This is a genomic window from Streptomyces sp. V3I8 (assembly GCF_030817535.1).
In the GTDB taxonomy this organism is placed as follows: domain Bacteria; phylum Actinomycetota; class Actinomycetes; order Streptomycetales; family Streptomycetaceae; genus Streptomyces.
This window is the reverse complement of sequence record NZ_JAUSZL010000002.1, coordinates 5,243,871-5,301,541: the sequence shown is the minus strand read 5'-3', so window position 1 is coordinate 5,301,541 and position 57,671 is coordinate 5,243,871. Positions and strand designations below refer to the sequence as shown.

At 72.2% G+C, this 57,671-nt stretch carries 40 protein-coding genes (2 of these 40 cut by a window edge); 19 read left to right on the top strand and 21 right to left on the bottom strand.

Annotation, left to right across the window (positions count from 1 at the left end; genetic code table 11):
- Positions 1-498 carry the 5' portion of a cell division ATP-binding protein FtsE gene (ftsE, locus tag QFZ75_RS23630; protein WP_149514170.1) on the bottom strand. The gene continues 192 nt to the left of window position 1, outside the view, so the window shows 498 of its 690 coding nt (coding positions 1-498); it begins with the start codon at positions 496-498; the stop codon falls past the left edge of the window.
- Positions 499-850: 352 nt separating this feature from the next.
- Between ftsE and QFZ75_RS23625 the strand changes: the two genes are divergently transcribed.
- The gene (locus tag QFZ75_RS23625) at positions 851-1,042 is read left to right on the top strand and encodes a hypothetical protein (protein ID WP_307539902.1); all 192 of its coding nucleotides are present in this window, start codon (positions 851-853) and stop codon (positions 1,040-1,042) included.
- A 109-nt stretch (positions 1,043-1,151) separates the two neighbouring features.
- Here QFZ75_RS23625 and QFZ75_RS23620 read toward each other — a convergent pair whose 3' ends face one another.
- From QFZ75_RS23620 to QFZ75_RS23605, 4 genes are all read right to left on the bottom strand, one after another.
- A complete protein-coding gene (locus tag QFZ75_RS23620) occupies positions 1,152-1,781 on the bottom strand; it encodes an LPXTG cell wall anchor domain-containing protein (RefSeq protein ID WP_307539901.1) in 630 nt (209 codons plus the stop codon).
- A 304-nt stretch (positions 1,782-2,085) separates the two neighbouring features.
- The gene (prfB, locus tag QFZ75_RS23615) at positions 2,086-3,192 is read right to left on the bottom strand and encodes a peptide chain release factor 2 (RefSeq protein ID WP_307539899.1); all 1,107 of its coding nucleotides are present in this window, start codon (positions 3,190-3,192) and stop codon (positions 2,086-2,088) included.
- Between the two features lie 344 nt (positions 3,193-3,536).
- Complete coding sequence (locus tag QFZ75_RS23610) at positions 3,537-4,781, bottom strand: protein kinase (protein WP_307539897.1); 1,245 nt, start codon at positions 4,779-4,781, stop codon at positions 3,537-3,539.
- Between the two features lie 154 nt (positions 4,782-4,935).
- Positions 4,936-6,654, bottom strand: a complete 1,719-nt coding sequence (locus QFZ75_RS23605; RefSeq protein ID WP_307539895.1) for a serine/threonine-protein kinase — start codon at positions 6,652-6,654, stop codon at positions 4,936-4,938.
- A gap of 438 nt (positions 6,655-7,092) precedes the next feature.
- Between QFZ75_RS23605 and QFZ75_RS23600 the strand changes: the two genes are divergently transcribed.
- The 9 genes from QFZ75_RS23600 to QFZ75_RS23560 all read left to right on the top strand — a co-directional run bounded on the left by QFZ75_RS23600 (position 7,093) and on the right by QFZ75_RS23560 (position 24,172).
- A complete protein-coding gene (locus QFZ75_RS23600) occupies positions 7,093-10,908 on the top strand; it encodes an FHA domain-containing protein (protein ID WP_307539894.1) in 3,816 nt (1,271 codons plus the stop codon).
- A gap of 250 nt (positions 10,909-11,158) precedes the next feature.
- Complete coding sequence (locus QFZ75_RS23595; protein ID WP_307539892.1) at positions 11,159-12,544, top strand: ABC transporter substrate-binding protein; 1,386 nt, start codon at positions 11,159-11,161, stop codon at positions 12,542-12,544.
- Positions 12,545-12,553: 9 nt separating this feature from the next.
- Positions 12,554-13,906 (top strand): carbohydrate ABC transporter permease, encoded by a 1,353-nt coding sequence (locus tag QFZ75_RS23590; protein ID WP_373465929.1) that lies wholly within the window; start codon positions 12,554-12,556, stop codon positions 13,904-13,906.
- A 17-nt stretch (positions 13,907-13,923) separates the two neighbouring features.
- The gene (locus QFZ75_RS23585) at positions 13,924-14,817 is read left to right on the top strand and encodes a carbohydrate ABC transporter permease (RefSeq protein WP_307544724.1); all 894 of its coding nucleotides are present in this window, start codon (positions 13,924-13,926) and stop codon (positions 14,815-14,817) included.
- Between the two features lie 149 nt (positions 14,818-14,966).
- The gene (locus QFZ75_RS23580) at positions 14,967-17,231 is read left to right on the top strand and encodes a bifunctional glycosyltransferase family 2 protein/CDP-glycerol:glycerophosphate glycerophosphotransferase (protein ID WP_307539889.1); all 2,265 of its coding nucleotides are present in this window, start codon (positions 14,967-14,969) and stop codon (positions 17,229-17,231) included.
- Positions 17,232-17,291: 60 nt separating this feature from the next.
- A complete protein-coding gene (locus QFZ75_RS23575; protein WP_307539888.1) occupies positions 17,292-18,254 on the top strand; it encodes a class I SAM-dependent methyltransferase in 963 nt (320 codons plus the stop codon).
- 130 nt (positions 18,255-18,384) lie between these two features.
- Positions 18,385-20,526: a CDP-glycerol glycerophosphotransferase family protein gene (locus QFZ75_RS23570; RefSeq protein WP_307539886.1), complete on the top strand. Its 2,142-nt coding sequence runs from the start codon at positions 18,385-18,387 to the stop codon at positions 20,524-20,526.
- A 110-nt stretch (positions 20,527-20,636) separates the two neighbouring features.
- Entirely contained in the window at positions 20,637-22,859 is a 2,223-nt protein-coding gene (locus QFZ75_RS23565) for a bifunctional glycosyltransferase family 2 protein/CDP-glycerol:glycerophosphate glycerophosphotransferase (RefSeq protein WP_307539884.1), read from the top strand.
- Positions 22,856-24,172 (top strand): hypothetical protein, encoded by a 1,317-nt coding sequence (locus QFZ75_RS23560; protein WP_307539882.1) that lies wholly within the window; start codon positions 22,856-22,858, stop codon positions 24,170-24,172. The genes QFZ75_RS23565 and QFZ75_RS23560 overlap by 4 nt, the downstream gene beginning before the upstream one ends.
- On the opposite strand, the gene QFZ75_RS23555 is transcribed toward QFZ75_RS23560, so the two are convergent.
- Positions 24,121-24,534 carry an organic hydroperoxide resistance protein gene (locus tag QFZ75_RS23555; RefSeq protein WP_307539880.1) on the bottom strand — a complete coding sequence of 138 codons (414 nt, stop codon included), beginning with the start codon at positions 24,532-24,534 and terminating at the stop codon, positions 24,121-24,123. The genes QFZ75_RS23560 and QFZ75_RS23555 overlap by 52 nt on opposite strands.
- 138 nt (positions 24,535-24,672) lie before the next feature.
- On the opposite strand from QFZ75_RS23555, the gene QFZ75_RS23550 reads away from it, so the two are divergent.
- From QFZ75_RS23550 to galE, 4 genes are all read left to right on the top strand, one after another.
- Complete coding sequence (locus QFZ75_RS23550) at positions 24,673-25,164, top strand: MarR family winged helix-turn-helix transcriptional regulator (protein WP_307539878.1); 492 nt, start codon at positions 24,673-24,675, stop codon at positions 25,162-25,164.
- A gap of 140 nt (positions 25,165-25,304) precedes the next feature.
- Positions 25,305-26,624 carry a glycosyltransferase family 87 protein gene (locus QFZ75_RS23545; protein WP_307539877.1) on the top strand — a complete coding sequence of 440 codons (1,320 nt, stop codon included), beginning with the start codon at positions 25,305-25,307 and terminating at the stop codon, positions 26,622-26,624.
- A 71-nt stretch (positions 26,625-26,695) separates the two neighbouring features.
- A complete protein-coding gene (locus QFZ75_RS23540; RefSeq protein WP_307539875.1) occupies positions 26,696-28,321 on the top strand; it encodes a glycosyltransferase family 2 protein in 1,626 nt (541 codons plus the stop codon).
- A gap of 65 nt (positions 28,322-28,386) precedes the next feature.
- Positions 28,387-29,367 carry a UDP-glucose 4-epimerase GalE gene (gene galE, locus QFZ75_RS23535; protein ID WP_307539874.1) on the top strand — a complete coding sequence of 327 codons (981 nt, stop codon included), beginning with the start codon at positions 28,387-28,389 and terminating at the stop codon, positions 29,365-29,367.
- A gap of 89 nt (positions 29,368-29,456) precedes the next feature.
- Here galE and QFZ75_RS23530 read toward each other — a convergent pair whose 3' ends face one another.
- Both QFZ75_RS23530 and QFZ75_RS23525 read right to left on the bottom strand, forming a co-directional pair.
- The gene (locus QFZ75_RS23530) at positions 29,457-29,678 is read right to left on the bottom strand and encodes a hypothetical protein (RefSeq protein ID WP_307539872.1); all 222 of its coding nucleotides are present in this window, start codon (positions 29,676-29,678) and stop codon (positions 29,457-29,459) included.
- A gap of 152 nt (positions 29,679-29,830) precedes the next feature.
- The gene (locus tag QFZ75_RS23525) at positions 29,831-30,502 is read right to left on the bottom strand and encodes a TetR/AcrR family transcriptional regulator (protein WP_373465928.1); all 672 of its coding nucleotides are present in this window, start codon (positions 30,500-30,502) and stop codon (positions 29,831-29,833) included.
- A 177-nt stretch (positions 30,503-30,679) separates the two neighbouring features.
- On the opposite strand from QFZ75_RS23525, the gene QFZ75_RS23520 reads away from it, so the two are divergent.
- Entirely contained in the window at positions 30,680-31,621 is a 942-nt protein-coding gene (locus tag QFZ75_RS23520; RefSeq protein ID WP_307539867.1) for an ABC transporter permease, read from the top strand.
- The gene (locus QFZ75_RS23515; RefSeq protein WP_307539865.1) at positions 31,614-32,432 is read left to right on the top strand and encodes an ABC transporter ATP-binding protein; all 819 of its coding nucleotides are present in this window, start codon (positions 31,614-31,616) and stop codon (positions 32,430-32,432) included. Before QFZ75_RS23520 ends, QFZ75_RS23515 begins: the two co-directional genes overlap by 8 nt.
- A 74-nt stretch (positions 32,433-32,506) precedes the next feature.
- Here QFZ75_RS23515 and QFZ75_RS23510 read toward each other — a convergent pair whose 3' ends face one another.
- From QFZ75_RS23510 to QFZ75_RS23490, 5 genes are all read right to left on the bottom strand, one after another.
- Positions 32,507-33,628 carry a glycosyltransferase gene (locus QFZ75_RS23510; RefSeq protein ID WP_307539863.1) on the bottom strand — a complete coding sequence of 374 codons (1,122 nt, stop codon included), beginning with the start codon at positions 33,626-33,628 and terminating at the stop codon, positions 32,507-32,509.
- Positions 33,625-36,525, bottom strand: coding sequence for a bifunctional glycosyltransferase family 2 protein/CDP-glycerol:glycerophosphate glycerophosphotransferase (locus tag QFZ75_RS23505; protein WP_307539862.1), 2,901 nt, complete (start codon positions 36,523-36,525; stop codon positions 33,625-33,627). Before QFZ75_RS23505 ends, QFZ75_RS23510 begins: the two co-directional genes overlap by 4 nt.
- A gap of 109 nt (positions 36,526-36,634) precedes the next feature.
- Positions 36,635-41,566 carry an NAD-glutamate dehydrogenase gene (locus QFZ75_RS23500; RefSeq protein WP_307539859.1) on the bottom strand — a complete coding sequence of 1,644 codons (4,932 nt, stop codon included), beginning with the start codon at positions 41,564-41,566 and terminating at the stop codon, positions 36,635-36,637.
- Between the two features lie 464 nt (positions 41,567-42,030).
- A complete protein-coding gene (locus tag QFZ75_RS23495) occupies positions 42,031-42,696 on the bottom strand; it encodes an HAD family hydrolase (RefSeq protein ID WP_307539858.1) in 666 nt (221 codons plus the stop codon).
- Positions 42,697-42,753: 57 nt separating this feature from the next.
- Positions 42,754-43,269: a hypothetical protein gene (locus QFZ75_RS23490; protein WP_307539856.1), complete on the bottom strand. Its 516-nt coding sequence runs from the start codon at positions 43,267-43,269 to the stop codon at positions 42,754-42,756.
- Positions 43,270-43,592: 323 nt separating this feature from the next.
- On the opposite strand from QFZ75_RS23490, the gene QFZ75_RS23485 reads away from it, so the two are divergent.
- The gene (locus QFZ75_RS23485; RefSeq protein ID WP_307539855.1) at positions 43,593-44,105 is read left to right on the top strand and encodes an Rv3235 family protein; all 513 of its coding nucleotides are present in this window, start codon (positions 43,593-43,595) and stop codon (positions 44,103-44,105) included.
- Between the two features lie 407 nt (positions 44,106-44,512).
- On the opposite strand, the gene secA is transcribed toward QFZ75_RS23485, so the two are convergent.
- Positions 44,513-47,371 (bottom strand): preprotein translocase subunit SecA, encoded by a 2,859-nt coding sequence (gene secA / locus QFZ75_RS23480; protein ID WP_307539853.1) that lies wholly within the window; start codon positions 47,369-47,371, stop codon positions 44,513-44,515.
- Between the two features lie 247 nt (positions 47,372-47,618).
- On the opposite strand from secA, the gene QFZ75_RS23475 reads away from it, so the two are divergent.
- Both QFZ75_RS23475 and QFZ75_RS23470 read left to right on the top strand, forming a co-directional pair.
- A complete protein-coding gene (locus QFZ75_RS23475; RefSeq protein WP_307539851.1) occupies positions 47,619-48,197 on the top strand; it encodes a GNAT family N-acetyltransferase in 579 nt (192 codons plus the stop codon).
- Positions 48,198-48,287: 90 nt separating this feature from the next.
- Positions 48,288-49,487 (top strand): winged helix-turn-helix domain-containing protein, encoded by a 1,200-nt coding sequence (locus tag QFZ75_RS23470; protein WP_307539849.1) that lies wholly within the window; start codon positions 48,288-48,290, stop codon positions 49,485-49,487.
- 58 nt (positions 49,488-49,545) lie between these two features.
- On the opposite strand, the gene QFZ75_RS23465 is transcribed toward QFZ75_RS23470, so the two are convergent.
- The 7 genes from QFZ75_RS23465 to mtnA all read right to left on the bottom strand — a co-directional run.
- Positions 49,546-50,292 (bottom strand): response regulator transcription factor, encoded by a 747-nt coding sequence (locus QFZ75_RS23465; RefSeq protein WP_307539847.1) that lies wholly within the window; start codon positions 50,290-50,292, stop codon positions 49,546-49,548.
- A 228-nt stretch (positions 50,293-50,520) separates the two neighbouring features.
- Positions 50,521-51,213 (bottom strand): ribosome hibernation-promoting factor, HPF/YfiA family, encoded by a 693-nt coding sequence (gene hpf, locus QFZ75_RS23460; protein WP_373465927.1) that lies wholly within the window; start codon positions 51,211-51,213, stop codon positions 50,521-50,523.
- Positions 51,214-51,528: 315 nt separating this feature from the next.
- On the bottom strand, positions 51,529-52,404 hold the full coding sequence (locus QFZ75_RS23455) for a ComF family protein (RefSeq protein ID WP_307539845.1): 876 nt from the start codon (positions 52,402-52,404) through the stop codon (positions 51,529-51,531).
- A gap of 78 nt (positions 52,405-52,482) precedes the next feature.
- Complete coding sequence (locus QFZ75_RS23450; RefSeq protein ID WP_307539843.1) at positions 52,483-54,336, bottom strand: LpqB family beta-propeller domain-containing protein; 1,854 nt, start codon at positions 54,334-54,336, stop codon at positions 52,483-52,485.
- Positions 54,326-56,386 carry an MtrAB system histidine kinase MtrB gene (gene mtrB, locus QFZ75_RS23445; protein ID WP_307539841.1) on the bottom strand — a complete coding sequence of 687 codons (2,061 nt, stop codon included), beginning with the start codon at positions 56,384-56,386 and terminating at the stop codon, positions 54,326-54,328. Before mtrB ends, QFZ75_RS23450 begins: the two co-directional genes overlap by 11 nt.
- Position 56,387: 1 nt before the next feature.
- On the bottom strand, positions 56,388-57,077 hold the full coding sequence (mtrA, locus tag QFZ75_RS23440) for a two-component system response regulator MtrA (RefSeq protein ID WP_307539839.1): 690 nt from the start codon (positions 57,075-57,077) through the stop codon (positions 56,388-56,390).
- Between the two features lie 8 nt (positions 57,078-57,085).
- A protein-coding gene (mtnA, locus tag QFZ75_RS23435) for an S-methyl-5-thioribose-1-phosphate isomerase (RefSeq protein WP_307539837.1) crosses the window boundary here: on the bottom strand, positions 57,086-57,671 show its 3' portion. 560 nt of this gene lie beyond the right edge of the window; 586 of the gene's 1,146 nt are visible here — the last part of the coding sequence; the start codon falls outside the window, past its right edge; it ends in the stop codon at positions 57,086-57,088.

Here is a 57,671-nt window from a genome sequence, read left to right as displayed (position 1 = left end):
GGTGGGCTCGTCCGCGATCAGCAGCTTGGGCCGGTTCACGAACGCTCTCGCGATCGCCACTCGTTGCTGCTCACCGCCGGACAGCTCGCCGGGCATCCGGTCCTCCTTGCCGCCGAGCCCGACGAGGTCGAGCACCTGCGGCACGGACTTGCGGATCTCGCCCTTGGACTTGCCGATCACTTCCTGCGCGAAGGCGACGTTCTCGGCGACCGTCTTGTTGGGCAGGAGGCGGAAGTCCTGGAACACGGTCCCCAGTTGGCGGCGCATCTGCGGCACCTTCCAGTTGGAGATGCGCGCGAGGTCCTTGCCCAGCACGTGCACCTGCCCCTGGCTGGCCCGCTCCTCACGGAGGATCAGCCGCAGGAAGGTGGACTTCCCGGAACCGGAGGACCCCACCAGGAACACGAACTCGCCGCGCTCCACCTCCAGGGAGACATCCCGGAGAGCGGGGTGGGTCTGCTTGGCGTAGACCTTGGAGACGTTGTCGAATCGGATCACGGATGCACCACAGGCCGTCGGGGATATCGAAGCTAGACGAGCGTGACCATACGCGACCCGGGTGCACCGGCGCAGTCGCCGGGACGGGTTGCAGAAGGGTTGTGCGTATTTGTACCGGGGCACCTTCAAGGAGGGGCCTCCGGCCCCGCCCCGACAGGGGCACGGGGAGCTGCGCGACGAGCTCCCACCCACCCGCAGCCGGGCAGGCCCCCCGGGGCACCCCCACGAGGCGCCCCGGGCCCCCTCCGAGGGAACCCGCGCGCCCTCCGGAGGAACCTGGCACAGTGGAGGGGGAACGTATGCGTCCCCGAGAGCGTTGTGTACGTGGAACCGGTGCAAGGAGGGCGAGCGCATGACGTACGACCGGCTGGTGTGCGCGAACTGCGCCGGGCCCGTGAGCGAGGGCCGCTGCCGCGTCTGCCGCGCGAACCGCGAGCGGCTGCAGCAGGAGGGCCCCTTCGGGGGGCTCAACCCCATGACGCTGATCGCCCTGCTCGCCGTCCTGATAGCGGCGATGGTCCTGCTGGCCCACCAGACCGCGTAGGAGACACGCGTCACCGGGCCGCAAGGAGCACGAGAAGCACAAGGAGCATGAGAAGCACGAGGAAGGGCCCGGAGCTGCTCGCTCCGGGCCCTTCCCGCGTCCTACGGCGTCAGGCTGCGGCGCCGCGGTTGTTCATGAGGCGCGGCAGCATCCGGAAGCCGATGCCGCCGGCGATCATCGTGGCGGCGCCGATCAGCAGGTACGTGACGTTCTCGGCGGCGCCGGTCTCGGCCAGCTCGCCGCCGGTGCCCTGGGCGGAGGTGTCCGAGCCCGAGCCGGTGTCGGTCAGGCTCGCCTTGCCCTCGCCCTGCTCGACGGGCTTGGAGCCGGCGTTGTCGGGGTTGGTGTCGTTGCCACCGCTGCCGCCGCCGGTCCCGTTGCCGTTGCCGTTCCCGTTGCCATTCCCGTTGCCCGGGGTGGTCGGGTCCTCGGTGGGCTCCTCGGTGGGCTCGGTGGGCTCCTCGGTGGGGTCGGTCGGCTCCTCGGTGGGGGGCTCCTCCGTGGGAGGCTCCTCGGTGGGGGGCTCCTCCGTGGGCGGGTCGGTCGGGATCTCCGTCGGGTCGGTCGGCGGCGGGGTCGTCGGGTCGTCGGCGGCGATACCGACGCCGACGTTCAGGCCGGCCACGTCGGCGCTGACGTCGAGTGCCGAAGCGGCACCGGCGGCGGTCAGCGAGGCGCCGGCGGCGATCACCGCGCCGGCGGCTATCCGCGCGATCCGGATGCGCGTCTTCTTGGTCATCTGGTTGTTACCCCCAGTAGGTCATCGTCAGTGGTGCAGCGTCCGGGGCCGCGACCGCGGGACGGCTCAGTGGAGCTCCCGGTTCACACGCGCCCCGGAAATACGCATGCCGCGCGTCAGCCTTCCCATTTTTCAAAGCAACGTCAAGGCCGTTGCGACCGCGATGTCCAGATCACGCTCTTTTGACCGGCACAGCGTCATGTGAGTGTGATGTAAAACCCGCTCATCGCCCAACAGAAAGGGCAACTGCCGTCCGGTGGACCGCGGTTGCCCTGTCGACAAAGCGACGTGCGCGAATGTCGCCTTACTTCTCCTGCTGCTTGCGCCAGCGAATTCCGGCCTCGAGGAATCCGTCGATCTCGCCGTTGAAAACGGCCTCGGGGTTACCGACCTCGCAGTCCGTGCGGAGGTCCTTGACCATCTGGTACGGGTGCAGGACGTACGAGCGCATCTGGTTGCCCCAGGAATTGCCGCCGTCGCCCTTGAGCGCGTCCATCTTGGCCTGGTCCTCCTGGCGGCGCCGCTCCAGCAGCTTGGCCTGAAGGACGTTCATCGCGGTCGCCTTGTTCTGGATCTGCGACCGCTCGTTCTGGCAGGAGACGACGATGCCGGTCGGGATGTGGGTCAGGCGCACCGCGGAGTCGGTCGTGTTGACGCCCTGGCCGCCGGGGCCGGAGGAGCGGTACACGTCCACGCGCAGCTCGGACTCGTCGATCTCGACGTGGTCGGTCTTCTCGACGACGGGCAGCACCTCCACCCCGGCGAACGAGGTCTGGCGGCGTCCCTGGTTGTCGAAGGGCGAGATCCGGACGAGCCGGTGGGTGCCCTGCTCGACGGAGAGCTGTCCGTAGGCGTACGGCACCTGGACGGCGAAGGTGGTCGACTTGATGCCGGCCTCCTCCGCGTACGAGGTCTCGTAGACCTCCGTCTTGTACCCGTGCTGCTCGGCCCAGCGCAGGTACATGCGCTGCAGCTTCTCGGCGAAGTCCGCGGCGTCGACGCCGCCGGCCTCGGCCCGGATGTTGACGAGGGCCTCACGGGAGTCGTACTCGCCGGACAGGAGCGTACGGACCTCCATCTCGTCCAGCGCCTTCTTGACGGCCACGAGCTCGGTGTCGGCCTCGGCGCGGGTGTCCGGGTCGTCCTCCTCCTCGGCCATCTCGAAGAGCACGCTCAGGTCGTCGATGCGCCCGCGGAGCGTCTCGGCCTTGCGTACCTCCGCCTGGAGGTGGCTCAGCTTGCTGGTGATCTTCTGCGCCGCATCGGGGTCGTCCCAGAGGGACGGTGCCGCCGCCTGCTCCTCGAGCACGGCGATGTCCGCCCTCAGCTTGTCGAGGTCCAGGACGGCCTCGATCGACTCCATGGTGGAGGAGAGGGACTTGAGCTCTTCGAAAACATCGACGACTGCCACGCCCCCAGCGTAACGGCTCCGCCGGCCTGGCCGGGTAGGTGTGCGGGCCCACACCCCCGGGGCTCCGCCCCCGGCCCCCGCCCGGATGTCGTCCGCGGGCCCGGTGGGGGCCGGTCGCGCAGTTCCTCGCGCCCCTGAGGAGCTTTGTTCGCGGGCCCGGTGGGGGCTGGTCGCGCAGTTCCTCGCGCCCCTGGGGAGCTTCGTCCGCGGGCTCGGTGGGGGCCGGTCGCGCAGTTCCTCGCGCCCCTGGGGAGTGGGGGTGCGGTCCTGTTCCCAGTCCGTCCGGCGTTTGAGGACGAGCGCGTAGCGCGAAAGGGGGTTCGGGGGCGGAGCCCCCGAGGTGGTCAGGGGGTCGCCGGGGACGAGGTCTGCGTGTCGGACGGGGAGCCGTCCGCGTCGTTCCCCGACGTGGCGAACCACGCGCCGCCCCCGATCGCGGCGACGAGCACCACCCCCGCCACCCCCAGCGTGATCCGCCGCCGCCGGGCGGACGCCCGGTGCCGCGCGGACCCCGGCCGGGGCGCCCCCGCCGCCCGCGGAGCCCGCGCCGTACCGAGCGCGCCCCCCGCCAGCTCGTCCGGCCCCGGAACCCGCATCGACGTGTGCGTGTCCCGGTTCGAGTCCGGCTTGGCGCCGGGCACCAGCGGCACGGCCCCCCGCCGCACCCGCTCCCGCGGGGCCTCCGGCTCGGCGGCCGCCGGCGCGTCCTCGTCGCGGTCGCCGTCCGATTCCCCGTCCGGCTCGTCCACGTCCAGCGGCGGCATCCCGGCGAGCAGCGGCAGCTGCTCCCGCAGCCGCTCCCCCAGCTCGGACGCGCGCAGCCGCGACGCCGGCGCCTTGGCCAGGCACTGCACGAGCAGCTGCCACAGCTCCTCGGGGATCCCGGGCAGCGGGACGACGGTCTCGGTGACGTGCCGGCGCAGGACCGCCCCCGGGTGCCCGCCGCCGAAGGGGGTGAACCCGGCGAGGAGCTCGTACAGCACGGTCGCCAGCGCGTAGATGTCGACGGCGGCCCGCGGCGGGAGCCCCTCGATGATCTCGGGAGCCAGGTAGTCCGGCGTGCCGATGATCTTCGTCGCGCGGGTCCGCCGCGGCGAGTCGATGAGCTTGGCGACGCCGAAGTCGGTCAGCAGCGCGGGGTGCGCCCCGCCGGGCCCGAGCGGGCCCTGCATGTCGAGCAGCACGTTCTCGGGCTTCACGTCCCGGTGCACGACCCCCGCCGCGTGCGCCGCGGCGAGCCCGTCCGCGACGTCGGCGACGATCGCGACGGCCGCCTCGGGCGCGAGGCGGCGCTCCCGGTCGAGCCGGGTGCGCAGGTCCGTGCCGCGGACGAGGTCCATGACGAGGGCGAGGTCGTTGCCGTCGACCACGAGGTCCCGCACGGACACCACGTGCGGGTGGTCGAGGCCCAGCAGGGCCGTCCGCTCCTGCACGAACCGCCCCACCAGCTCCTGGTCGGACGCCAGGTCCTCGCGCAGCAGCTTGATGGCGACGGGCCCCTCGGGGCCGTCGCCCAGCCACACCGTGCCGGCGCTGCCCCGCCCCAGGATCTGGTTCGCGGTGTACCGGCTGCCGATCTTCCGTACCAAGACTGCTCCTACGGGCGCGTGTTGGCGACAAAACTACGCGCCCGGAGCACCAACCTTCACTTCGGCGACGGAAATCACCCGCCAGGTGTCGACAAATCCCCAGACCAGCGGAGGGCGGCGCCGGGGACGAAGAGGGAGCAACCCCCCAAAACGTCTACTTGACGGAACCGCCGAGGTCCTCGACCCAGCCGGAGACGGTGCCGAACCAGTCCGACAACTGCTCCCAGTACCCCTTGGACGTGCCGATCCAGCCCTGCAGCGGGCTGAACTCCCAGATCGCCCAGCCGGCCGCGACCAGGATGACGATCGTGAACAGGCACCCCTTGAGGCAGCCGAGCCCGGGGATCTTCATCGGGTTGGCGCTGCGCTGCCGGGGTTCCCGGGGCTCGCGCGCCGGACGCGGCGCGGGCTGCTGGGGCTGCTGCGGCGCGGGGGCGTACCGCTGGGGCTGGGGTTGGTGAGGCTGCTGGGGGGCGTATCCCTGCTGGTACCCCTGCTGTCCCTGTTGCTGCCCCTGCGGGTAGCCGTAGCCCGACTGCTGGTTCCGCGGCTGCCGCTGCTGGCGGCGCTGGGGCTGGGGCTGCCGGCTCGGCGGCTGCTGCGGCTGGTTCTGCGGCGGCCGGGCGACCTGCCGCTGCGGGCGGCGCCGCAGCGGGTCCTCGTCCGGGTCGAGGTACGACTGCACCTGCGTCGCCTCGTTGCGGTCACGGGCCGCGCGGAGCTGGTTCTGCCAGGGGTGCGGGTCCCCGGAGCCCGACCCCGGCTGGTCCGGCGGCACCGAGGGCAGCACCGCGGTCGGGTCGGCCGCGCCGTGGTGGGGCAGGACGGCGGTGGGGTCGGCGGCGCCCGCGCCGGCGTGCGGCAGGACGCTGGTCGCGCCGTTCGGGTCGTAGGCGGCGGCGCCCTGCGGGAGCACCTGGGTGGGGTCGGCGGCGCCGGGGGTGCCCGGCACGGCGGCGGGCGCCGGGTCCGGGGCGAGGAGCACGCCCACGGCCTCGGCGGCGGCGATCTGCCCGGAGTTCGCGTGCACCCCGATGCCCTCGGCGACCGTACGCAGGCCGCGGGCGAGGTTCTCGGCGCTGGGCCGCTCGTCGGGGTTCTTGCGCAGGCAGCGCTCGATCACGGTCCACAGCGGGTCGGGCACCGTGGAGGGCCTGCGCGGCTCGGCGCTCAGGTGCTGGTGGAGCACTTCGAGGGCGGACCCGCCACCGAACGGCGGGCGGCCGGTGACCAGCTCGTACAGCATGATCCCGGCGCCGTAGATGTCGACGGCGGAGGTCTGCGGGCGGCCCTCGGCGGACTCCGGCGCCACGTACGCGGGCGTGCCGACGAACTCGTGGGTGCGGGTCAGGCCCGGGGAGTCGGCCAGCCGGGCGATGCCGAAGTCCGTCAGCATCGGGTGCATCCGGCCGTCGAGCTCCTGGAGCAGGACGTTCGCCGGCTTCAGGTCGCGGTGCACGACGCCGTCGGCGTGGCTGGCGGCGAGCGCGTCGGCGACCTGGGCGGTGAGCAGCGCGGCGGCCACCGGCGAGAACGGGCCGTTCTCACGCAGGTACCGGTGCAGGTCGGGGCCGTCGATCAGGTCCATGACCAGGGCCAGCAGATCGCCCTCGACCACGAGGTCCCGTACCCGGACGATGTTCGGATGGGTCAGGCGGAGCAGCACGGAGCGCTCCCGCAGGAACCGCATCACGATGTCCGGGTCGCTCGCCAGCTCCTCCTTGAGGACCTTGATCGCCACGGTCTCGCCGGGCTGACCGGTCACGGCCGCCTCGGCGCCCGCGGCCTCGCGCTGGCTGGCCCGCCAGACGGTGCCCGTGGCGCCGCGCCCCAGCGGCTCCTCCAGGAGGTACTTGCTGCCTACCGGCCGCACGTCATGCGCTCCTTGTTGCTTGCTTGCCTGGTCCGTCCACCGCGCTGCGGGCGGTTCCGACCCACTGTAATGCCGCCGAACACGGCTCCGGGCTGTCGTCGCACCACGGTTTCCGCCTCCCCGCCCACCCATGCATCACGTGGGGCGTTCCTGCATGTGTTCAATGAAAAGACGCTCGATCCAGGTGTTTCGGTTGCCCGGTCTTGACGTGATCGATCCCGGCCGTGATCCCAACCGGGCATTGCGCAGGCACTTTTGCGGGCAGAGCCGACCAATCAAGATCACTTGACTGCGGAACGCGGGCGTGTTGTCAGTCGCAGGTGCGAGGATGCATCCCGTACTGGCCGACGTGCCCGTGCGCGGTGGGGGAGTCTGCGGTGGGGGACCGCGGGACAGCCCCGTCGCGGGCGCCCGCGACAGAAGGGACCGCTGACGGCGATGCAGATCCGGCTGACCGTCGTAGACCCGCTGGGCACCCGCCCCGACGGGCGCCCCGCGTCCTGCGACGTGCTGGTGACAGCACCCGCCGGGACCGCGCTCGCGGCCGTGGCCTCCGGCCTCGCCTCGGCGGTCGGGGGCGAGGGCCCCGGGGTGCTGTACGCGGACGCGGAGCGGCTCGACGCGCAGCGCTGCACGCTGGGTGAACCACCGCTGATGGACGGCGCCGTACTGTCCCTGGGCGCCCCCGCGCAGCCCGGACCCGACGTCGACCCCGCCGCCGCGCAGCTGCGGGTGGTCGCCGGGCCCGACGCCGGCGGCGTCCATCTGCTGCACGGCGGCCGGATCGAGATAGGCCGCTCCGCCGACGCCGACGTGCCGCTGGACGACCCGGACGTCTCGCGTCTGCACTGCGCCGTGACGGTCGCGCCGGACGGCCAGGTCTCGGTCGCGGACCTCGGTTCCACGAACGGCACGGTGCTGGACGGCAGGCGCGTGGGCGAGCGCCCGGTGCGTTTCGCGCCGGGGGCGCTGCTGCGAGTGGGTGAGTCGGCCCTGCTGCTCGCCCCGGCGGGCGAGCCCGCCGACATCCGCGAGACCGCACCGGACGGCGAGGGGCACGTACGGGTGGTCGCGGTGCCGGCGTCCTCCACGCGCGGCCGGCCGGCGACGGCGCACGGCCGCACGGGGGCGGAACGGGGACAGGGACAGACGCAGGGACAGGGACGGCAGCAGGGGCAAGGACGGCAGTCGGCCGGGTCCGGCCGGACCGGGAGCGGGGCCGGGGTGGCGTCCCGGGACGCCACCGGAACGGGTGGCGGCAGCGGTGGCGGTGCCGATTCCGGGAGCGCGAGGGTGCCGCGCGCGCGGGACGGGGGCCCGTCCGTCGAGCACCGGGAGCCCCGGGACCGTCGGGACCCCCCGGGTTCCGGCCCGCGGTCCGCGCCGCCGTCCGCCGAGACGCACCACGGGTACGGCACGGCCGGCTGGGGCGCCGCCGAGGGCGGGGCGCAGGGGCACCGGTCCGCGGGGCCGCACATGGTGCCCGGCCGGGGCGGAGCACCCCGGGCGGAGCACCCCGGCCTCGCGGAGCCCGGCGCGCAGGACCAGGACGACGTCCAGGACGACGTCCAGGGGCCCGGCGAGGGTGGCCGGAAAGGCACTCCGCCGCGGGGGACACCCGTGCCGCGCGGTGCCCGCAAGCGCGGGCTCTCCGCGTGGGCCCGCCGCCTGGCCGGCGCCCGGGGAGAGGGCCAGGACGACGAGGACGACACCTACGACCCGTACGAGGCGGCGTTCGCCGAGCCCGTCGCCCTGGGCGTGCCCGAGCCCGACCGGTGGCCCGATCCCGCCGCACTGCTGCTGACGGCGCTGGGACCGGGACCCCGGCTGTGGGAGCGCGGGCCCGGACACCAGGAGACGCTGACGGTCCGGCTGGGCACGGCGGACCGGAGCACGCCCGACGGCTCGGGGCTGCTGCCCGCCGTACCGGTGACCGTCGGGCTGCGGGAGGTCGGGGCGCTGGGTCTGGCCGGACCGCGCGAGCGCCTGTCGGGCCTCGCCCGCGCGGTGGTGGCCCAGCTCGCCGCGCTGCACTCCCCCGACTCGCTGGAGATCACCCTCCTGAGCACGGACCGCTCGCGTTCCCTGGAGGAGCGCACCGCCGAATGGTCGTGGCTCGGCTGGCTGCCGCATCTGCGCCCCACCCACGGCCAGGACTGCCGCCTCCTCCTCGCCTACGACCGCGAACAGGCGACGGCGCGTACGGAAGAACTGGTCCGGCGCCTGGAGGACCACCTGACGGAGACGGGGCGCGCGGCCGGGAGAGGCCACGGAGGACAAGAAGGGGAGCAAGGGCGACAAGGAGGTCAGGGACCCCGTCCCGGCGGGGGCTCGCCGGACGACAGCGGGGCCTTCACGTCCCGCCCGAGGAACCCGGCGGACACCGGCCCGGACGCCCCCTCCGGGACGTACGCACCCGGCCGGACCGGTCGGGACGCCGGTGCGCCGGCCCCCGGGAGCCGTCCCCTCGGCCGCGACGAGGGCGCCACCCATCTGGGGCTCCCGCGCAGCGGCACCCGGACGGGTGCCGCGCGGGACCGGGCGGACCGGCCGTCCTGGGCGCGTTCGGGCGATCCGGCGCGGGCCGGGTGGACCGGTCCGTACACCGTCCTCGTGGTGGACGGGGACCCCGGTTCGGCCGCTGTGCGCGATGCCGTGTCCCGGCTCGCGGCCGAAGGCCCGCAGGTCGGGATACACGTCGTCTGCCTCGCCGAGACACCGGCCGCGTCACCCGCGTCACCGGTGGCCGACACGTACGAGGCGGCGTGCGCGGTGTCGCCCGTGGTCCGCGCCTGCGGGGCCGTCGCGCTGCTGAGCGGTGACGTGGCCACCGCCCTGCGTCTGCTGCGGGTGGCGTCCGGCACGCAGGCCCACGGCACGTCGGGCGGCCCCGTCGGCCACGGCACGGTCGCCGCGGTGGACGCCGTCTCCATGGCGTGGGCGGAGCGCTTCGCGCGGGCGCTCGCGCCGTTGCGGGCCGACGGCGCGGCCGGGGAGCGGCACGCCCGGGTGTCCGCGCCGCTGCCGCAGACCGCCCGGCTGCTGGACGAACTGGGCCTGGCGCGGGCGACCCCGGCGTCCCTGATGGCGCGCTGGGCGGACGCCGCCGACGATCCCGAGGCGCTCGGCGGCCGGGCCACGGCCGTGCTCGGCGCCGGGCCGCGCGGACCCGTCTGCGTGGACCTCCCGCACGAGGGTCCGCACCTGCTGGTCGAGGGGCCGTCCGGCAGCGGGCGTACGGAGCTGCTGCGGGCCGTCGTCGCATCGCTCGCCGCCGCGGAGCGGCCCGACCGCCTCGGCATCGTGCTGGTCGACGGCCGGGACGGTACGGGTGGCGGAGGGCCGACGGGGCGCGGCGACGGGCTCCAGGTCTGTACGGACCTGCCCCACGTCACGACGCACCTGGGTGCCCACGACCCCGTACGGATGCGTGAGTTCGCGCAGTCCCTGTCCGCCGAGCTGAAGCGGCGGGCCGAGCTGCTGGGGCGCCTGGACTTCACCGAGTGGCACGCCCGGCCGCAGGGGGCGGGTCGCGTCGTCGCGCAGCGGCAGGGGGGCGGAGCGGGGGCCGGTTCCTCTTCCGGGTCCCCCCTCGGGTCCGCCCCGGGCTCCGCCTCCGCGTCCGGTGCGGCTTCGGGGGGCTCCGCCGGGGCGGCGGATCTCGATACGCCGTCCAGTTCGACCCTGCGGTTGCGGCCCGCCGCGGCGCGGGTCCGCGCGGAGGCGGCGGAGGCGGCGCCCGCGCTTCCCCGGCTCGTGGTGGTCGTGGACGACCTGGACGCGCTGCTCTCGCCCCCGCTGGGTTCGCCCGGCCGGCCGGCCGCCGGTTCTGTCGTACGGGCCCTGGAAGGGGTCGCGCGGGACGGTGCGCGGCTCGGGGTGCACCTGGTGGCGGCGACGGGCGGCGGGGGCCGTACGGAGGAGACCGAGCTGGCGCGGCGGGCCGGGCTGCGGGTCGTACTGGAGACGCCGGGGGGCGGGACCGAGGAGCCGTCGCCGGGGCGGGGGCGGCTCGACGGGACGGGCGGGCGGTCCGTGCCGTTCCAGGGCGGGCGGGTGACGGGGCGGATTCCGCGTACGGCCACGCTGCGGCCCACGGTGGTCCCGCTGGAGTGGGCCCGGATGGGGGATCCGCCCGCGCGGCGGCCGGTGCGGGAGCTCGGCAACGGACCGACCGATCTGGCCCTGCTCGCCAGCGCGTTGGAGCGGGCGGCGCGCTCGGTCGCCGCCGCGGAGGTCCCCTCGCTCCTGTGATCCGCCCGGGGCGCCGCCCCCGCCTTCCAGGAGCGCGGGGGACCGCGCCGTCCGCCCTGTCGCACCCCACGTCACGACGCGATTACGATCATGCCCTTGACAGCGCAGGCGCCCTTGCCGAGGCCGAGCGCACGGGCGTAGACCAAGAGCGCACAGCACAGCGCTAGGTCCTGTCATCGAACTCCCGTCCGGCGGACGGCGGGAGGCTGCCGACAGGACCTCGGACGTTCGACGGAGAACGGGGCACACCATGCGTAGCAGCATTCTTCGCGTCACCGGGTCGCACACGAGGAGCACGGCCGCGCGGGCCGCGGCGGCCGTCGTCGCGGGGGCGATGGCTCTCACGCTCACGGCATGCGGCGGTGACGACGACAAGGACGACGAGGGGAGCGGCGAGAGCGGCGCCGCGGCCAGTGTCCAGCTGCCCAAGCTCGACGGCCAGAAGCTCGAGGTGGCGGCCGTGTGGACCGGTCCCGAGCAGGAGAACTTCACCAAGGTCCTGGACGAGTTCGAGAAGCGGACGGGCGCGGAGGTGAGTTTCGTGCCGACCGGCAACAACACCTCCACCTTCCTGGGCACGAAGATCCAGGGCGGCAAGCCGCCGAACGTGGCGTTCCTCCCTCAGGTCGGCGTGCTCCACCAGTTCGCCCAGAAGGGCTGGGTGAAGCCGCTGGGCACCGAGGCGCAGGCCCAGCTCGACAAGAACTTCTCGGCGGGCTGGAAGGACCTGGGCGCGTACGAGGGCAAGCAGTACGGCGTCTACGCGAAGGCCGCCAACAAGTCGCTGGTCTGGTACAACACGGCCGCGTTCGAGGCGGCGGGCATCACGGCCGAGCCGAAGACCTGGGACGAGTTCGTGCAGACCGCGCAGACCCTGTCGGACGCGGGTTCGCCGGCGGTCTCCGTCGGCGGGCAGGACGGCTGGACCCTCACCGACTGGTTCGAGAACATCTACCTCTCACAGGCGGGCCCGGAGAAGTACGACCAGCTGGCCAAGCACGAGATCAAGTGGACGGACCCCTCCGTGAAGGAGGCCCTGACCACGCTGGCCCAACTGTGGGGCAAGGACGACCTGCTCGCGGGCGGCAGCGCGGGCGCGCTGCGCACCGAGTTCCCGAAGTCGGTGACGAACACCTTCTCCGGCGACACCCCGGCGGGGATGGTCTACGAGGGCGACTTCGTCGCGGCGAACATCAACGCCGACACGAAGGCGAAGATCGGCACGGACGCCAAGGTCTTCCCGTTCCCGGCGGTCGGCGACGAGTCGCCGGTGGTCAGCGGCGGTGACGTGGCGGTGGCCCTGAAGGACGACAAGGGCTCGCAGGCCCTGCTGACCTTCCTGGCGTCGACCGACGCGGCCGAGATCTGGGCGGCGCAGGGCGGCTTCATCTCCCCCAACAAGGAGATGGACCGGAAGAAGTACAAGGACGACGTGACCCGGGACATCGCGGCGGCGCTGCTGAAGGCCGGTGACGACTTCCGCTTCGACATGTCCGACCAGGCCCCGGCCGCCTTCGGCGGTACGCAGGGCGCGGGCGAGTGGAAGGCGCTGCAGGACTTCCTGAAGGACCCCAAGGACGTCGCGGGCGCGCAGCAGCAGCTCGAGACGTCCGCCGCCAAGGCGTACAAGGGCTGACGGCCGCCGATGTCGTCGCAGCTGGCGACGGCGGGGGGCCCGGCGAACCCGGTGCCCCCCGCCGGAAAACGCAAGAGTGTGATGGGTACCCGGCCGTGGGTGGCAGCCCTGTTCCTGCTGCCCGCGATCGTGCTGCTCGGCGCGCTCGTGGTCTACCCCATCGGGTACTCGGTCTGGCGCAGTCTGTACGACGCCGACGGTTCGGGCTTCGTCGGCCTCGGGAACTACGGCGACCTGTTCACCGACGACGCCACCTTCACCGCGGTCAAGAACACCGCGATCTGGGTCGCCGTCGCCCCCGCGCTGGTCACCGGTCTCGGCCTGCTGTTCGCCGTGCTGACCGAACGGGTGCGCTGGTCCACGGCGTTCAAGCTCGTCATCTTCATGCCGATGGCGATCTCCATGCTCGCCGCGGGCATCATCTTCCGGCTGGTGTACGAGGCGGACCCCGACCAGGGCGTGGCCAACGCCGTGGTGGTGGGCGTGCACGACACGTTCGTCGAGTCGTCGGTCTACCCCAAGGCGCGTCCCTCCACCGAGAGCGGCCTCAAGGCGTCCGGCGGAGGTTCCTTCACCTCCACGGACCCGGTGGGCGCGGGCTCGCCGGCCCTGATCCCGCTGGTCGGCATCGCTCCGAACAAGGTGCCGGGCGACCCCGGTGACGCCAAGGCCGCCGAGCCGTCGGGCGACGGGGTGTCGGGCACGGTCTGGCTGGACTTCAAGCTGGGCGGCGGCGGTGAGAAGGGCGCCGTCGACGCGGGCGAGAAGGCGCTGCCCGGCATCAGGGTCGAGGCGGTCAAGGACGGCGAGGTCGTGGCCTCCGCGACGGCGGGGGACGACGGCACGTTCACGCTGCCGGCCTCCGCCGACGGCGCGCAGCTGCGGCTGCCGGAATCGAACTTCGCGGCGGCCTACAACGGCGTGGACTGGCTCGGCCCGAGCCTGGTCACCCCGGCCATCATCGGCTCGTACTCCTGGATGTGGGCGGGCTTCGCGATGGTGCTCATCGCGGCCGGACTCGCGGGGGTGGACCGCAACCTCCTGGAGGCGGCGCGGGTCGACGGGGCCAACGAGTGGCAGGTGTTCCGCCGGGTCACGGTCCCGCTGCTCGCCCCGGTCCTCGTGGTCGTACTGATCACGCTGATGATCAACGTGATGAAGATCTTCGACCTGATCTACATCATCGCCCCGCAGCCCACCCAGGACGAGGCCAACGTCCTGGCCCTGCAGCTCTACAACTCCTACACCGGCGGCGGCGGAGACCTCGGGCTGGCCAGCGCGATCGGTGTGGTCCTGCTGCTGCTCGTCATGCCGGTGATGATCGTCAACATCCGCCGACTGCGAAGGGAGCGCCGACGGTGACCGCACCCTCCGTACCTCTGAAAGCCGAACCGAAGGCCGCGGAGGCGGCCGGTCCGCCCGAGCCGTCGCTCGTCTCCAGGCTGGCGAGCGGCGCGACCGGCGGCGTGCTGCGGGTCTTCCTCGTCCTGGTCGCGCTGCTGTGGGTGACGCCGACGGTCGGGCTGCTCGTCTCGTCGTTCCGTGACCCGACCGACATCGCCGACTCCGGCTGGTGGACGGTCTTCAGCAAGCCGTCCCAGCTCACCACCGAGAGCTACTCGACCCTGCTCGGCAAAGAGGTGATCACCGACTCCCTGCTCAACACGATCTACATCACCGTCCCGGCCACCGTCCTCGTCATCGTCATCGGGGCCATGGCCGGATACGCCTTCGCCTGGATGGAGTTCAAGGGCCGCGACTGGTGGTTCCTGACCGTGGTGGCGCTGCTCGTGGTGCCGGTGCAGATCGCCCTGATCCCGATGTCCGACCTCTTCGGCGACCTCGGGATCTTCGGCAGCATCATCGGTGTCGTGCTCTTCCACGTCGGCTTCGGCCTGCCGTTCGCGATCTTCCTGCTGCGGAACTTCTTCGCGGAGATCCCCCGGGAACTGCTGGAGGCGGCACGGCTCGACGGCGCCAGCGAGACGCGGCTGTTCACGACCGTGATCCTGCCGCTGGGCGCGCCGGCCATCGCCTCGCTCGGCATCTTCCAGTTCCTGTGGGTGTGGAACGACATGCTGGTGGCGCTGGTGTTCTCGGACTCCGACTCCCGGCCGCTGACGGTCGCGCTGACCGAGCAGACCCGGCAGTTCTCCGGCAACATCGAGACGCTCGCGCCCGGCGCGTTCATCTCGATGGTGATCCCGCTGGTCGTGTTCTTCGCGTTCCAGCGGCAGTTCGTGTCCGGCGTGATGGCGGGGGCCGTGAAGTAGCCGTCGCCGTGCGCGTGTCGAGGGGCGGACCGCCGTCGGTCCGCCCCTTCGCGTGGGCCCGGGGTCCCCCACATGCCGCAACCGGCGTAACCCCGTACCCCCTTCGGCCGTTGCCGGGCAATATGGCCGCGCCGACTTATGGATGTCCCTTGCCCCGGTTCAGTGTCATTGTCCCCGCTTACCAGGTGCAGGCGTATCTGCACGAGTGCATGGCATCGGTCCTGGAACAGTCCTTCACCGACCTCGAACTGATCGCCGTCGACGACTGCTCGCCGGACGCCGGCGGCGCGATCCTCGACGAGTTCGCCGCCGGTGACCCGCGCGTGAGGGTCGTCCACCTCAAGGAGAACGTGGGCCTCGGCCGGGCCCGCAACGCGGGCATGCGGTACGCGACCGGTGACTACCTGGTCTTCCTGGACGGCGACGACACCCTCACCCCGCACGCCCTGCGGGGGATCGCCGACCGCATCAAGGAGACCGGCGACCCCGACGTCCTGGTGTACGACTACGCGCGCACCTTCTGGTCGGGCGAGACGGTCCGCAACGTCCAGGCGGGGCAGCTCCACGAGGAGGGCCCGGCGCCGTTCCGCCTCGACGACCGGCCGGGACTGCTGGACGTCCTCATGGTCGTGTGGAACAAGGCGTACCGCCGGGAGTTCGTCGAGCAGGAGGGCTTCACGTTCCCGCCCGGCTACTACGAGGACACCCCGTGGACGTCGCCGGTCCTGATGGCCGCCGCGACCATCGCGACGCTCGACCGGGTCTGCGTCCACTACCGGCAACGACGCCGGGGCAACATCCTCGGCACGACCAGCGACAAGCACTTCGACATCTTCGACCAGTACGACCGGGTCTTCGCCCACCTCGACGCGCACCCCGAACTGGCGCACTGGCGGCCCGTCCTGTTCCGGCGCATGGTCGACCACCTGTCCGCGGTGTTCCTCAAGCGCGACCGGCTGCCGCGCGGCTCCCGCGCCGCCTTCCTGCGCAGGGCCCGGGCGCACTACGGCCGTTACCGCGTGCGCGGTGCCGGCGTCCCCTCCCGCAACCGGCTGCGGCACGCCCTCGTACGCCTGGGCAGTCATCGCGCGTACCGCGCCCTGTGGGCGGCGACGCGGCTGAAGCGGCGCGCCGGGCGGCTCGCCGGGGCACTGGGCCGCGGGATCCGGGCCGGGGCGCTGCGGCTGCACTACGGCGTCCAGCGCCGGCTGCCCCTGCGGACCGACCACGCCGTGTTCGGCGGGCACGCGGGGCGCGGCCACGGCTGCAACCCGGGGGCGCTGGAGGCCGCGTTCCGCACGCACGCGCCGGGGATGCGCACCGCGTGGATCGCGGAGCCCGCGTTGCACCACACCGTCCCGACGGGGACGCGCAGGCTGACCCCGGGGTCCGCCGCGTACTGGACGGCCCTGGCCCGCTCCAGGTACCTCGTCGGCAACACCGGCTTCCACCCCCGGCTGGTCAAGCGGCCCGGCCAGATCCTGATCCAGACGCAGACCGGCACCCCGCTCAAGCACATGGGCCTGGACCTCCAGGACCGGCCCGCGGCGGCCCGGGACACCGACTTCGCCGAACTGCTGCGCGACGCCGACCGGTGGGACTACTGCCTGTCCGGCAACCGGCACTCCACGCTCGTCTGGGAGCGCGTCTTCCCGGCCGGCTACACGACGCTGGAGTACGGCCAGCCCCGCAACGACGTGTTCCAGAAGGCGACCGCGGCGGACGTGGCCCGGCTGCGCGAGACCCTCGGCATCCCCGCGGGCACGGTCGCGGTCCTGTACGCGCCGACGCACCGCGACTACCGCCGCGGTCCGCGCACGGCGCTCGACCTGGAGCGGGTGCTGCGCCGGCTCGGCCCGCGGTTCGTCCTGCTGACCCGCGCGCACCCCCGGTACCGGGCTCCGCTGGCCCGCAGCGGCGGCCGGCTGATCGACGTGTCGGACCACCCGAGCGTCGAGTCGCTCTGCCTCGCCTCGGACGCGCTGATCACCGACTACTCGTCGCTGATGTTCGACTACGCGGGCCTGGACCGGCCGATCGTGATCCACGCGGACGACCGGGAGGCGTACGAAGCGGCCCGCGGCACCTACTTCGACCTGCGCGCCTTCCCGCCCGGCGCGATCGCGCGCAACGAGGACGAACTGATCGACATCTTCGCGACCGGCCACTGGTGCGGTTCGCGCTCCGCACAGCTGCGGGCCGCGTTCCGGGAGCGGTTCTGCCCCTACGACGACGGGCGGGCCGCCGAGCGGGTCGTACGCCGTGTCGTGCTCGGCGAGACGGCCGGCCTGCCCGCGGTGGTGCCGCCGCGGGAGCGCCGTCCGGTGCCGTCCGCGGCGGACCGGAACCCGTCCCGGCCCCTCGCCACCGTCCCGACACCCGGCGTTCGCGTTCCCGTCGTTGACGGACCCTGAGGCATTCCGGTCCCCTCCCCGAGCACAGGAATTCCACAGACCCCGTTCGACGGAGTACTCATGACTTCCCTCAGCACCGGCACCACCGAACCGCCCCGTCCCAAGGCCCTGTCGGAGGTCAAGGGCTGGTTCCGCGCCGTGGACCAGCAGCTGTTCGCCTGGTTCCTGTCCGGGCAGCTGGACCGTGCCCAGCGGGGCGACCTGCTCGAACTCGGCGCGTACCTGGGCAAGAGCGCGATCTTCATGGCCGCGTACCGGCGCGACGAGGACACCTTCACGGTGTGCGACCTCTTCGACTCGGTGGCCCCGGACGCCGCCAACCTGAAAGAGATGAACAAGTCGTACCCGACGCTCACCCGGCGGGCGTTCGAGGCCAACTTCCTCGCGTTCCACGAGAAGCTGCCGACCGTCCTCCAGGCCCCCACCTCGGTGGTCGCCGACCGCGTCGCGGGCGGCAGCTGCCGCTTCGCGCACATAGACGCCTCGCACCTGTACGAGCACGTGTACGGGGACATCGAGGCCGCACGGGACATCCTGCTGCCCGAGGGGGTCGTCGTGCTCGACGACTACCGCGCCGAGCACTGCCCGGGCGTCGCCTGCGCCACCTGGGGGGCGGTCGCCACCCTCGGCCTGCACCCGATATGCGTGACGGGCACGAAGTTCTACGGCACCTGGGGCGATCCGGAGCCGCTGCGCGACGCGCTGCTGGAGTGGCTGGCGGCCCGCGACGACCTGTGGCACGAGGTGCAGCAGGTCGCGGGGCACGGCATGATCCGCATCGACGGCAGGAGGGCCACCGAGCCCGAGCACCCGGTCTCCCGGTACGCGGCCGGGGAGGAACCGCCCGCCCCCGCCGGGACCGCGCCCGCCGCCTCGTCCCGGCCGGCTCCCGCGGGGCCCGCGCCCGCCCGTCCCGTCACGGCCGCTCCGGCCGGCCGTCCCGGCCGGGCCCGCAGGCTCGCCAAGGACCTGCTTCCGCCGATCGTCACCAGGGCGCTGGTCAAGGGCCGCCGCGGGCGCTGACACTCCCGGCGGCGGGAGCGCCCCTCCGCGGGCCCGCCGAGCCGCACGTGCCGCCGTCCCCCGCGGGACCCGTCGCTCCGGCCGAGGACGGCAGCACCACACAGCACAGACAGAAAGAGCACCGCACGACATGCCCCGCTTCAGCATCATCGTCACCGTCCACGACATCGCGGGGCGGCTCCCCACGGCCCTCGATTCGGTCCTCGCCCAGTCCTTCACCGACGTCGAGCTGCTCGTGGCCTGCCTGGTCCCGGACTCCCCGGCGGGCGCGCTCGCGGCCGAGTACGCCGAGCGGGACTCCAGGGTCGTCCGGGTCGCCGGTGCGCGCGACGCCGGACTGCGGGCGGCGACCGGAACGTACGTGCTGTTCCTGGACACGGGTGACGTGCTGGCGCCGGGGGCGCTCGCCGGGATCGACGCGCGGCTGCAAGGGGCCGGCGGGGACGCCGTCGACGTGCTGCGCCTGGGCCACGAGCGCGTGCCGTGGTGGGAGGGCGAACCGGTGGCGGAGCCGCTCGAAGGCAGGGACCCCGCCGACGTACGGCTGCCGGTCTGGGCCACCGTCCACCGCCGCGCCTTCCTCCGCGAGCACGGGCTCGTCCCTCCCGCGGGCCGGGGCACCGACCTCGGCTGGGCCGGTCTCGTGACGCTCGCCGCCGGGCGCAGCGCCGTACTGCCCCAGATCTGCGTACGCCGTCACGAGCGCCGGCAGGGCGGTGGCGGCACGCCGGCCGTCGCGGGAGTGGAACTCCTCGACCAGGTCGAACTCGTGCTGGACCGGGCCGCCGGGCAGGACCTCCCCGAGGACCGGGCGCGCGCGCTCTTCACCCAGCTCTTCGCCGAGGTCCTCGACCACGCGGTCACCGCCCCCCGCGACCGGGCCTTCTTCCGTCGCGCGGGCCGGCTCCACCGGCGCCACCGCCCGGCGGGCCTGCGCACCCGGGGCCTGCGGAACCGGCTGCTGCGGCGCGGCGCGCACACGGCGTTCCGCGTGCTGCCGCCCCTCGGCCGGTGGACGGCGCGGGTGCGCGCGTACGCCGCCCGCTCGGTGCTGCGCAGGCGCCGCGCCCTGCTGTACGCGTGGTACCTGCGCAGGCCGCTGGACGAGAACCTCGCCGTCTTCGCCGCCTACTGGGGCCGCGGCTACGCCTGCAACCCCGCCGCCGTCCACCGCAAGGCACGCGAACTCGCCCCGCACATCCGGTCGGTGTTCCTGGTGAAGGAGAAGGAACTGCCGCACATGCCCGAGGACGTGGAGAGCGTGGTGATCGGCAGCAGGCGGTACTGGGAGGTGATGGCGCGGGCGAAGTACACCTTCAACAACGTCAACTTCGAGCACGCCGTGCGCAAGCGCCCCGGCACCGTGCACGTCCAGACGCACCACGGGACGCCGCTCAAGCGGATGGGCGTCGACCAGATCGAGTACCCGGCCGTCGCGGCGGCCACCGGCAGCTTCGGCCGGCTGATGCGGCGGGTGGACCGCTGGGACTTCTCCCTGTCCTCCAACTCCCACTCCACGGAGGTCTGGTCGGGCGCCTACCCCGGCGCCTTCGCGCACCTGGAGTACGGCTATCCGCGCAACGACCGCTTCTACGGCGCGGCCCCCGCCGAGGTCGCCGCGATCCGGGCCCGGCTCGGCGTCCCCGAGGACCGGGTGGCGCTGCTGTACGCGCCGACGTACCGGGACTACCCGCGCGACGTGGCGGCGCAGTTCGACCTGGCGCGGTTCTGCGCGCGGCTCGGACCGGAGTTCGTGGTGCTGCTGCGGGCGCACTACTTCCTCGACGGCGACGCCGGCCTGCGGCAGGCGGTGGCGGACGGGCAGCTGATCGACGTGACGTCCCTGCGCGACACCGAGGACGTCTGCCTGGCCTCCGACGCGCTGATCACGGACTACTCGTCGATCATGTTCGACTACGCCAACCTCGACCGGCCGATCGTCACGTACGCCGACGACTGGGACGTCTACCGGGACACCCGAGGCGTCTACTTCGACCTGCTCGCCGAGCCGCCGGGCCATGTCGCCCGCACCCAGGACGAGTTGCTGCACGTCCTGACGTCGGGCCGGTGGTGCGACGAGCGGTCCGCCGCCCTGCGGTCCCGGTTCCGCGCGCGGTTCTGCGAGTTCGACGACGGGCAGGCCGCCGAGCGGGTCGTACGGCGGGTGCTGCTCGGGCAGAGCGAGGAGGAGCTGCCGCCGGTGATCCCGCTGCGGGAGCGCCTGCCCGTGCCGGCCGCGGCCGTGTCCCGTCCCCGCACGCCGGCGCGCTGATGCCGGCCCGCCCGCCGACGCCCGCCGCGGCACCCGCCCCGCCGCCCGCCTCACCGCCCGTCCCGGCGCCCCTCGCGCCGGCCCGGCAAGTTCCCGGACCTGGAAGTGCCATGCCCCGCTTCAGCATCGTCGTGCCCGTGTACAACGTGCAGGGCTACCTGCGCGCCTGTCTGGAGTCGGTCCTCGGCCAGTCGTACGGCGACTTCGAGCTGATCGTCGTCGACGACCGCTCGCCGGACGGCAGCCCGGCGATCATCGACGAGTTCGCGGCCCGCGACGAGCGCGTCGTGGCGGTGCACCTGCCCGTCAACGGCGGCATCGGCCCGGCCCGCAACCACGGGGCGAAGCTCGCCCGGGGCGAGTACCTGCTCTTCCTCGACAGCGACGACAGCTACACCCCGGGCGCGCTGCGGGCGATCGCCGAGCGCATCGACGCGACCGCACGCCCGGACATCGTGCTGTTCGACTACGCGCGCACCCACTGGCACGGCGCGGTGCGGCGCAACCGGGACGCGGAGGTGTTCGCCGCGCCGGGCCCCGAGGTGTTCACGGTCGCCGAACGCCCGGAACTGCTCGACCTGTTCACGGTCGTGTGGAACAAGGCGTACCGCCTCGACTTCTTCCGCGAGGGCGCCTTCACCTTCCCCACCGGCTTCTACGAGGACGCGGTGATCGTCTACCAGACGCTGTGGACGGCCCGCACGATCTCCCTCGTCGACCGGGTCTGCGTGTACTACCGCCAGCGCCGCCAGGGCAACGCGATGCGCACGCCGAGCCGGGAGCACTTCGAGGTGTTCGCGCAGTACGAGCGGCTGTTCCGGTTCATCGGGGAGCGGCCCGCACTGGAGCGGTGGCGCGGTTTCCTCTACGACCACATGGCCGACCACTACCTCTTCATCCTGCGCCAGAAGGACCGCGTACCGCCGGCGTCGCGGCCCGAGTTCCACCGGCGGGCGGCACGGGACCTGCGCGCCCACCGTCCGGACGGCCACCGGCTCGCCGCGGACGTCCCGCGGACGTCCTTCACCCTCCTCGCCCGGGCCCCGTACGCCCTCTACGCGCTGCACCGCGTCGCCGCCGTGAAACGGGCCGGTCTGCGCAGGCGCCGGCGGGTGTGGCGCGGGCGGCTGCGCCGGGTGCTGCTCGCGCTGCACCGGCGGCTGGTCCTGCGGCGCGGCCTCGACGCGAACCTGGCGGTGTACTCGGCCTTCGGGCACCGCGGTGTCCTCGGCGACCCGGCCGCGATCCATCTGAAGGCCCGGGAGCTCGCCCCGCACATCCGCGGGGTGTGGGTGGTCGCCAGGGAGCACGTGGCCGCGCTGCCGCCCGGGACCGAGCACGTCCTGCCCGGCAGCCGCGCCTACCGCAGGGTCACGGCCCGTGCCACGTACCTGATCAACAACGTCAACTGGGCGAACGACCTGGTCAAGCGCGAGGGTTCCGTCCACGTCCACACGCACCAGGGCACCCCGGTGAAGTCGATGGGCGCGGACCTGCTCGCGTACCCCGGCGCACGGCGCGGGTTCAGCGTCCCCAAGATGCTGCGGCGGGCCGACCGGTGGGACTACAGCCTGGTCGCGAACCCGCACTCCGAGCTGGTCTGGGACCGCGCCTACCCATGCGGCTTCACGTCCCTGCGCTCGGGCAGCCCGCGCAACGACTGCCTCGTCCGGCCGCCGGAGGGCCGCCGGGAGTCCGTACGGCAGCGCCTCGGCGTCCCGGAGGGCAGCACCCTGATCCTGTACGCGCCGACTAGCCGCGACCACCGCCGCAGCGGGCAGGCGCCGGCCTGCGACCTGGAGCGGCTGGTCGCCGGGCTGCCCGGCGACCACGTCCTGGCGGTCCGGCTGCACCCCTCGCTGGCCCGGCACCACGAACGCGGCCTCGCCCTGGGGGACCTGGCCGGGCGCGGACTCGTCCTGGACGTCACCGACGAGCCGCACGTGGAGGACCTGCTGCTCGCCTGCGACGCCCTGGTCACCGACTACTCGTCGCTGATGTTCGACTACGCGCACCTCGACCGGCCGATCGTCCTGCACGTCTACGACCAGGACACCTTTCGCGCGGCGCGCGGCACGTACTTCGACGTCACCGAGCGCCCGCCGGGCCATGTCACCCGGAACGAGGACGAGCTGGCGCGGCTGTTCGCGTCGGGTGCGTGGTGCGACGAGGAGTCGGCGCGGCTGCGGACCGCCTTCCGGGCGCGGTTCGCCGGGTACGACGACGGGCGGGCCGCGGAACGGGTCGTCCGGCTGCTGATGCTGGGCGAGGACCTGGCGGTGCCCATGGTTCCCGCGCCCGGCGCCCCGAGCGACGCCCTGACCCGCTCATGAGGGCTCGCCCCGCCGCGTGGGTGCTGTTCCTCGCCGCCCTGTTCGGCTGCCTCCAGCTCGCCAACGTCACCGGCCGGGACACCCCCGACAGCCGCAACTACCTGTCGTACGCGCTGGCTCTGGGCGGCGCGGACAAGTCGGAGGCGGCGGGACGGAGCATCGCGTACCTGTGCGCGAGCCGGGGCGAGACGGCCTCCCGCGACCACAGCGTGGACGTCCGGCGCTTCCGGGCCCGCGACCCGGGGCCGGGGGTACGGGCGCAGTGCCGCCGCCACTACGAGCGCAGTGTGGGCGCGCGGCTCGACGCGGGGCAGACGTCCGGCTGGACCGCGCCGTTCATGAGCGAGCGGTTCATGCGGATCTTCGAGGTGCGGCCCGGGTACCCGCTGCTGCTCATGCCGTTCGTGACCCTGCTCGGGGTGACGTGGGGGCTGTGGGCGGCCGGGGTGTGCGTCGCGGCGGCCGGGGGCGCGCTGGTGTTCCTGGTCCTGCGGACGGTGGGCGTGCCGGTGCCGGCCGCGCTGACCGGGCAGGTGCTGTACTACGTGCTGCCGACGGGCACGACCGCGATGCGGCCGATGGCCGAGGGCACCATGACGGCGCTCACGCTCTCGGCGCTGCTGGGGTGTGCGCTGGTGCTGCGCGGGCGGCGGGCCGGTCCGCTGGTCGCGCTGTCGCTGGCCCTGCTCTTCACCGTGAAGCACTCGCAGGCGCTGTTCCTGGCGGTGTGCCTCGCCGGGGCGTGCGCTCTGATCGGCGTCCACCGCAGGCGGTCGGGGCGGCCGGCGGGGGACGGGGTGAGGACCCTGCTGAAGGTGACGGCGGGGGCGGCCGTGGGCACGGTCCTGCTCGCCCGGCTGCTTCGTTATCCGTCCGAGTCGGACAGTCTCCAGGATCTCCTCACCGACCACTTCCTGCGGCCGGACCGGGAGCGGCCCTGGCGGGAGTTCACCCAGCTGGAGGTCAATTTCTGGGTGGAGTGGCTGCGGCGGCAGCTGCTCGAACCGCTCTTCCTGGTGCTGGTGGGAGGCGGGGCGTTCGGGGCGCTGCGGCGGTGGCCCGCGTTCGGTGTGCTGCTGCTCGGCGCGGCCGGAACCGGTGTGCTGAGCATCGCCGCGCATCCGGACATCGCCATCGACCGTCTGATGGTGATGGTGTGGCTGGTGCCGGTGGTGGGGGTGCCGCTGCTGCTCACGAACGAGGAGTTCCGCCCCCGCCGCCCCCGGGACGGGACGGGAAGGGGCGGCGGGGACGAAAGGAACTACTCGACGACGAGCTCGACCGGAATGTTGCCACGGGTCGCGTTGGAGTAGGGGCACACCTGGTGCGCCTGCTCGACCAGCTTGCGCCCGGTCTCCGCGTCGACGGACTCCGGAAGCTCCACCCGCAGCGTGACGGCGAGCCCGAAGCCCTCCCCCTGCTTGCCGATCCCGACCTCCGCGGTCACCGCGGCGTCACTGACGTCGACCTTCGCCGAACGCCCCACCAGGGCGAGCGCGCTGGCGAAACAGGCGGAGTACCCGGCGGCGAACAGCTGCTCCGGGTTCGTGCCCTGCCCGTTGCCGCCCATCGCGGTCGGAATCCCCAGCTGGAGGTCGAGCTGCCCGTCGGAGCTGTAGGCCCGGCCGTCCCGGCCGTGGGTGGCGGTGGCTACGGCGGTGTAGATCGCGTCCATGGAAACCATCCCTCTCAAGGTCCTGCGAAGAAGTCCGAGTCGTGCCGGCGGGCCTGGCTCCGGTCCGCCGCACGACATAAGTAGAGCACACAATTAAATTGTGCACAACTAAATTGCGGCCGGGGGTACTCTGGAGGCATGACCACGACGCCCGTGACCGGCCCCGCGCACCACGACGACTTCCTCCGCCTGGACCAGCAGATCTGCTTCAGCCTGAACGCCGCCACGCGCGCCTTCGGCGGTCTGTACCGCGTCGTCCTGAAGGACCTGGGGCTCACCTACCCCCAGTACCTGGTCATGCTCGTGCTGTGGGAGCACGGCGAGCTGCCGGTGAAGAAGGTCGGCGAGCACCTGCGGCTCGACTCCGGGACGCTGTCCCCGCTGCTGAAGCGGCTGGAGACGGCCGGCCTCGTACGGCGTGAGCGCAGCGCCCGGGACGAGCGGTCCGTGGTGGTCGGGCCCACCGAGGAGGGCACGGCCCTGCGGGAGCAGGCGCTGCGCGTCCCGCGCCGGATCGCCGCCGCGACGGGGTTCGACCTGGCCGAGATCGACGACCTGCGGTCCCGCCTCGACCGGCTCACGGGCGCACTGGACACGGCGGCACTGGAGGATGCGCCGGGCCCCGGGTGAGCGTGAGCGCGCGGCCCGGTGGCGGCGGCCCTCGGGCGCTCGGCGGTCACGCGGCAGATCGGGTGTCACCGGACCGCTTTCCTACGTGATCGACCCGCCTTCGGGCGATATGGGGCACCTCGCGGCTTACGATCCCCCGAATGAAGCCTCGGACGAAGCCCTGGACGAAGCCGTGGACGAAGCCCTGGCCGAAGCGCCGGCCGAAGCTCCCGGTCCTCGCCGCCTCCTGGGCGGCCACCCGCGCCCTGATGCTCTGGCTGCTCCTCCAGGACGGGCGCACCCCGCTCGGCGTCGGCGGCGTCGCGCGCGAGGTGCACGAGCTGTACGCCCGCTGGTACGGCGTGCTCGCCGGCGGCACGTTCCCCACCGGCGACCGGCTCTGGCAGTACCCGCCGGGCGCGGGCCCCGTCCTGCTGTCCCCCGGACTGCTGCCGGGGCTGACGTACTTCGAGGCGTTCGTGGCCCTCACGCTGGCCACCGACCTCCTGGTCACCGCCGCCCTCGCGCGCGCGGGCACGCGTGCGGGCCGCAGCCTGCGCGGCGCGGCGCTCTGGACAGCGGCCCTGCCGCTCCTGCTGCACATCCCGCTCGCCCGCTACGACGTGCAGGTCACCGCCCTCGCGGTCATCTCCCTGTTGACGCTGTCGCGCTCCACGCGCGCGTGCGGGGCTTTCGCGGCGCTGGGCGCCCTGGTGAAGGTGTGGCCCGCGCTGGCGCTGGTCGGCGCCCCCCGGGGGCGTACGGCGAAGGAGGTGTGGACGTCGGCCGCCGTCACCGCGGGGGCGCTGCTGCTGGTCCTCGCCGCCCTCTTCCGCGACCCGTTCGACTTCCTGCGCCAGCAGAGCGGCCGGGGCGTGCAGATCGAGTCGCTCGGCGGCACGGTCCTCTCCTTCGCGCAGCACGCGGGCCGGCCGGGGCGGGTGGTCTACCGGTACGGCGCGATGGAGTTCACCGGCCCGTACGTCCCTTGGGTGGCCGCGGCCTCGCTGGCGCTCACCGTCGCCGCCTTCGGCGCCCTGCTGCTGTGGCGGCTGCGCGCCCGGCGCTGGACACCGGCCACCCCGTACGACGCCGCCCTCGCCGCCGTGCTCCTGTTCACCGTGACGAGCCGGGTCATCAGCCCCCAGTACCTGGTGTGGCTGCTGGGTCTGGCCGCGGTGTGCCTGACCTCCCGGCACACCGCGCAGCGTCCGGTGGCGGCGCTGGTCACGGCGGCCGCGGCGGTCAGCACCCTCGCCTACCCCGTCCTGTACGACGACGTGGTGGCCTGCACCTGGACGGGCTCCCTGCTGATGCTCGTGCGCAACGGCCTGCTGGTGACGGCCGCCGGGCTCTCCTTCCACCGCCTGTGGACGACCACGACCGGGTCCGGCGGACCCGCCGAACCCGCCGGACCTGTGCGGACGGAACCCGCACACGATCCGCACCATCTCCGCGCCGGGACAGCGAGCGCCCCTTAAGAGAAAAATGCCCGCATTAACTACTGTTGCTCCTCGTGGAAGCCGCACGAGCCGAACGAGCCGCACAGACCATGCCCGCCAGAACCCCGCACCGGTCCCGGCCGCGCCCGGCGCAGGTGTGCGTCGTCGTCATCGGGTACGACGACGCCGGGCACGTGACCGACGCGGTGCGCTCGGCCCTCGCGCAGGGGCCCGCCGTCCGCGAGGTGATCGCCGTGGACGACTGCTCGGCCGACGGCAGCGCCGGTCTCCTGGAGCGCCTCGCGCTCGACGAGCCGCGTCTGAAGGTCGTCCGCCGCGAGGTCAACAGCGGCGGCTGCGGCAGCCCGCGCAACGACGGCATCGACGCCGCCACGGCCCCGTACCTGATGTTCCTGGACAGCGACGACGTCCTGCCGCCCGGCGCGGTCGACGCCCTGCTGGACGCGGCCGGCGGGCGCGGCACCGAGGTCGCGGGCGGCCTGTGCGTGCGCCGCGAGCTGCCGTCCGGCCGCGAGGTGCCCTGGCAGCCCGAGCTGTACGCCAGGGCCGCCCTCGTGACCGATCCGTCGCGGCGCCCCCGGCTCGTCCACGACACGCTGTGCGTCAACAAGCTGTACCGCACCGACTTCCTGCGCGAGCACGGCATCCGCTTCCCCGAAGGACACTTCCCGTACGAGGACTTCGTCTTCACCGCGCGCGTGCTGGCCGCCCGTCCGCGCATCGCGCTGGTCCCGGACACGGTGTACGTCTGGCACGTGCGCCGTGACGCCGGGCGGCTGTCGATCTCGCTGGACAGGTCCGGCGTCGACAACTGGCGGGCGAGGATCACCGCGCACGCCCAGGCGTACGACGTCCTCCTCGCCGCCGGTGAGAAGCGGCTGGCGCGGGCGTCGCGCGCGCGGTTCCTCGACCACGGCCTGCGGATGTACGCACGCGAACTCGGTCTGCGCGGGGCCAGGTACCGGCAGGAGTGGTGGGACCTCACGCGCGCGTACCTCGCGACGTTCGACGCCGGCGACTTCGCGCTCGCCCCGGCGCCGGGAAGGGTGGTCGCCCAGGTGGTGCTGGCCTCCGAGAAACCGTGCGACCTGCCCCGGCTCAGGGAGATCGCGGCCCGCCCGGCCCGGCTGCGGCCCCCGTACGCGCGCGCCGCGGACGGCACACCGGTCTGGTCCGCCGACCTGCCCCGCGTCACCCTGGAACACCTCCTGGTCCGGCCCGTGCGCCTGCTGCCCGTCGCCGTCGACGCGGAGCTGCGGCCGCGCGTACGGGGCACCCGGCTGCGGCTGCGCCTGCACGAGCTGTACGGGCGGATGGCGGACGCGGCGCCCGCGTCCGTGGACGCCGAGTTCGTGAGCCGCCAGGACGGCACGACGGGGCTCGCGCTCACCGCCCGCTTCCGGCCGGACGACACCGACCCCGCCGACGGCTCGTGGACCGCCGACGCGCGGGTCGACCTCCCAGCTCTCGGCCCCGGCACCTGGGACCTGCGGCTGTGCCTGCGCTTCCACGACGGCACGGTCCGCGAGACCACCGCGCACGCGAGCGGCGGCCCGGGCCTGCTGCGCCGCACCGTCGTGCCGAGCGTCCGGCACGGGGTGCTGCTCGTCCAGCCGTACGCGACCCACGCGGGCTCGCTCGCGCTGCGGACCGCACCCGGCCTGCGCGGCACGCTGGCGGCGCTGGGCCGCAGGGCGAGGCGTCTGTCGCGCTGATCCGCAACGATCTCGCATCCGCGTTCGTCTGCATACATGAGGCACACACGAGGGGAAGGTCGCAGATGACCTGGCTGATCACCGGCGGCGCCGGCTACATCGGGGCACATGTCGTGCGCGCCATGACCGGGGCGGGCGAACGGGCCGTGGTGTACGACGACCTGTCCACGGGCATCGCCGAGCGCGTCCCGGACGGGGTGCCGCTCGTCGTCGGCTCGACCCTGGACGGGGAGCGGGTCGCGCGGGCGCTGCGGGACCACGCCGTCACCGGTGTCGTGCACCTGGCGGCGAAGAAGCAGGTGGGCGAGTCGGTGGAGCAGCCGCTGCACTACTACCGCGAGAACGTGGAAGGGCTGCGGGTGCTGCTGCAGGCGGTCACGGCCGCCGCGGTGCCGTCCTTCGTGTTCTCGTCCTCCGCGGCGGTGTACGGCATGCCCGACGTCGACCTGGTGACCGAGCAGACGCCCTGCGTGCCGGTCAACCCGTACGGCGAGACCAAACTCGCGGGCGAGTGGCTGGTGCGGGCCGCGGGCCGGGCGCACGGCCTGTCGACGGCGTCCCTGCGCTACTTCAACGTGGCGGGGACGGCGGCGCCCGAACTGGCCGACGTGGGCGTCTCCAACATCGTCCCGATGGTCTTCGAGAAGCTCGTCCGGGGCGAGCCGCCGCAGGTCTTCGGCGACGACTACGACACACCGGACGGCACGTGCGTACGTGACTACATCCACGTCGTCGACCTGGCGGAGGCCCATGTGGCGGCCGCCGGGCGGCTGGCCGCGGCTCCCGGCACCGATCTGACGCTCAACATCGGCCGCGGGGAGGGGGTCTCGGTCCGCCGGATGATCGACCGGATCAACGAGCTCACCGGCCACACGCTCGACCCGGTGGCCGGTCCCCGCCGGCCCGGCGACCCGGCGCGGGTCGTCGCCGCCGCCGACCGCGCCGCCGCGGAACTCGGCTGGAAGGCGAGGTACGGACTGGACGACATGATCACATCGGCCTGGGAGGGCCGGCTACGGCCGCGTCCGCGGGCCCGCCGGGGTTAGCGGCGAAGCAGGGTCCGACGTCGGAAAACGCACTCGCCGCGGGCCGGACGTGGTCCTGAGCCGCGGCGAGGGTGCTTCGACGGGACCCGTCAGAGCTTGTCCATACGGGTGTAGGGGCTGACGATACGGGCCTGGCGGGAGCCGAAGTCGACGAGCATCGCGATGCCCTCCTCGACGCCGACGATCCTGCCCAGGCCGAACTGGTCGTGCGTCACACGGTCACCCAGGGCGAAGTGCTTGGCGACCGGGGCAACCGGAGCTTTGAAGGGACTGGTGGACAGGTGGCGCCGGGGCGCGGATGGCTTCGTCATCGTGATTCCAGTATGCGCCCCCGCGAGGCCCGGGAGTGAGGCGTGGATGACAACGATCCGGCCGCTACGGGGGTCCGCAGCCCTCCGAGAGGTGCCCGGAGCTGGGCGGCGGACCATGCCGACCCGCAGGTGGAACGCGGGTCTCCGGCCGCCTACAGCGCCCTGAGCGCCGCCGCCGTGGCCCGCGTCAAACTCTCCAGATATCCCTTCGGCGGTTTCGGTCCGCGGACCACCACCGCACGCCAGTAGAGCGGTCCCGAGATCACGTCGAGGGCCAGTTCGCCGTCGACGTCCGGACCGATCTCGCCGCGCGCCCGGGCCGCCTCGACGATGCCGTTCGCGACGCCCGCCTGCCCCTCGCGCAGAGCCTTCTGGAGAGCCTGCGCCATTTCCGGACTGCGGGCCGCCTCGGCCTGCAGATCGGGAACCACCTGCGAGGCGACAGGGTGACGCAGGGCGCGTGAGGTGACCTCGTACAGCAGGCGCAGATCGCCCTCCAGGGTGCCCGTGTCGGGCGCGGGCAGCCCCTGCACGGCCATGGCGGAGACCAGGTCCAGGACGAGGTGCAGCTTGGAGCGCCACCGCCGGTAGACGGCGGTCTTGCCGACGCCCGCGCGGCGCGCGATGCCCTCGATGGACATGCGCGCGTACCCGACGGCCGCGAGCTCCCCGAAGACGGCCGCCCTGATCGCCTCGGTGACGTCCTCCCGGAGCACCGCCGCCCCGGCGGGAGCCCTGCGGCGCGGCGGCTGCGGGTCCCGGTCGGCCGCGGCCGACCGGGCCGTCCCGTCCCCGTCTGCGTTCGTCGTCATGCGGACCAGCATAGGTGGGCGGCACCGGCCGGACGACGTGACGACGAAACGGTTGCGTTCCGACGCCGGACCGGCCTACCCTCACGTCACGACGATACGGTCCCGTCCCGACGTAAGCCCTCACCTGCCGGGCGGCCGGCCCAAGGTGCTTCTCCCCCTCCGCCCCTCCCCCGAGCGAAAGCAGCGGATGTGAGTCAGGTCCTCGACACCCCGCCCCCGGCGCCGAACCCGGCGTCGGTCCCGGCCCCGGCCCCGCCCGACGCCGATCCCGCGGCCCTCGCCGCCCGGTACGGCCTCACGGTCAGCGGCGCGCGGCCCTCCCTGCCCGCGTACGTCCGCCAGTTGTGGGCGCGCCGGCACTTCGTCACGGCGTTCGCGACGGCCAGGCTGACCGCCCAGTACAGCCAGGCGAAGCTCGGCCAGGTCTGGCAGGTGGCCACGCCCCTGCTGAACGCGGCGGTCTACTACTTCATCTTCGGCGTCCTCATGGGCACCAGCCACGGGGTGCCGGACTACGTCCCGTTCCTGGTCACGGGCGTCTTCGTGTGGACGTTCACGCAGAGCTCGATCATGGCGGGCACCCGGGCGATCTCCGGCAGCCTCGGCCTCGTCCGCGCCCTGCACTTCCCGCGGGCGGCGCTTCCGGTGTCGTACGCGCTGCAACAGCTCCAGCAGCTGCTGTTCTCGATGGCCGCGCTGGTCGTGATCCTGCTCTGCTTCGGCGTGCCCGTCGGCCCGTCCTGGCTGCTGGCCGTACCGGCACTGGTCCTGCAGTTCGTGTTCAACGCGGGTGTGGCGCTGGTCGTGGCCCGGCTCGGCGCGAAGACCCCGGACATCGCGCAGCTGATGCCGTTCCTGCTGCGGACCTGGATGTACGTCTCCGGTGTCATGTGGAGCCTCGATCGGGTGCTCAGCGGCCACCAGGACATGCCGCGCGTGGTACTGCTCGCCCTGGAGTGCAATCCGGCGGCGGTCTACATCGACCTGATGCGGTTCGCGCTGATCGACACGTTCCGTGCGGGTCAGCTGCCCCAGCACGTGTGGGCGCTCGCGGTCGGCTGGGCGCTGCTCGCCGGCGTCGGCGGGTTCATCTGGTTCTGGAAGGCGGAGGAGACGTACGGACGTGGCTGAGCGGAGCGTGGTTCCCCAGAGTGCCGGGGCGGCCGGGCGGGTGCCCACCGTCGTCGCCGACCGCGTCGACATCGTCTACCGCGTGAACGGCACGGGCGCCGGGCGGGGCAGCGCCACCGTCGCGCTCAACCGCATCCTGCGCGGGAAGAAGGACGGGCGGGCGGCCGGCGTACGCACGGTGCACGCGGTGAAGTCCGTGTCGTTCACCGCGTACCGGGGCGAGGCGATCGGTCTGATCGGCACGAACGGATCGGGCAAGTCGACCTTGCTCAAGGCGGTCGCCGGCCTGCTCCCCGTCGAGCACGGGCGGATCTACACGGACGGTCAGCCCTCGCTGCTCGGCGTCAACGCGGCGCTCATGAACGACCTGAGCGGCGAGCGCAACGTGTACCTCGGCGGGCTCGCGATGGGGATGTCCCGGGAGCAGGTGCGGGCGCGGTACCAGGAGATCGTCGACTTCTCCGGCATCGACGAGAAGGGCGACTTCGTCACGCTGCCCATGCGCACGTACTCGTCCGGGATGGCCGCGCGGCTGCGGTTCTCCATCGCCGCGGCCAAGGACCACGACGTGCTGATGATCGACGAGGCCCTCGCGACGGGGGACCGCTCCTTCCAAAAGCGCTCCGAGGCCCGGATCCGGGAACTGCGCAGGAGCGCGGGCACGGTCTTCCTCGTCAGCCACAACAACAAGTCGATCCGGGACACCTGCGACCGGGTGCTGTGGCTGGAGCGGGGGGAGCTGCGGATGGACGGGGCCACGGGGGACGTGCTGAAGGAGTACGAGAAGTTCACCGGGGGCGGGAAGGGGTAGTGGGCCGGCCGCTCGTCGCCCGCGGGTGCGGGGGGGGCTGAGCGCGCAGTTCCCCGCGCCCCCACGGGCCGGGATCAGCGTTCGAGGAACCCGAACAGGTCCTCCCACCTCCGCACGATCTCCGCCGGCGCGTAGCGCTGGATGTTCGTGCGGGCCCTGTCCCCCATGGTGTCCCTCAGCTCCTTGTCGGACATGAGTGCGTCCAGGCGGCGGGCCAGTTCGCCGGTGTTGCCCGGGGTGGCGAGGAGGCCGTCCTCGCCGTCGCGGACGATCTCGTGGACGCCGGGTGCGCAGTCGAAGGCGGCGCACGGCACGGCCGTCGCCATGGCCTCCATGAGGGCGAGCGGGAAGCCCTCGCCCCGGGACGACTGGACGAAGACCGAGCCGGCGCGCAGCGCGGCCGGGACATCGTCCGTGCGGCCCGCCCAGTCGACCGAGCCGTCGAGACCGAGAGCCGTGCACTGCTTCCTCAGCATCTCCTCGTCCTCGCCGGAGCCGTGGATCCGCAGGCGCCAGTCGGGGTGGCGCGGCGCGACCTCCGCCCAGGTGTCGAGGAGCATGTCGATGCCCTTCTGGTGATGCAGCCGGCCGATGCTGACGACCGTCTTCTCCGTGCGCGCCGACGGCACCCGCGGCATGAAGGGCAGCGGGTTCGGCAGGTACGAGGCGTTGTTCATGCCCTGCCCGATCCACAGGTCGGCGTCCTCGCGGGTCAGCGCCAGCATCCGGTCGACGTCCCGGTAGTACGTGCGTACGCGGCGAAAACGCGAGGACGCCCTGGAGTACGCGTACGACTCGTGGCTCATCCCGATCACGGTCAGACCGCGCGTGTCGGCCCGGGCGACCCACTCCATGGCCCACACCTGCGTGACGACGACGACCGCGCCGGGCCGCGCCGCCCGGAACAGCGCGGTGAGCTTCACGGCCTGCTCGCGCATGCTCGCCTCGCGCGCCCGGCCGGGCCGCGGCGGCTGTCCGGCGTACAGGGTCGTCGTCGGGTAGGGGACGGTGCCGAGTTCCTGCGCGACCGCGGGCGGGGTGATGCCGACGACGTGCACGCGGTGGCCGCGCGCGGTGAACAGCCGCGCCATCTGGTGCGACCAGCTGGTCACCCCGCCCAGCTCGTCGACGCTGTTGGAGACGAAGAAGACGTCCCGCCGCGGATCGGCGTCCACGGGGGTGCCGGCCGGGATCATGCGCGCCTCCGGTGGGCGAAGAACTCGTCGACGACGCTGCGGGCGGCCGTCCCCTTGTCGTACTCGCCGAACTCCGCGACGAACCCCTTGCGCGCCTCCTCGTACTTCACCGTCTGCTCCTCCAGGGAGACGAGCGCGACGTGCAGCTCCTCCTCGGTGCGCACGACCGGGCCGGGTGCCCGTTCGAGCAGGTCGAAGTAGGTGCCGCGGCCCTCGTGGGCGTACTCCTCGTAGTCGTACGCGAAGAAGAACATCGGCCGGCCGAGGAGCGCGTAGTCGAACATCACGGACGAGTAGTCGGTGATCAGCCCGTCGGCGAGCGCGAGCAGCGGGGTCACGTCGTGGTGGGCCGACACGTCGAGGACGCGCCCGCGCACGGACGGCGGGAGCACCACGTGGTCGAGGTAGTGCGAGCGCACCAGCAGGACGTACCGGTCGCCGAACTCGTCGGCGAACCGCTCCACGTCGAAGGGCAGCTCGAACCGCCGCTGCTTTCCGCCGTGGTGCCGGAAGGTGGGCGCGTACAGCAGGACGGCCCGGTCGGCCGGGATCCCCAGCTCGGCGGCGAGCGGCCCGCGCTCGCGCAGACCGGTCTCCTCCTCCCGCCTCCTGGCCCGTACGAGTTCGTCGTTGCGGGGGTAGCCGACGCGCAGCAGGGTCCGCTCCTTGAGGCGGAACGCCCTGGCGAGGGTGCGTACGTCGTGCTCGGAGCGGATCAGGAACCGGTCGAAGCGGTCGAGGACGCGCTGCTGCTCCTCCTGCGCGGAGCGGGACCTGAGCTTCCACTGCGGTTCGTCGAAACCCATCCGCTTGAGCGCCGAGCCGTGCCAGGTCTGGAGGTACGTGGTCCCCGGCCGCTTGGTGAGCTTCAGCGGGTAGCTCTGGTTGTCGACCCAGAACTCGGCCCGGGCCAGTGCCTTCAGATAGGGCAGCGACCAGCGGCGTACGAGCGTGGCGTCGGGCGGGAAGCCGGCCGGACCTGCGCCCGCGTACGACCACACGGCCTCGAAGTCGAGGTCCTGGCGCCGCATCTCCTCGTACAGCGCCCTGGGACTGTCGCTGTACTGCCTGCCCAGGTGGCTCTCGAAGACGACCAGGCCCTTCTTCAGGGGCAGCCGGCTGAACACCTCGTGATAGATCCGGATCTTGGTCTCGCCCGAGGTGAGCTTCCCGCGGACGGCTTTCGCCCTGCGGTACCCGGACTTGGCGAGCCGCCCGGGCGTCCCCCGCACACCTCGCTCGACCAGCTCCTCCACCTTCTCCCGGGTGAGGACCCGGAAGGCGAGGTGGCCGCGGGCGGAGACCTCGGGCGCGATGCGGTCGGCGACCAGCCGGGTGAGCCGCGGCCGGACGGGCGAGTCCCCGACGGCCAGGCCGGGTTCGCAGGCGGTCAGGCGGGTGGTGGTGCGCACCCCGTCGACACCGAGGCGCAGCCGTACGTCCCACACGGCGTCCACGACACCGAGGGGCCGCAGCCCGCGTGCGAGGTCGGCGGACGCCTCCCAGGTGAGAAACGCGCCCTCGTGCCGCAGGGTGCGTACGGGAAAGCGGAAGGTCTGCAGGCGCACGCCCTTGCGGCGGGCCGCGAACTCCAGCTCGCCGGTGAGCCGCGCGCCGGGCGGGACGACGCCGAGGGGATTGGTGATGCGCCCGGCGAGCCGCACGGTGCCCGCCGACGCCCCGGTCCCCGCCTCGTACCCGGTCAGGACGTTGCGCAGGAACATCTTCTCGAGGGGCTTGGTGTGGTGGCCGAGTCCGGTGACGTCGAGGACCTGCCGGGCGAGGGCGCGGTCGGACGCGTCGGGGTCGTCGAGGTGCTGGGCGCACCAGTACACGCGGCCGTCGCGTTCGACGAGCGGTGCGGAGATCTTGTCGCGGTTGGTGAGGGTGTCCACGGCCGGCAGGAGGTTGTCCCAGTCGCTCCTGCGCAGCAGGTAGGCGCAGATGGCCTGGATGGGGTCCACCTCGTCGAGGGCGGCCCGGTCGACGGACTCCAGGTAGGCGCGGGCGATCGCGGCGAACTCCTCCCGGTAGGAGGCGTCCCGGAACGGCAGGTCGCGCAGGTGCAGCACCAGGTCGTGCTTGAGGAACTTGACGTCCTTGCAGAACTTCAGCTCCGGCAGCCCCCGGTCGGCGAGCAGCCGGTCGACCCGCCGGTGGATCTCCATCCGGTGCGCGAAGTTGGCGATCTCGGCGCGCCGGTTGCTGATCGACTTCGTCCCGGCCCGGTCGGTGACGTTCCAGTCGTAGACGCGGTTCGGGATCAGGGTGATGCGGCGGGCCGCGGCGTACGCCTGCGCGGAGAAGAGCAGGTCCTCGTAGTGGATCCCCACGGGGAACTCGAGTCCCTGCTCGGCCAGGAAGGCGCGGCGGTAGCACTTGTTGGTCGACAGGGTGTCGAAAACCAGCAGGTCGGGCAGCTCGGAGATCGACTCGAGGGTGCGGGTGCGCGTGTACAGCCAGGGGTACCACTTGACCTCCCTGCCGCCCCGCGAGTCGACGTGGACGCGCACGCACAGCCCCGAGACGAGGTCCGCGCCGGTCGTCTCCGCCGCCTCCAGCATGTTCCGGCAGGCGTTGCGCTCCAGTACGTCGTCGCTGTCGAGGAAGACGACGTAGGTGCCGCGGGCCTGCCGGATGCCGTGGTTGCGGGGCGCTCCGCACCCGCCGCTGTTCTCGTCCAGCCGGTGGGCCCGCACCCGCCCGGGATGCCGCGCGGCCAGCCCGCACGCCACCTCGTACGAACCGTCCGTACTGCGGTCGTCCACGATCACGACCTCGACGTTCCGGAGTGTCTGCTCCAGCACGGAGCGCACGGCCGTGGCCAGCCGCGCCTCGTCGTTGTAGACGATCACGACGACGGATACGTCGGGTGTCTGCCGCAGATCCTCGCTCATCCCATTTACCCTAAATGCCACTTCGGGCCGATGGTGCGACGAATAGGCCGGACGGGCGCGCAAAAGAGGGGCACCCCCGCCAAGGGGTGCCCCTCTCCCGCCGCGGACGCTAGGAATGCGTCCGCAACATCGTCCGCATCGTCCTCATCGCCACCGACAGATTCGCCAGGTCGAAGGACTCCGACCCCTGGATCTCCTCCAGCGTCGTCCGGGCCCGCGCGAGAATCGCGGCGTTCCGCTCCTCCCACGCCTTGAACCGCTGCTCGGGCGTGGAGGACCCGTTCCCCACGGCGAGCACATCGGCGGTCAGCGCCGCGTGCGCCGCGTACAGGTCCTCACGGATGGAGGCACGCGCCATCGACTGCCACCGGTCCGCCCGCGGCAGCTCGATGATCCGGTCCATGAGCTGGGTGATCCGCAGCCGGTCGGCGAGGTCGTAGTAGACCTCCGCGACGTCCATGGGGTCCTTGCCCATGCGGTCGCCCACCGCGACGATGTCGAGCGTCGGGAAGGCGGACGAGAACCCGGCCACCCGCTGCGCGAGCTCGTCCGGCACCCCGGCCCCGGACAGCTCGTCGTAGATCCGCTGGTACCACTCCAGGTCCGCGCCCCGCAGCAGGTTGGGCAGCTCGGCCCAGACCCGCGTGACCCGCTCGCGGAAGAAGTCGATCGTCTCGGCCAGCTGGATCGGCTGCGGCCGGTTGTTGAGCAGCCACCGCGTGCCGCGCTCGACGAGCCGGCGCGAGTGCAGCCGGATCCGGGTCTGGACCCCCGCGTCGACCGTGTTGTCGAGCGCCTCGACGCCGTCCCACACCGAGCTGGAGTCGTAGATAGCGCGGGCCGCGGTCTGCGCCCTGACGATCTCCTCCAGCGACGCCCCGGTCTCCTCCCGCAGGCGGTGCAGGAAGCTGGTGCCACCGGTGTTGACCGTGTCGTTGACCAGCACGGTCGTGACGATCTCGCGCCGCAGCGGGTGGTTGTCGATCTGCTCGGCGAACTGCTTGGCGAGCGCGCCCGGGAAGTACGCGTGCAACAGGCTCCGCAGGTACGCGTCGTCCGGCAGCGAGGTGTGCAGCAGTTCGTCGGAGACGGTGATCTTCGTGTACGCGAGGAGGACGGCCGTCTCCGGCTGGGTCAGCCCGTGCCCGTTGTTCAGCCGCTCCCGGATCTGCCGCTCGGTGGGCATGAACTCCAGCGCGCGATTGAGGTGGCCCGCCCGCACCAGGTGCCGCAGGTAGCGGTGCTGGGCGTGCAGCATGCTGGGCGACTGGGCGAGCGCGTTGGCGAGCGCCGTGTTCTGCGCGTAGTTGTTGCGCAGGACCAGCGTGCCGACCTCGTCGGTCATCTGCGCGAGCAGCTTGTTGCGCTGCTTGACGGTCATGTCGCCGTCCCTGACGACCGTGTTGAGCAGGATCTTGATGTTCACCTCGTGGTCGGAGGTGTCCACGCCCGCGCTGTTGTCGATGGCGTCGGTGTTGACCTTGCCGCCGGCCTGCGCGAACTCGATGCGCCCGAGCTGGGTGAGCCCGAGGTTGCCGCCCTCGCCGACGACCTTGACCCGCAGGTCGGCGCCGTCCACGCGGATGGCGTCGTTGGCCTTGTCGCCGACGTCCGCGTGCGTCTCGGTTGACGCCTTCACGTACGTGCCGATGCCGCCGTTCCACAGCAGGTCCACCGGCGCCGTGAGGATGGCGCGCATCAGGTCGGCGGGGGTCATCTTGCCGACGGTGCCCTCGATGCCGAGAGCCTCGCGGATGTGGCTGTTGAGCTGGATGGCCTTGGCCGTACGGGGGAAGATGCCGCCGCCCTGCGACAGCAGCCCCTTGTCGTAGTCGGCCCAGGAGGAGCGCGGCAGTTCGAAGAGCCGGCGGCGCTCCGCGTACGACGTCTCCGCGACCGGGCGCGGGTCGATGAAGATGTGCCGGTGGTCGAAGGCGGCGACCAGGCGGATGTGCTCGGAGAGCAGCATGCCGTTGCCGAAGACGTCACCGCTCATGTCGCCCACGCCGACGACCGTGAAGTCCTCGCTCTGGGTGTCGACGCCCAGTTCCCGGAAGTGCCGTTCCACCGACTTCCAGGCGCCGCGGGCCGTGATGCCCATCTTCTTGTGGTCGTAGCCGGCCGAGCCGCCGGAGGCGAAGGCGTCGCCGAGCCAGAAGTTGTACGACTCGGCCACCCCGTTGGCGATGTCCGAGAACGTCGCCGTGCCCTTGTCGGCGGCGACCACCAGGTAGGTGTCGTCCCCGTCGTGCCGTACGACGTCGGAGGGCGGCACGACCTCGCCGGCCACCATGTTGTCGGTGATGTCGAGCAGCGCCGAGATGAAGGTCTTGTAGCTGCGGACGCCCTCGGCCAGCCAGGCGTCACGGTCGACCGCCGGGTCGGGGAGCTGCTTGGCGACGAACCCGCCCTTGGCGCCGACGGGCACGATGACGGTGTTCTTGACCATCTGCGCCTTGACCAGCCCGAGGATCTCCGTACGGAAGTCCTCCCGCCGGTCGGACCAGCGCAGCCCGCCGCGCGCGACCTTGCCGAACCGCAGGTGCACGCCCTCGACGCGCGGCGAGTACACCCAGATCTCGTACGCCGGCCGCGGCGCGGGCAGGTCCGGGATGGCCTGCGGGTCGAACTTCATGGAGACGTAGTCGTGCGGCACGCCGCCGCCCGCCTCCTGGAAGAAGTTCGTGCGCAGCGTCGCCTTGATGACGGTGAGGAAGGACCGCAGGATGCGGTCCTCGTCGAGGCTGGCGACCTGGTCGAGCGCGGCGTCCAGTTCCTCCAGGAGGGCGTCGGTCAGTTCCGTGCCCGCCCGCTGGCGGTCCGGCGACATGCGCGCCTCGAAGAGCGAGACGAGCAGCCGGGTGGTGTGGACGTTGCTGCGGAGGGTGTCCTCCATGTAGTCCTGGCTGAAGGTCGAGCCGGCCTGGCGCAGGTACTTGGCGTACGCGCGCAGCACCATCGCCTGCCGCCAGTTCAGCCCGGCGCTCAGGACGAGGGAGTTGAAGCCGTCGTTCTCGGCGCGGCCGGTCCAGGTCGCCGCGAAGGCCTCCTGGAAGCGCTCGCGGCCGTCGTCACCGAGGTGGTCGCCGGTGCCGGTGGCCGAGCCCGGCAGCCGCAGGCCGAAGTCGTAGATCCACGCGGAGGCGCGGTCCGGGCAGCGCAGCTCGTAGGGCCGCTCGTCGGTGACCTCGACGCCGAGCCGGGTGAGGACCGGCAGGACGGCGGAGAGGGAGACCGACTCACCGGTGCGGTAGATCTTGAAGCGCCGCTCGCCCGGGGCGGCGCCGACCGGCTCGTACAGGCTGAGGTCGAAGTCCTTGCCGTCGCCGAGCTCCTCCAGGCGGACCAGGTCGGCGACCGCGGTGCGCGGGTTGTGGTCGGCCTTGTAGCCCTCGGGGACGATGTTGCCGTAGCGGCGCAGCAGTTCGGCCGCGCGCTCCTCGCCGCACTCCGCGTTCAGGGCCTCGGCGAAACCGTCGGCCCAGGAGCGGGCGGCCTCGACGAGCCGCGCCTCGATGCGGTCCTTGTCGGCGTCGCTGAGCTGCGGCAGTTCGGTGCCCTGCGGGACCCGGACCACGAAGTGCAGCCGGGAGAGAATCGATTCGGTGTTCCAGGCCGTGAAGTCGACGCTGGTGCCGCCCAGCTCCTCCTTGAGGATGTCGATGATCCGCAGGCGCACGCCGGTGGTGTAGCGGTCGCGCGGGAGGTAGACGAGCGCCGAGTAGTAGCGCCCGTACTCGTCCTGGCGCAGGTAGAGCCGCAGCCGGCGCCGCTCCTGGAGGTAGAGCACGGACGTGACGATCGCCCGCAGCTCGTCGGGCGGGGTCTGGAAGAGCTCGTCGCGCGGGTACGTCTCCAGGATCTGCAGGAGGTCGCGGCCGTCGTGGCTGTTGGGCGAGAACCCGGCTCCCCGCAGGACCTCGGCGACCTTGCGGCGCACGACGGGCACGCGGCGCACGGACTCGGTGTAGGCGGCGGAGGAGAACAGGCCCAGGAAGCGCCGCTCCCCCACGACGTTGCCCTCGGCGTCGAACTTCTTCACGCCGACGTAGTCGAGGTAGGACGGCCGGTGCACGGTGGCGCGGCTGTTGGCCTTGGTCAGCACGAGGAGCTTGTGCTCGCGGGCCTTCGCGCGGGCGTCGGCGGGCAGCCGCTCGAAGGACGGGCTGACGGGGTGGCTCTCGTCGTCGCCGTGCCGCGGGTCGGAGCGCAGGATGCCGAGCCCGGTCCCGGGGACGGCGGTCAGCGAGTCGTTGTCGCGCAGCTCGTACTCGCGGTACCCCAGGAAGGTGAAGTGGTCGTCCGCGAGCCAGCGCAGCAGTTCGCGGGCCTCCTCCACGTCCTGGTCGCGCAGGTCGTCGGCGGTGGGCTCCTTGGGCAGTTCCTCGGCGATGCGCAGCGCCGAGTCGCGCATCTTCTCCCAGTCCTCGACGGCCTCACGGGCGTCGGACAGGACGCGCAGCAGGTCCGCGGTGATCTGCTTCAGGTCGGCGCGGTCGGTCTCGCGGTCGATCTCGACGTGGATCCAGGACTCGACGGAGGTGTCGTGCGGGAGGTCGCCGGCGGGCCGGGTCCCGAGGACCTCGACGAGCTTGCCGGTGAGGTCGCGCCGTACGACGAACTGCGGGTGGATGACGACGTGGATGCCGCGCCCCTGCCGGGACAGCTCGTTGGTGACGGAGTCGACGAGGAAGGGCATGTCGTCGGTCACGACCTCGACGACGGAGTGGCTGCAGGTCCAGCCGTTCTCCTCGACGACCGGGGTGTGGACCCGCACGTTGGCCGTGCCCTGGGGACGGTTCTCGGCCAGCCGGTAGTGCGAGAAGGCGGCGCCGAAGACGTCGACCGGGTCGCGGTCGGCGAGGTCCTCCGGGGCGGTGTGCAGGTAGTAGCGCTGGAGGAACGCGAGCAGTGTCTCCTGGTCAGGGGTGCTCTCGTCCGTCTTCCCGGTGGGTAGGTGCCCCCCGACCGGGCTGTTCTCAGCAACCCGGGCGGCCCGTTCGAGCAGCTCGGCCTTGGCTTCGTCCAGCTTGGTCTGCATTGTCCTCTGGCTCCTGTCGCGCGCCGTTGCGTGACGTCGTTGAACATGAAGTGACGTAGCGCCGCGACGCGGGGTGTCCGGTCTGATCCGACGCTATGCCGCGATGAGAGACGAGCGGGGCGTTATCGGCCATTCTCGGCCGCTCCGGAGGCTGTGACGCTGCTCTCGGTGCCCGGTGTGGGGCTGCCCGCTCGAGGGGACCAGCGACCGCCCGGTCACGGATGTCGTCCGTGCGGTCCGGGCGCAGGGCAGGGGCGGTGACGCCCCCGCGACGTATCGCGCTGATCACGTGTCAAGGCTATCGCCCCGGCGGGGGGCCACGTCACGAGCCGCATGTGTACAAAACACGGGTCACCTTTTTGACACTCTGCACAGTTTTTCCCCTCCGGAGCCCCGGGAACGTCCCGGCACGCCCCGCCGGAGTGGCCCGGCTCACACCGTGGCGCGCCCGGCCGGGGCCACGCTCACGCCGCCAGCCACCGGGCCACCGTCACGGCTTCCGTCAGGGTGTCCACCACCGGCACCCCGACACCTTCGAGGCTGGCCCGGCTGTGCGAACCCCCGGTGTACAGCACGGCCTTCGCGCCGACGTGCCGTGCCGCCGTGGCGTCGTCGGCCGCGTCCCCGATCACCACCGTACGAGCGGGGTCCACGCCCGTGAGGGCTCTCAGGTGCCGCACCATGTGCTCGGCCTTGCTGCCGCCGGACGGGCCGGTCCGCCCGTCGACCCGCAGGAAGTGCGGTTCGATCCCGAACCCGCGCACCAGCGGGACGAGTTCCTCGTGCCCGTACATGCTCAGGATCGACTGGCTCCGCCCGGCCGACACCCACTCCTCGAGGAGCCCGGGCACCCCTTCGGCGAGCCCGCAGCCCACCCGGTGCTCCGCGTAGTGCCGATGGAAGGTCAGATCCATGACCTCCCACTCCTCGTCCGTCGGCAGCCGCCCGATCAGCCGCTCGTAGAACTTCGGTACGGGTACGCAGTACAGCTCCCGGTACCGCTCCAGCGTGATCGGCGGTATGCCGAGCTCGGTGAACGCCGCGTTCGTCGCACCGATGATGGCCTCGTTGTCGTGGAACAGCGTCCCGTTCCAGTCCCAGACGATGTGTGTCGCTCCGTGCGTCCCCATATCCAGAAAATACCCGGCCCCACCGACAGGGCCCCGTACCGCGCTCCGTGCGGGGCGTCAGTCGCCGAGCCCCACCAGGTTCGGGATCTCCTGCGTGGCGAACCACAGCAGTTCGTGGTCCTCGGCCCCGTCCACGGTGAACTGCGCGTCCTCGTCGCCCCGGTCCGCCGCGCCCAGCGCGTCCACGGCCGCCGTCACGTCCGTCCCGGCCTCGTCCGAGTCGACGTGCACGGCCGCCGCCTCGGCCAGCGCCACCGGCCCGCCGACCCGCACCTCACCGAGGGACGCGGGGTCGAGGCCCCGGCCGGGATCGGGGACCGCGGCCCCCTCCGGCACGTCGACGGCGACGACGACCCGCCGGCGCGGGGCACCGGGGTCGAGCGCGACCAGCCGCAGGGAGGCGAGCGCGGCCCGGTTCAGCGCCGCGTACTCCAGTTCCTCGAGGTCGTCGGAGAGGTACCACTCGCGCAGCGCGGGCGTGACGGCGTACGCGGCGAACGGACCGTGCCCGAGCTCACCCGTCCTGTACGCCTCGGCGAGACCGGGGAGGGTCAGGGGGACGTAGACGCGCATGGCTGACCGCTTTCGTAGAGGTGGTCCGGTAAGTCCGTGGGCGGGTTCCGCGCCTCCCGGGAGGCCATCAGGATACGTGCGGGCGTCCTCTTTCGAGTTCAGCGCCCGCCCCGCGCGGACGTCCACCGCCGTCCCGCCCGTCACCCGGTACGCCCCTGCCCCGCCAGGCCTTCCGCCCCTCCCCGCCACCCTGATAGGTGAACGATCCGGCGCCGCCCGCGTCCTCCTGTCCCGCTTGCGGCCGCCCGCCCCGACCTCGTACAAGATCCCCAACGGAAAGTTACCGACCGGTATGAGCCGGTCCGACCGAATGGGGCTCCGTCGTGAACAAGGTGATGACCAGGACGAGGCGCACCCCGGGCTCCCGCCCGCCCGTCCGCCACGACACCCGCCGTCCGGGCGGAGCGACCCGTACGCCGCCCAGGAGCACACCGGACGCGCCACGGGCCCGCAGCGCCCCGCCGACGGCCCCGGACGGCGTGCCACCCCCCGGTCCGCGCCCCACCGACCTGTTCGCGGACCGGCTCGTCGAGGTGCTGAGCGGCCGGCGCCCGGTCCACTGCATGCTCCGGCACACCGCGGGCCGCGCCTACGACGAGCTGGCCCGGCTCGCCGAACGCGGCCCCCTGCGCACCCACGGCACCCGCCCGGTCGTCCGGGACATCGGCTACTACGTGCCCCGCTCCGGCGCCATCGAGGCCTTCGCGCGCATCGGCGCCGGCGACCAGCTGCGCGCCATGGCCTTCCGCCTGGAACAGGGCCCGGACCTCCGCTGGCGCTGCACAGCGGTGGAACTGGGCGTCCCCCGCCCCGGGCCGACCGCGAAGGACACGTAGAACTGCGCACAAGCCCCCACACAGGCCCCGCGAGGGGCACGGGGAACCGCGCGCTCACCCCCACCCCACCGGCCCCTCCCAGGGGCACGGGGAACCGCGCGCTCGCCCCCACCCCGCCGGCCCCTTCTAGGGGCGCGGGGAACCGCGCACTCGCCCCCACCCCACCGGCCCCTTCTAGGGGCGCGGGGAACTGCGCGACAAGCCCCCACCGCCCCGCACCCGAAACACTTCCGCCGACGCCCGGAGCCCGGAGCCCGGCGCCCAGCGCCCAGCAGGGAAGCCACGGCAAACACAAAGGGCCGGGCACCAAAGCACCCGGCCCTTCAACAACCCGACAACCCAGCGGCTCAACCACTCAACCGCTCAACCGCTCAACCGCTCAACCGCTCAACCCGCGGAGCGAACCGTCACTTCTTGCGACGCCGCCCACCCTTCTGCTGCTTACGCCGCTCGGCCCGGGTGAGCCCGTCGGACTCGGACCGCACGGGCTCGTCGTCCGTGGCGAAGTCACCCTCGACGACACCGCCCTCGCCGTCCACGGTCGGCGCGGAGAAGTGCAGCCGGTCCGGCCGCTGCGGAGCGTCGAGCCCCTTGGCCCGGATCTCCGGCCGCGCGCCACCGCCACCGGCGCCCGCACCCGCCGGGACGGCTTCCTGCTTGTCCAGCGACGGCGCCGCGTCCGCGACCGGAACCTCCTCGACCTGCTGCTCGACCTGGACCTCCAGGTTGAACAGGTAGCCGACGGACTCCTCCTTGATGCCGTCCATCATGGCGGTGAACATGTCGAAGCCCTCGCGCTGGTACTCGACCAGCGGGTCCTTCTGGGCCATCGCGCGCAGGCCGATGCCCTCCTGCAGGTAGTCCATCTCGTAGAGGTGCTCGCGCCACTTGCGGTCCAGGACCGACAGCACGACCCGTCGCTCCAGCTCCCGCATGATCTCGGAGCCGAGCTGCTCCTCACGGGCCGCGTACTGCTCGTAGATGTCGTCCTTGATGGACTCGGAGATGAACTCGGCGGTCAGACCGGCACGGTCACCGGCCGCCTCCTCCAGCTCCTCGACGGTCACCTTCACCGGGTAGAGCTGCTTGAAGGCGCCCCACAGCCGGTCGACGTCCCACTCCTCGGCGAAGCCCTCCGCGGTCTCCGCGTCGATGTACGCGTCGATCGTGTCGTTCATGAAGTGCTGGATCTGCTCCTGCAGGTCCTCGCCCTCCAGGACGCGGCGGCGCTCGCCGTAGATGACCTCGCGCTGCCGGTTGAGGACCTCGTCGTACTTGAGGACGTTCTTGCGGGTCTCGAAGTTCTGCGTCTCGACCTGCGACTGGGCGGAGGCGATGGCTTTGGTGACCATCCTGTTCTCGATCGGCACGTCGTCGGGGACGTTCGCCATCGACATGACGCGCTCGACCATCTGCGCCTTGAAGAGCCGCATCAGGTCGTCGCCCAGCGAGAGGTAGAAGCGGGACTCGCCCGGGTCGCCCTGACGGCCGCTGCGACCGCGCAGCTGGTTGTCGATACGCCGCGACTCGTGCCGCTCGGTGCCCAGCACGTAGAGCCCGCCGAGGTCCTTGACCTGCTCGAACTCCGCCTGCACGGCCTTCTCGGCCCGCTCCAGGGCGGCCGGCAGCGCGGCGGCCCACTCCTCGATGTGCTCCTCGGGGTCGAGGCCGCGCTGGCGCAGCTCCGCCTCGGCGAGGTCCTCGGGGTTGCCGCCGAGCTTGATGTCCGTACCGCGGCCGGCCATGTTCGTGGCGACGGTGACGGCGCCCCGGCGGCCGGCCTGCGCGATGATCGGCGCCTCGCGGTCGTGCTGCTTCGCGTTCAGCACCTCGTGCTGGATGCCGCGCTTGCTGAGCTGCTGCGAGAGGTACTCGGACTTCTCGACCGAGGTGGTGCCGACGAGGATCGGCTGGCCCTTCTCGTGCTTCTCGGCGATGTCGTCGACGACCGCCTCGAACTTCGCGACCTCGGTGCGGTAGATCAGGTCGGACTGGTCCTTGCGGACCATCGGCCGGTTGGTCGGGATCGGGACCACGCCGAGCTTGTAGATCTGGTGGAACTCGGCCGCCTCGGTCATCGCCGTACCGGTCATGCCGGAGAGGCCGGGGACCTCCTTGCCGTTGTGGTCGTGGCGCTTGTAGAGGCGGAAGAAGTTCTGGAGGGTGATCGTGGCGAGCGTCTGGTTCTCGTCCTTGATGTCCACCCCTTCCTTCGCCTCGATCGCCTGGTGCATGCCCTCGTTGTAGCGGCGGCCGGCGAGGATACGGCCGGTGTGCTCGTCGACGATCATGACTTCGCCGTCGATGACGACGTAGTCCTTGTCCTTCTTGAAGAGCTCCTTCGCCTTGATGGCGTTGTTCAGGTAGCCCACCAGAGGGGTGTTGACCGACTCGTAGAGGTTGTCGATGCCCAGCCAGTCCTCGACCTTCGCGACCCCCGACTCGTGGATGGCGACGGTGCGCTTCTTCTCGTCGACCTCGTAGTCGCCGGTCTCCTCGATGCCCTTGAGGCTGTTGCCCGCCTCGCCCTTCTTCAGGCGCGTGACGAGCTTGGCGAAGTCGCCGTACCACTTGGTGGCCTGGTCGGCGGGGCCGGAGATGATCAGCGGCGTACGGGCCTCGTCGACGAGGATCGAGTCGACCTCGTCGACGATCGCGAAGTTGTGGCCGCGCTGGACCAGTTCGTCCTGGGACCACGCCATGTTGTCGCGCAGGTAGTCGAAACCGAACTCGTTGTTCGTGCCGTACGTGATGTCGCAGGCGTACTGCTCGCGGCGCTGGGCCGGCGTCATGTTGGCGAGGATGCAGCCGACGGACAGGCCCAGAAACTTGTGGACGCGGCCCATCATCTCGGAGTCGCGCTCGGCCAGGTAGTCGTTGACCGTGATGAGGTGGACGCCTTCCCCGGAGAGGGCGTTCAGATACGCGGGCAGCGTGCCGACCAGGGTCTTGCCCTCGCCGGTCTTCATCTCGGCGACATAGCCGAGGTGGAGGGCGGCGCCGCCCATGATCTGCACGTCGTAGGGGCGCTGGCCGAGGGCGCGCTTGGCGGCCTCGCGGACGGTCGCGAACGCCTCCGGTAGCAGGTCGTCGAGGCTCTCGCCGTCGGTGTACCGCTGCTTGTACTCATCGGTCAGGGCTCGCAGCTCGGCGTCGGAGAGGTCAACGAAGTCCTCTTCGATGGAGTTGACCTGGTCCGCGATGCGGTGCAGCTTGCGCAGGATCTTTCCTTCGCCTGCACGCATGATCTTCGAGAGGACGGACACGAGGGTTTGTCTCCTTGCCGGTCGGGCCTGGGACGGTCGGTTTCAATGGACGGATTCGAATCACAGCTTGAGCAACGGCCATCGTAAGCGAGGACCCCACCGCGCCGGGAGGTCTGCATGTGACAGCCACTGGAGACAACGGGCGGGGGATGCGGAAGGTGCCGCGCCGCCGCCACGAAAGGTGACCGCGTCTTCACGGAGCGCTAAAGGGATGGCTTCCGTACCCGGGCCCGAGCAGAATCGGCCGATGGACCCCGTCACACTGACCTCCGAACGACTTCTGTTGCGCACGGTGGGAGCCCACGACAGCGACGCCGTGTTCGACGCCGTCCAGGATCCCGACATCCAGCGCTGGACCACGATCCCGTCGCCCTACCTGCGCGAGCACGCCGTCGGCTTCACCGAGCAGCTGGTGCCCGACGGATGGGCGGACGGCTCGATGTTCACCTTCGGCGTCTTCCTGCCCGCCGGCGGTGAGCTGGCCGGCATGCTCGGCATCACGATGCACGCCCTGGGCGTCGGTGAGATCGGCTTCTGGGCGACGAAGGAGCACCGGGGCAACGGCTACATCACCGAGGCGGCGCTCACCGCGTCCCGCTGGGCGTTCACCCAACGCGCCCTGGACCGCGTCGAGTGGCGCGCCGAGGTGGGCAACACGGGTTCCCGCGCGGTCGCCGAACGCGCCGGCTTCACCATCGAGGGGATCCTCCGCTCCGGCCTCAACAACAAGGGTGTACGCCGCGACTGCTGGGTCGGCTCCCTGCTCCCGTCGGACCTGGGACTGCCGTCGACGGCGCCCTACCTGCCCGCCCCGCCCCAGACCTGACCGCCCCGCGTCCGCACCGGACCGCGCTCGTCCGCGCCGGACCGCGCAGGTCGGGCCCGGATGTCAGTGGCACCGCCTATCGTGCGGACCATGACCAGTCTGCCGCGCCCGGCCGCCGAACTCTCCGCCGACGAGGCCCGTCGGATCGCCCTGCGCGCGCAGGGCTTCCTGGGAGCCCCCGACCGCAGGGGCGGCGTCCGGGGCGTACTGCGGCACCTGGGCGCGGTCCAGCTGGACACCATCTCCGTCCTGGCCCGCTCCCACGAACTCATCCCGTACGCGCGCCTCGGCGCCGTCGGCCGCAGGACGGTCGACGAGGCGTACTGGACCCCGGCCCCCGTCGGCACGGCTCCCCCGCGGCCGCACGCCTTCGAGTACTGGTCGCACGCGGCCTGCATCCTCCCCGTCGAGGAGTGGCCGCACTTCGCCTTCCGCCGCCGCGCCTACCGCGCCCGCCCGCACTGGAACCACGCGCTGCCGGACGGCACGTACGACCAGGTCATCAAGCAGCTGAGAGCCGAAGGCCCGCTCACGGCCACCGACTTGGGCGGCGCGAAGAGGACCAGCGAGTGGTGGGACTGGTCGGGCACCAAGGTCGCCGTCGAGCGCGCGCTGATGTACGGCGAGGTGGTGTGCACGGAGCGGCGCGGCTGGAAGCGGGTGTACGACCTGGCCGAGCGGGCGATCCCGGACCCGCTGCTGCACGACGATCTGGACGACGCGGAGTGCCTGCGCCGCCTGGTACGGCTCGCGGGCCGCTCGCTGGGGGTGGGCACCCGCGCGGACATCGCCGACTACCACCGCCTCAAGGGCGAGCAGGTCGACGCGGTGATCGCGGACTCGGGCCTGGTCCCGGTCACGGTGCGGGGCTGGTCGAAACCGGCCTGGGCGGACCCCGAGGCGCTCGCGACGACCCCGCGCGGCCGTCATCGCACGACCCTGCTGTCCCCGTTCGACTCGCTGGTCTGGGACCGGGCGCGCACGGAGCGCATCTTCGGTTTCACCCACCGCCTGGAGGCGTACGTCCCCAAGCCGAAGCGGGTGTACGGCTACTTCGCCATGCCGGTCCTGTCCGGTGGCCACCTGGTGGGCCGGGTGGACCCGGCCCGCGAGGGCACCACCCTGATCGCCAGGCAGGTGACCCTGGACAGCCCCGGATCCGTCCCCGCGGTGGCCCAGGCCCTCCTGGAAGCGGCCACCTGGGTGGACTGCACGACCGTCCGGGTGGAACGCGCCGACACCCCGTTCCTGCGGGACGCCCTCACGGCCGAGCTGGCCAGGAGTCTTTAGCGTTCCGGGAGTGCGGGGAACCGCGCTCCCGGCCCCACCGAATTTCAATAATCAACGATCAGCGAATCTCAAGAATCTTCTCGCGCATCGCGTACACCACGGCCTCCATCCTGGAGTGCAGCTGCAGCTTCTCCAGAATGTTCCGCACGTGGTTCTTCACGGTGTTCTCGGAGATGAACAACTGCTTGGCGATATCCCGGTTGTTCATCCCGGTCGCCACCAGCTTCAGAACCTCCAGCTCACGCTCGGTGAGCCGAGGCGCCGGCACCAGCCGCCGCTCGTCCGTGCGCTGGATCATCGACTTGAACTCGGTCAGCAGTTTCGAGGCCATCGAAGGACTGATCTGCGACTGCCCGTCCGCGACGGCGCGGATGGCCGTGGCCACCTCGTCCGTGGAGATCTCCTTCAGGAGGTACCCCGTGGCCCCCGCCTTGATCGCGTCGTAGAGGTCGGCCTCCTCGTCGCTGATCGTCAGCATGATGATCTTCGTGCTGGGAGCGACCTCCTTGATGGAGGTGCACGCCTCGATGCCGCCGCGCTTCGGCATCCGTACGTCCATCAGCACGATGTCGGGCAGCAGATCGGCGGCCTTGTCGACCGCCTCGGCCCCGTCACCCGCCTCCCCGACGACCTGGATGTCCTCCTCGGCGGCCAGCACGATCTCCAGGCCGCGACGGAAAAGGGCGTGATCGTCCACGACAAGGACCCGGATGGGCTCCTTGCGCGGGGAGCCCGCGTCCGGGCCCATGCCGACGGCGCCGTCGTGGGCACCCCCGTCCCGCATCGGTCCGAAGCTGTCCGCCATGGTTCCTCCCCGTGAAGGCCGTGGCCTGTATTCCTGTGCCCTCGCCAACACAGCACGACAACACACCGGTTGAGGCCGGTACGGCCATGATTTCATGCCCGGACGACAACGGGATGACAGAGCGGCACACGAAGGGGTCGTACACCGGTGCCCCTGGGAGTGCGCGAACACTCCAGGGGCACCGGGCGGGCCCCCTCGGCCGAAGGCCGGGGGAGCTCGTCGCCGAGGTCAGCCGCCCAGCGAACCGCCCGGCGGGGTGTGCTCCGCCTCGGCGACCATCGGGTCCGTGCTGAGGTGGATGACGCCGTAGTCGTACGCGTGCCGCCGGTAGACGACGCTCGGCTCCTTGGTCTCGGAGTCGACGAACAGGTAGAAGTCGTGCCCGACCAGCTCCATCTCGTAGAGCGCCTGGTCGAGTGTCATCGGGGATGCGACGTGGGTCTTCTCGCGGACGACGAGGGGACCGTCACCCTTCACCTCGAGCGGACCGATCTTCTTGGTCGGCACCGCGTCGGGCTCCTCGTCGCGGACGACGGCGCCGTTCCCGTCGAGCGTCGCGGCGTCCGGGACGTGGTCGGCGACCTCGGCGGCCGAGATCCTCCGGGTGCCCCGGCGTGTGTACCGCTTGTCGTGGTGCTTGCGCAGCTGGCTCTCCAGCTTGTCCGCCGCCAGGTCCAGCGCGGCGTACACATCGCTCGCCGCGGCTTCCGCCCGGATCACCGGACCGCGGGAGTGGAGGGTGATCTCCACCCGGTCGGAGCGGTCGGCCTGCCGGGGGTTCGGCTCCTTGGACACCTCGACGTCTAGGCTGATCACCTTGCCATCGAGCTTCTGGATCTTCTCCAGCTTCAGCTTCTCGGCCACGTGCTTGCGGAACCGCTCCGGCACCTCGGTCTTGCGGCCCTTGACGACGATGTCCACGCAGAACTCCGTTCCCGGATCGCCCCGCATCGACGGCGGGGCGTCTCCCTTTTGCACCAGACTCCGGAGCGTCCCGGAGCCTCCGACTCGGCGACTTCCACCTCCTCCTCCCCCACGGGGAAGATCTCCACTCCCCTGTCGCGGGTGAATGAGGAAATCCCGCGGCGCGGCATTCCGATATGCAGGGGACGGCGTCCGCCATTCCCTCACAACCGAACATATCTCGCCCGGACGGATGTCGTCACCCTCTACTGCGGTGTACCTCCATTGCGGTGAATGGAACCTCTTACTACCTGCAACGACGCAACTTCTCTGTCAGTTCCGGTTTATTTCGAAAGAAGCTGGAGACGCCGCGACCACCGCCGCGCCGATCCCGTCCTCCGCGCTGTTCGCGCTCCCCTTTTCCCTGACCGCTTCTGCCCGGCCTACACCTGCCGCCGTTGCCCGGCATGTCCCTTCCTCCGCCGTTCCCGGTGTTACCCGGCCGTAGAATCCGCTCCTTTCCGGGAGAACCGGGAGAACCGCTCTCAGGGCCCTCGCCGCCTCGGCCAGGGACGCGCCCGTCGTCATCAGGTCGTCGACGAGCACGATCCGCCCGCCACCGGCCAGCAGCTCCCTGCCTGCCGGTGCCACCTCCAGCGCGCCGGCCAGGTTGTCCAGCCGCTGCCGTGCGGTGAGCCCCGACTGGTCGGCCACGCCACGCCGCTGCCGCAGCACGGCGAGCACCCGGGCCGGCGTCCCGCCCCGTCGCAGCCCGGCCGCCGCGGCGAGTGCGATCCGCCGCGCCGGGTCGTGCCCCCGCGCCCGCACCGCCCGCCGCGCCGACGGCACAGGGACCAGCAGCACCGGCGCCCCGCGAAGGTCCGCCCCGCAGGGGTGCTCCCCGGCGCGCCCGCCGGTTCCGAGCCCCGCCCGCACCGCCCCCGCCAGCGCCGCTCCCAGCGGTCCCGCGAGCATCAACGCCCCCCGTTCCTTGTGGGCCAGGAGCGTTGCCCGCACCTGGTCCTCGTACGGAGCCGCCGCGTGCACCACCGGCAGTCCCGGGGGCGCCGGGTCAGGCCGCACACGGGCCGGTCCGTCCCCCGTCAGGGCGGCACGGCACCCGGGACAGAGCACCGTGCGAGGCCGTCCGCAGCCTCCGCACTCGGCCGGAAGCACCAGGTCGGTGAGGTCCTGCCACCACCCCCGCATGCCCACCACTGTGCCAAGGTCCGAGCGCCCCGGCCAGCCCTGTGGACAACTGCCTGTGGACAACCGCGGGCGAGCGGTTCACCCCGGATAGACCGGCGCCATCCCCGTCTTGACCACGGTCTGCCACTGCGAACCGGACGAGAGCCGCACGATGCCGTCCTCCGAGTGCGCCACCAGCGGCAGCCGCTCGTCCTCGGAGGCGGCGATCTCCTGCACACCGGTGAGCGCGGAGGGAGCCGGCCCGACCGGCGTGGACCCGTCGACCTGCACGTACTGGATCTGCTGCACGCCACGGGCCTCGCGCCCCACCACGACCAGGCGGCTGTCCCCGGCCCAGGACATCGCGGTGACCTCCTCCAGCTGCGGTGCCACGGCCCGCAGTTCACGGATGGCGACGGCGTTGCTCCGGTTCTCGCCCGCCGGGTCCGTGCGTTCGATCCGCCCCATGAGCAGCGTCGTCCGCTTGTCGTCGCGCACCATCAGCGCGATCCGCACGCCGTCCGCGGCCACCCGCACCGCCTCGATCCGCCCCTCCAGGCCGGGGGTCGAGACCTCCAGGGGGTCGCCCGCGCCCTTCGACAGCAGGAGCAGCCGGGAGTCCTTCGGGCCGCGGTCGGCCACCCACAGGTCACCACTCGCGTCCCAGCTGGGAGTCGTCAGCCCGTCGTCCTGCGACGTGGCGTCGCTCTCCAGCACGGCCTCACCCAGCGACCCGCCCGACGCGAGCGAGCCGACGTACAGCGAGCGCCCGTCGAGCGAGACCCCGGCCGCGGTGTCCTCGTCGCGCGAGACGGCCGCCGCCCGCAGTTCCTTGTCCCCGTCGCCGAGCGCGCCGGGCACCGGCTCGGGCTCCTGCTCGCTGCCGGCCCCCGGTATCCGCACCAGCCGCTTGTCGCCGTCGATGAAGTACTCGTACTCGGCGCGCTTCGCCGGACCGTGCGCCACGTAGATCTCGGCCCGGTCCTTCCTGAGCACGCACGACTGCGTGCCGTCCGAACGCTGCAGCTCCACCTCGTCGATGCCCGTCGGCGTCAGGTCCTGGAGCGTGAAGAGGATCTGCGCGGCCATCTCCGTGCACACGGACTGCCCGACCCGGTCGGCCTTGGCGTTCAACGGCACCGTCAGCCGGTTCTGGTCGTCGGGCGTCAGCGACCTGACGCCCTTCTTCAGCGCCGTACCGGTGGGGAAACTCGACCTGACCACCGGCTTGAGCCACCTCGTCGGCCCCTTCAGGACCGAGCGGACCATCTGCGTGACCGGGTCCACCTGCTCCCGTACGTAGACGGGATCGGCGACCGCCCCGAGCTGGTCGTCGGTCCTGTCGCGGGCGTTCGAGGCGAAGTAGTACTTATTGACGGACTCGTAGTTGCGCTGGAAGTCGGACATCCCCATCACCAGGCCCGACGGCAGGGCGTCGATGCGCCACTCCTTGGAACCGTCCGGCTCCTCGTGCTCCGTGAGGTGCACGGTCCGCTCGTACGCTCCGTCGGCGGGCTCGTAGGCGAACTGCGAGTCCACGGTGGCGACCTTGGTGCCGATCAGCGAGTAGGCGTAGTCGCCGGTCGCCTCCCTGCTGCCGCTGTGCTCCGCCACGGTGTTCGGCCCGTCCGCCAGGATCGTCGTCGACTCGTTCGGACGCCATGCCTTCGACGCCTTCTCGGTCAGATACTTGCGGGCCGTCTCGAACTCCGGATCGTCGCTGGTCAGCGCTTCGAGGAAGCCCTGCACGATCTCCTCGGGCTGGGCGTTCTCCCGCGGCGGCATGGCGAACACCCGCACCTGCGCGTCCGGCCGCTGCGAGGCCTCCACATCGCGCAGGTCCCCTCCGTCCGGCATCGACGCGCACCCGGCCAGCAGTACGGTGCCGCAGGCGGCGTACACCAGCACGTGCGCCGGACGCCGACGGCCGCCCCGATCGCGGTCAGCGCCCACGAGAGCCCTCCCCCTGCTTCAGCTCGTCCGGCCGCACGCCGGTTCCCGGTCCGTCCTCGGACGGTGATTCCTCCGGCTCCGCGGCCGGGCCGCGGACCTCCGCGGCGGGCCGCGGCACCACGCGCGCGCCGTTGCCCGGCAGCGCGGCCGGATCGACCGCGCCCGCCACCCTGGGGTCGCGCGAGGGCATGGGCGGCACCGCCCGCTCACCGGGGGGCTGCACGGGCACCGTGGCCAGCTTCTGCGTGCCGCCCAGCGGCAGCCCCGCGTCGTTGAGTCCGCGGTTGCGCCGCGAGTCCTTGGGTTCCAGCGGTATCGGCGAGCCCCGCAGCGGCTCGTCCGCGGTCCGCGGCAGCGTCAGCCGGAACTGCGAGCCGCCGCCCGGCTCGCCCCACGCCTGCAGCCAGCCGCCGTGCAGCCGCGCGTCCTCCAGGGCGATGGACAGGCCGAGGCCCGTACCGCCGGTGGTGCGCGCGCGTGCCGGGTCGGCACGCCAGAAGCGGCTGAACACCCGGGTCGCCTCGCCGGGCTTGAGGCCCACCCCGTAGTCGCGCACCGCGACCGCGACCGCGCCGCCCGCCGCCGCGAGCTTGACCACGACCTCGTTGCCCTCACCGTGCTCCACGGCGTTGACCACCAGGTTGCGCAGCACCCGCTCCACGCGCCGGGCGTCCGCCTCGGCGATCACGGGCTGCTGGTCGCCGACGACCCGTACCCGGCTGCCCTTGCGCTCGGCGAGCGGCTCGGCCCCGCTGATGACCCTGCGCACGACCACCCGCAGGTCTATCGGCTCGGCCTCCAGGGCCGCCGCGCCGGCGTCGAAGCGGCTGATCTCCAGCAGGTCCGCGAGCAGCGTCTCGAAGCGGTCCAGCTGGTCGGCGAGCAGCTCGGCCGACCGTGCGGTCATCGGATCGAAGTCCACGCGCGCGTCGTGGATGACGTCGGCCGCCATCCGGACGGTCGTCAGCGGCGTCCGCAGCTCGTGCGAGACGTCGGACACGAACCGCCGCTGCATCCGCGACAGGTCCTCCAGCTGCTGGATCTTCAGCTGCAGGTTCTGCGCCATCTTGTTGAAGGCCTCGCCGAGCCGGGCGATGTCGTCCTCACCGGTGACCTTCATACGTTCCTGCAGGCGTCCCGCGGACAGCCGCTCGGCGATCCCGGCGGCCATCCGCACGGGCGTGACGACCTGGCGCACCACGAGCCAGGCGATCGCCCCGAGCAGCACGACGACGAACAGCCCCGCCGTCGCGAGCGTCCCCTTGACCAGGCTGAGCGACTTCTCCTCCTGCGTGAGCGGGAACAGGTAGTACAGCTGGAAGGGGTCGCCCTTGGGGTCGTTGACCCGGGTGCCGATGATCAGCGCCGGCTGGGAGTCCTGGCGGTTGGTGTAGACGATGCGCGTGTAGCTCTGGGCCGCGCCCGTGCCGCCGTCCACCCGCTCGCGCAGCTCCTGGGGCACGCTGAGGCTCGGGTCGACGTATCCCGAGGCGCGCGGTCCCAGGCCCCTGCTGTCACTGTCCGCGGAGGCGGTGCCGAGGGTCACCACGCTGAAGGCGCCCTGGCCGCCGCTGGAGAGCGACTCGACGAGGGAGCTCATCCACCCGCTGACGTTCTGGCCCGGGTTGTCGTCCGGGCCCGAGCGGTCGTCCCCGCCCGCGCCCGCCACGTTGTCGGCCTCCTGCTTGGCGACCGTGAACCCGCCCGTGGCCTGGCTCTGGGAGGCCTTGACCTTGGCGTCCAGCAGGCCGTTGCGCACCTGCCCGATGACGACGAAACCCAGCAGCAGGACGACACCCAGCGACATCAGCAGGGTCGTGACGACGACCTTGAGCTGGATGTTGCGCCGCCACAGCCGCATGACGGGCAGCAGCGGCCGCCGCACCCAGCGCATGAGCAGCCGCAGGACCGGGCTGCCCTGGACCCCGCCCTGGAGCAGCCCGCCCTCGACGAACCTCCCCCAGCGGGAGCCCGTCATCCTCCGGCCGACAGGCCGCTCCGGGCGGACCCCCGGTTCGCCGGGCGCCGAAGCGGCACTGTCCCGGGACACGTCAGCTCGGTCCTGCCTTGTAACCGACGCCACGGACGGTCACCACGATCTCCGGCCGCTCCGGGTCCTTCTCGACCTTGGAGCGCAGCCGCTGCACATGGACGTTCACCAGACGGGTGTCCGCCGCGTGCCGGTAGCCCCACACCTGCTCCAGGAGCACCTCGCGCGTGAACACCTGCCACGGCTTGCGGGCCAGCGCCACCAGCAGGTCGAACTCCAGCGGGGTGAGCGCTATCGAGGCGCCCTCCCGCTTCACGGAGTGACCGGCCACGTCGATGACCAGGTCGCCGATGGCGAGCTGCTCGGGCGCCGGCTCCTCGGACCTGCGCAGCCTGGCCCGGATCCGCGCCACCAGCTCCTTCGGCTTGAACGGCTTCACGATGTAGTCGTCGGCGCCCGACTCCAGGCCGACCACGACGTCGACGGTGTCGCTCTTCGCGGTGAGCATCACGATCGGTACCCCGGACTCCGCCCTGATCAGGCGGCACACCTCGATGCCGTCCCGGCCGGGAAGCATCAGGTCCAGGAGCACCAGGTCGGGCTTGCTCTCACGGAAAGCGGCCAGCGCCTTGTCGCCGTCGGCTACGAAAGACGGCTCAAAACCTTCACCACGCAACACAATGCCGAGCATCTCGGCCAGTGCGGTGTCGTCATCGACGACAAGGACTCGTCCCTTCATAAACGACATCATCCCATTAACTAAATCGTTACCTGGCGTGACCTGTCACACAGCTCCGCGAGCGCCTCTGCCGTCACGGGCGACACGACGCCCTCCTCGGTGACGATCGCCGTCACCAGCTCGGGCGGCGTCACGTCGAACGCCGGGTTGTACGCCTGGGTCCCCAAGGGGGCCACCGCCATCCCGCCGCCCGCCTCGACCCTCGCCACCGGCACCAGCGGTGCTGTGATCTCTGTCACTTCATGACCGGCACGCTGCTCGATCTCGATCGATGCTCCGTTCGGGGTGTCCGGGTCCACCGTCGTCAGCGGCGCCACCACGATGAACGGCACGTGGTGGTACTTGGCCAGCACGGCGAGCGGATAGCTCCCCACCTTGTTCGCCACCGAACCGTCGGCGGCGATCCGGTCGGCCCCGATGAGCACCGCGTCCACCTCCCCAGCCGAGAACAGTGACCCGGCAGCGTTGTCCGTGAGCAAGGTGTACGCCATTTGGGCGCGCGCCGCCTCATAGGAGGTCAGGCGAGAACCCTGCAGCAACGGACGCGTCTCGTCCACCCAGAGCCTGCTCAGCCGCCCCGCGCGGTGCGCCGCGAGCACCACCGCG

Bases quoted from the DNA above. Each gene is read 5' to 3' on its own strand.
- galE (WP_307539874.1), top strand. From the start codon at position 28,387: ATGACCTGGCTGATCACCGGCGGCGCCGGCTACATCGGGGCACATGTC.
- QFZ75_RS23620 (WP_307539901.1), bottom strand. From the start codon at position 1,781: ATGACCAAGAAGACGCGCATCCGGATCGCGCGGATAGCCGCCGGCGCG.
- QFZ75_RS23490 (WP_307539856.1), bottom strand. From the start codon at position 43,269: ATGCGCGTCTACGTCCCCCTGACCCTCCCCGGTCTCGCCGAGGCGTAC.
- QFZ75_RS23525 (WP_373465928.1), bottom strand. From the start codon at position 30,502: ATGCTGGTCCGCATGACGACGAACGCAGACGGGGACGGGACGGCCCGG.
- QFZ75_RS23495 (WP_307539858.1), bottom strand. From the start codon at position 42,696: ATGGGGACGCACGGAGCGACACACATCGTCTGGGACTGGAACGGGACG.
- QFZ75_RS23500 (WP_307539859.1), bottom strand. From the start codon at position 41,566: ATGCAGACCAAGCTGGACGAAGCCAAGGCCGAGCTGCTCGAACGGGCC.
- QFZ75_RS23625 (WP_307539902.1), top strand. From the start codon at position 851: ATGACGTACGACCGGCTGGTGTGCGCGAACTGCGCCGGGCCCGTGAGC.
- QFZ75_RS23475 (WP_307539851.1), top strand. From the start codon at position 47,619: ATGGACCCCGTCACACTGACCTCCGAACGACTTCTGTTGCGCACGGTG.
- QFZ75_RS23530 (WP_307539872.1), bottom strand. From the start codon at position 29,678: ATGACGAAGCCATCCGCGCCCCGGCGCCACCTGTCCACCAGTCCCTTC.
- QFZ75_RS23575 (WP_307539888.1), top strand. From the start codon at position 17,292: ATGACTTCCCTCAGCACCGGCACCACCGAACCGCCCCGTCCCAAGGCC.
- QFZ75_RS23590 (WP_373465929.1), top strand. From the start codon at position 12,554: ATGTCGTCGCAGCTGGCGACGGCGGGGGGCCCGGCGAACCCGGTGCCC.
- QFZ75_RS23465 (WP_307539847.1), bottom strand. From the start codon at position 50,292: ATGGCGGACAGCTTCGGACCGATGCGGGACGGGGGTGCCCACGACGGC.
- QFZ75_RS23595 (WP_307539892.1), top strand. From the start codon at position 11,159: ATGCGTAGCAGCATTCTTCGCGTCACCGGGTCGCACACGAGGAGCACG.
- QFZ75_RS23565 (WP_307539884.1), top strand. From the start codon at position 20,637: ATGCCCCGCTTCAGCATCGTCGTGCCCGTGTACAACGTGCAGGGCTAC.
- QFZ75_RS23570 (WP_307539886.1), top strand. From the start codon at position 18,385: ATGCCCCGCTTCAGCATCATCGTCACCGTCCACGACATCGCGGGGCGG.
- QFZ75_RS23560 (WP_307539882.1), top strand. From the start codon at position 22,856: ATGAGGGCTCGCCCCGCCGCGTGGGTGCTGTTCCTCGCCGCCCTGTTC.
- mtrA (WP_307539839.1), bottom strand. From the start codon at position 57,077: ATGATGTCGTTTATGAAGGGACGAGTCCTTGTCGTCGATGACGACACC.
- QFZ75_RS23555 (WP_307539880.1), bottom strand. From the start codon at position 24,534: ATGGACGCGATCTACACCGCCGTAGCCACCGCCACCCACGGCCGGGAC.
- QFZ75_RS23545 (WP_307539877.1), top strand. From the start codon at position 25,305: ATGAAGCCTCGGACGAAGCCCTGGACGAAGCCGTGGACGAAGCCCTGG.
- QFZ75_RS23540 (WP_307539875.1), top strand. From the start codon at position 26,696: ATGCCCGCCAGAACCCCGCACCGGTCCCGGCCGCGCCCGGCGCAGGTG.
- QFZ75_RS23505 (WP_307539862.1), bottom strand. From the start codon at position 36,525: ATGAGCGAGGATCTGCGGCAGACACCCGACGTATCCGTCGTCGTGATC.
- QFZ75_RS23455 (WP_307539845.1), bottom strand. From the start codon at position 52,404: ATGCGGGGGTGGTGGCAGGACCTCACCGACCTGGTGCTTCCGGCCGAG.
- QFZ75_RS23550 (WP_307539878.1), top strand. From the start codon at position 24,673: ATGACCACGACGCCCGTGACCGGCCCCGCGCACCACGACGACTTCCTC.
- QFZ75_RS23600 (WP_307539894.1), top strand. From the start codon at position 7,093: ATGCAGATCCGGCTGACCGTCGTAGACCCGCTGGGCACCCGCCCCGAC.
- QFZ75_RS23470 (WP_307539849.1), top strand. From the start codon at position 48,288: ATGACCAGTCTGCCGCGCCCGGCCGCCGAACTCTCCGCCGACGAGGCC.
- QFZ75_RS23510 (WP_307539863.1), bottom strand. From the start codon at position 33,628: ATGATCCCGGCCGGCACCCCCGTGGACGCCGATCCGCGGCGGGACGTC.